Origin of the sequence: Nonomuraea sp. KM90 (assembly GCF_052246675.1) — a bacterium.
Lineage (GTDB): Bacteria > Actinomycetota > Actinomycetes > Streptosporangiales > Streptosporangiaceae > Nonomuraea.
The window spans coordinates 113,675-169,451 of sequence record NZ_JBQQCB010000009.1; the positions used below are offsets into that span (position 1 = coordinate 113,675).

55 protein-coding genes and 2 pseudogenes (2 of these 57 cut by a window edge) are annotated in these 55,777 nt (G+C 70.9%); 28 read left to right on the forward strand and 29 right to left on the reverse strand.

Going from position 1 to position 55,777, the window contains the following annotated elements; all coding sequences use genetic code 11:
- The 6 genes from ACTWPW_RS13150 to ACTWPW_RS13175 form a co-directional block, all read right to left on the reverse strand.
- Positions 1–647 carry the 5' portion of an amino acid ABC transporter permease gene (locus tag ACTWPW_RS13150; protein ID WP_443168869.1) on the reverse strand. Its footprint begins 229 nt before the window's first position, so 647 of the gene's 876 nt are visible here — the first part of the coding sequence; it begins with the start codon at positions 645–647; its stop codon lies off the left edge, out of view.
- Complete coding sequence (locus ACTWPW_RS13155; RefSeq protein WP_364125020.1) at positions 644–1,312, reverse strand: amino acid ABC transporter permease; 669 nt, start codon at positions 1,310–1,312, stop codon at positions 644–646. The genes ACTWPW_RS13150 and ACTWPW_RS13155 overlap by 4 nt, the downstream gene beginning before the upstream one ends.
- Before the next feature lie 5 nt (positions 1,313–1,317).
- A complete protein-coding gene (locus tag ACTWPW_RS13160) occupies positions 1,318–2,148 on the reverse strand; it encodes a glutamate ABC transporter substrate-binding protein (RefSeq protein ID WP_443168870.1) in 831 nt (276 codons plus the stop codon).
- Positions 2,149–2,156: 8 nt separating this feature from the next.
- Complete coding sequence (locus tag ACTWPW_RS13165) at positions 2,157–2,900, reverse strand: amino acid ABC transporter ATP-binding protein (RefSeq protein WP_375108630.1); 744 nt, start codon at positions 2,898–2,900, stop codon at positions 2,157–2,159.
- A gap of 108 nt (positions 2,901–3,008) precedes the next feature.
- Positions 3,009–3,839 (reverse strand): glutamate ABC transporter substrate-binding protein, encoded by an 831-nt coding sequence (locus tag ACTWPW_RS13170; protein ID WP_375108629.1) that lies wholly within the window; start codon positions 3,837–3,839, stop codon positions 3,009–3,011.
- 10 nt (positions 3,840–3,849) lie between these two features.
- Complete coding sequence (locus tag ACTWPW_RS13175) at positions 3,850–4,536, reverse strand: response regulator (protein WP_364125031.1); 687 nt, start codon at positions 4,534–4,536, stop codon at positions 3,850–3,852.
- Between the two features lie 155 nt (positions 4,537–4,691).
- On the opposite strand from ACTWPW_RS13175, the gene ACTWPW_RS13180 reads away from it, so the two are divergent.
- Positions 4,692–7,538 (forward strand): response regulator, encoded by a 2,847-nt coding sequence (locus tag ACTWPW_RS13180; RefSeq protein WP_443168871.1) that lies wholly within the window; start codon positions 4,692–4,694, stop codon positions 7,536–7,538.
- A 12-nt stretch (positions 7,539–7,550) separates the two neighbouring features.
- Here the strand turns inward: ACTWPW_RS13180 and ACTWPW_RS13185 are convergent, their stop codons facing one another.
- The gene (locus ACTWPW_RS13185) at positions 7,551–8,657 is read right to left on the reverse strand and encodes a DUF5685 family protein (RefSeq protein WP_443168872.1); all 1,107 of its coding nucleotides are present in this window, start codon (positions 8,655–8,657) and stop codon (positions 7,551–7,553) included.
- 173 nt (positions 8,658–8,830) lie between these two features.
- On the opposite strand from ACTWPW_RS13185, the gene ACTWPW_RS13190 reads away from it, so the two are divergent.
- The 4 genes from ACTWPW_RS13190 (at position 8,831) to ACTWPW_RS13205 (ending at position 12,381) form a co-directional block, all read left to right on the forward strand.
- On the forward strand, positions 8,831–9,736 hold the full coding sequence (locus ACTWPW_RS13190; RefSeq protein ID WP_375108626.1) for an ATP-binding cassette domain-containing protein: 906 nt from the start codon (positions 8,831–8,833) through the stop codon (positions 9,734–9,736).
- Positions 9,733–10,524, forward strand: coding sequence for an ABC transporter permease (locus ACTWPW_RS13195; protein WP_375108625.1), 792 nt, complete (start codon positions 9,733–9,735; stop codon positions 10,522–10,524). The genes ACTWPW_RS13190 and ACTWPW_RS13195 overlap by 4 nt, the downstream gene beginning before the upstream one ends.
- A 73-nt stretch (positions 10,525–10,597) precedes the next feature.
- Positions 10,598–11,746, forward strand: a complete 1,149-nt coding sequence (locus ACTWPW_RS13200; RefSeq protein ID WP_443168873.1) for a sensor histidine kinase — start codon at positions 10,598–10,600, stop codon at positions 11,744–11,746.
- Positions 11,737–12,381, forward strand: coding sequence for a response regulator (locus ACTWPW_RS13205; protein WP_375108623.1), 645 nt, complete (start codon positions 11,737–11,739; stop codon positions 12,379–12,381). Before ACTWPW_RS13200 ends, ACTWPW_RS13205 begins: the two co-directional genes overlap by 10 nt.
- Before the next feature lie 31 nt (positions 12,382–12,412).
- Here ACTWPW_RS13205 and ACTWPW_RS13210 read toward each other — a convergent pair whose 3' ends face one another.
- Positions 12,413–13,114 (reverse strand): sulfotransferase family protein, encoded by a 702-nt coding sequence (locus ACTWPW_RS13210; RefSeq protein WP_375108622.1) that lies wholly within the window; start codon positions 13,112–13,114, stop codon positions 12,413–12,415.
- A 153-nt stretch (positions 13,115–13,267) separates the two neighbouring features.
- On the opposite strand from ACTWPW_RS13210, the gene ACTWPW_RS13215 reads away from it, so the two are divergent.
- The gene (locus ACTWPW_RS13215; RefSeq protein WP_443168874.1) at positions 13,268–14,089 is read left to right on the forward strand and encodes an aldo/keto reductase; all 822 of its coding nucleotides are present in this window, start codon (positions 13,268–13,270) and stop codon (positions 14,087–14,089) included.
- Between the two features lie 86 nt (positions 14,090–14,175).
- Here ACTWPW_RS13215 and ACTWPW_RS13220 read toward each other — a convergent pair whose 3' ends face one another.
- Positions 14,176–14,943: a maleylpyruvate isomerase family mycothiol-dependent enzyme gene (locus ACTWPW_RS13220; RefSeq protein ID WP_443168875.1), complete on the reverse strand. Its 768-nt coding sequence runs from the start codon at positions 14,941–14,943 to the stop codon at positions 14,176–14,178.
- 93 nt (positions 14,944–15,036) lie between these two features.
- On the opposite strand from ACTWPW_RS13220, the gene ACTWPW_RS13225 reads away from it, so the two are divergent.
- From ACTWPW_RS13225 to ACTWPW_RS13235, 3 genes are all read left to right on the forward strand, one after another.
- Positions 15,037–15,252 carry a hypothetical protein gene (locus tag ACTWPW_RS13225; RefSeq protein ID WP_375108619.1) on the forward strand — a complete coding sequence of 72 codons (216 nt, stop codon included), beginning with the start codon at positions 15,037–15,039 and terminating at the stop codon, positions 15,250–15,252.
- Complete coding sequence (locus ACTWPW_RS13230) at positions 15,249–16,037, forward strand: tRNA(His) guanylyltransferase Thg1 family protein (RefSeq protein WP_375108618.1); 789 nt, start codon at positions 15,249–15,251, stop codon at positions 16,035–16,037. The genes ACTWPW_RS13225 and ACTWPW_RS13230 overlap by 4 nt, the downstream gene beginning before the upstream one ends.
- 379 nt (positions 16,038–16,416) lie before the next feature.
- On the forward strand, positions 16,417–16,638 hold the full coding sequence (locus ACTWPW_RS13235) for a hypothetical protein (protein ID WP_443168876.1): 222 nt from the start codon (positions 16,417–16,419) through the stop codon (positions 16,636–16,638).
- 77 nt (positions 16,639–16,715) lie between these two features.
- On the opposite strand, the pseudogene ACTWPW_RS13240 reads toward ACTWPW_RS13235, so the two are convergent.
- Both ACTWPW_RS13240 and ACTWPW_RS13245 read right to left on the reverse strand, forming a co-directional pair.
- Positions 16,716–16,910, reverse strand: a pseudogene (locus ACTWPW_RS13240) (transposase); the annotation flags it as partial.
- Between the two features lie 74 nt (positions 16,911–16,984).
- The gene (locus ACTWPW_RS13245; RefSeq protein WP_443168877.1) at positions 16,985–22,834 is read right to left on the reverse strand and encodes a VWD domain-containing protein; all 5,850 of its coding nucleotides are present in this window, start codon (positions 22,832–22,834) and stop codon (positions 16,985–16,987) included.
- A gap of 140 nt (positions 22,835–22,974) precedes the next feature.
- On the opposite strand from ACTWPW_RS13245, the gene ACTWPW_RS13250 reads away from it, so the two are divergent.
- Complete coding sequence (locus ACTWPW_RS13250; protein WP_443168878.1) at positions 22,975–23,865, forward strand: hypothetical protein; 891 nt, start codon at positions 22,975–22,977, stop codon at positions 23,863–23,865.
- A gap of 252 nt (positions 23,866–24,117) precedes the next feature.
- Here ACTWPW_RS13250 and ACTWPW_RS13255 read toward each other — a convergent pair whose 3' ends face one another.
- The 4 genes from ACTWPW_RS13255 to ACTWPW_RS13270 all read right to left on the reverse strand — a co-directional run bounded on the left by ACTWPW_RS13255 (position 24,118) and on the right by ACTWPW_RS13270 (position 26,831).
- Positions 24,118–24,450: an integrase core domain-containing protein gene (locus tag ACTWPW_RS13255; RefSeq protein WP_443168939.1), complete on the reverse strand. Its 333-nt coding sequence runs from the start codon at positions 24,448–24,450 to the stop codon at positions 24,118–24,120.
- Between the two features lie 4 nt (positions 24,451–24,454).
- Entirely contained in the window at positions 24,455–24,694 is a 240-nt protein-coding gene (locus ACTWPW_RS13260; RefSeq protein WP_443168879.1) for a hypothetical protein, read from the reverse strand.
- Between the two features lie 297 nt (positions 24,695–24,991).
- Complete coding sequence (locus ACTWPW_RS13265; protein WP_443168880.1) at positions 24,992–25,711, reverse strand: DUF4429 domain-containing protein; 720 nt, start codon at positions 25,709–25,711, stop codon at positions 24,992–24,994.
- A gap of 289 nt (positions 25,712–26,000) precedes the next feature.
- Entirely contained in the window at positions 26,001–26,831 is an 831-nt protein-coding gene (locus ACTWPW_RS13270) for a hypothetical protein (RefSeq protein ID WP_443168881.1), read from the reverse strand.
- Positions 26,832–26,919: 88 nt separating this feature from the next.
- Between ACTWPW_RS13270 and ACTWPW_RS13275 the strand changes: the two genes are divergently transcribed.
- Positions 26,920–27,195, forward strand: a complete 276-nt coding sequence (locus tag ACTWPW_RS13275; protein WP_443168940.1) for an integrase core domain-containing protein — start codon at positions 26,920–26,922, stop codon at positions 27,193–27,195.
- Here ACTWPW_RS13275 and ACTWPW_RS13280 read toward each other — a convergent pair.
- From ACTWPW_RS13280 to ACTWPW_RS13295, 4 genes are all read right to left on the reverse strand, one after another.
- Entirely contained in the window at positions 27,170–28,033 is an 864-nt protein-coding gene (locus ACTWPW_RS13280; protein ID WP_443168882.1) for a hypothetical protein, read from the reverse strand. The genes ACTWPW_RS13275 and ACTWPW_RS13280 overlap by 26 nt on opposite strands.
- A 202-nt stretch (positions 28,034–28,235) precedes the next feature.
- Complete coding sequence (locus tag ACTWPW_RS13285; RefSeq protein WP_443168883.1) at positions 28,236–30,461, reverse strand: transglycosylase domain-containing protein; 2,226 nt, start codon at positions 30,459–30,461, stop codon at positions 28,236–28,238.
- A 197-nt stretch (positions 30,462–30,658) separates the two neighbouring features.
- Entirely contained in the window at positions 30,659–31,141 is a 483-nt protein-coding gene (locus ACTWPW_RS13290; protein WP_443168884.1) for a hypothetical protein, read from the reverse strand.
- Positions 31,113–31,835, reverse strand: coding sequence for a transglycosylase domain-containing protein (locus ACTWPW_RS13295; RefSeq protein WP_443168885.1), 723 nt, complete (start codon positions 31,833–31,835; stop codon positions 31,113–31,115). Before ACTWPW_RS13295 ends, ACTWPW_RS13290 begins: the two co-directional genes overlap by 29 nt.
- 329 nt (positions 31,836–32,164) lie before the next feature.
- Between ACTWPW_RS13295 and ACTWPW_RS13300 the strand changes: the two genes are divergently transcribed.
- The 9 genes from ACTWPW_RS13300 (at position 32,165) to ACTWPW_RS13340 (ending at position 38,895) form a co-directional block, all read left to right on the forward strand.
- Entirely contained in the window at positions 32,165–32,473 is a 309-nt protein-coding gene (locus ACTWPW_RS13300; protein ID WP_375108607.1) for an RNA polymerase sigma factor, read from the forward strand.
- 19 nt (positions 32,474–32,492) lie between these two features.
- The gene (locus tag ACTWPW_RS13305) at positions 32,493–32,648 is read left to right on the forward strand and encodes a sigma factor-like helix-turn-helix DNA-binding protein (protein WP_443168941.1); all 156 of its coding nucleotides are present in this window, start codon (positions 32,493–32,495) and stop codon (positions 32,646–32,648) included.
- 507 nt (positions 32,649–33,155) lie between these two features.
- Complete coding sequence (locus ACTWPW_RS13310) at positions 33,156–33,986, forward strand: maleylpyruvate isomerase family mycothiol-dependent enzyme (RefSeq protein WP_375108605.1); 831 nt, start codon at positions 33,156–33,158, stop codon at positions 33,984–33,986.
- Positions 33,987–34,757: 771 nt separating this feature from the next.
- A complete protein-coding gene (gene bla / locus ACTWPW_RS13315) occupies positions 34,758–35,738 on the forward strand; it encodes a class A beta-lactamase (RefSeq protein WP_443168886.1) in 981 nt (326 codons plus the stop codon).
- Positions 35,739–36,458: 720 nt separating this feature from the next.
- On the forward strand, positions 36,459–37,058 hold the full coding sequence (locus ACTWPW_RS13320; protein WP_443168887.1) for an RNA polymerase sigma factor: 600 nt from the start codon (positions 36,459–36,461) through the stop codon (positions 37,056–37,058).
- Positions 37,055–38,026, forward strand: a complete 972-nt coding sequence (locus tag ACTWPW_RS13325; RefSeq protein ID WP_443168888.1) for a CU044_5270 family protein — start codon at positions 37,055–37,057, stop codon at positions 38,024–38,026. Before ACTWPW_RS13320 ends, ACTWPW_RS13325 begins: the two co-directional genes overlap by 4 nt.
- A gap of 243 nt (positions 38,027–38,269) precedes the next feature.
- The gene (locus ACTWPW_RS13330; protein ID WP_443168889.1) at positions 38,270–38,608 is read left to right on the forward strand and encodes a hypothetical protein; all 339 of its coding nucleotides are present in this window, start codon (positions 38,270–38,272) and stop codon (positions 38,606–38,608) included.
- Between the two features lie 49 nt (positions 38,609–38,657).
- Complete coding sequence (locus ACTWPW_RS13335) at positions 38,658–38,819, forward strand: HU family DNA-binding protein (protein WP_443168890.1); 162 nt, start codon at positions 38,658–38,660, stop codon at positions 38,817–38,819.
- Between the two features lie 22 nt (positions 38,820–38,841).
- Positions 38,842–38,895 carry a hypothetical protein gene (locus tag ACTWPW_RS13340; RefSeq protein ID WP_443168942.1) on the forward strand — a complete coding sequence of 18 codons (54 nt, stop codon included), beginning with the start codon at positions 38,842–38,844 and terminating at the stop codon, positions 38,893–38,895.
- 322 nt (positions 38,896–39,217) lie between these two features.
- Here the strand turns inward: ACTWPW_RS13340 and ACTWPW_RS13345 are convergent, their stop codons facing one another.
- Entirely contained in the window at positions 39,218–40,273 is a 1,056-nt protein-coding gene (locus tag ACTWPW_RS13345) for a LacI family DNA-binding transcriptional regulator (RefSeq protein ID WP_443168891.1), read from the reverse strand.
- A gap of 50 nt (positions 40,274–40,323) precedes the next feature.
- Here ACTWPW_RS13345 and ACTWPW_RS13350 point away from each other — a divergent pair, with 50 nt between their 5' ends.
- Positions 40,324–41,550 carry an MFS transporter gene (locus ACTWPW_RS13350; RefSeq protein WP_375108600.1) on the forward strand — a complete coding sequence of 409 codons (1,227 nt, stop codon included), beginning with the start codon at positions 40,324–40,326 and terminating at the stop codon, positions 41,548–41,550.
- A gap of 119 nt (positions 41,551–41,669) precedes the next feature.
- Here ACTWPW_RS13350 and ACTWPW_RS13355 read toward each other — a convergent pair whose 3' ends face one another.
- The 3 genes from ACTWPW_RS13355 to ACTWPW_RS13365 are packed head-to-tail and all read right to left on the reverse strand — an operon-like array spanning position 41,670 to position 43,189.
- Positions 41,670–41,930, reverse strand: a complete 261-nt coding sequence (locus tag ACTWPW_RS13355; RefSeq protein WP_443168892.1) for a hypothetical protein — start codon at positions 41,928–41,930, stop codon at positions 41,670–41,672.
- The gene (locus ACTWPW_RS13360; RefSeq protein ID WP_375108599.1) at positions 41,882–42,184 is read right to left on the reverse strand and encodes a hypothetical protein; all 303 of its coding nucleotides are present in this window, start codon (positions 42,182–42,184) and stop codon (positions 41,882–41,884) included. Before ACTWPW_RS13360 ends, ACTWPW_RS13355 begins: the two co-directional genes overlap by 49 nt.
- 9 nt (positions 42,185–42,193) lie before the next feature.
- Positions 42,194–43,189: a hypothetical protein gene (locus ACTWPW_RS13365; protein ID WP_443168893.1), complete on the reverse strand. Its 996-nt coding sequence runs from the start codon at positions 43,187–43,189 to the stop codon at positions 42,194–42,196.
- 45 nt (positions 43,190–43,234) lie between these two features.
- Between ACTWPW_RS13365 and ACTWPW_RS13370 the strand changes: the two genes are divergently transcribed.
- Positions 43,235–43,495: a pyridoxamine 5'-phosphate oxidase family protein gene (locus tag ACTWPW_RS13370; RefSeq protein WP_443168894.1), complete on the forward strand. Its 261-nt coding sequence runs from the start codon at positions 43,235–43,237 to the stop codon at positions 43,493–43,495.
- A gap of 265 nt (positions 43,496–43,760) precedes the next feature.
- Here ACTWPW_RS13370 and ACTWPW_RS13375 read toward each other — a convergent pair.
- Positions 43,761–43,859 (reverse strand): annotated as a pseudogene (locus tag ACTWPW_RS13375) (transposase); the annotation flags it as partial.
- Between the two features lie 144 nt (positions 43,860–44,003).
- A complete protein-coding gene (locus tag ACTWPW_RS13380) occupies positions 44,004–44,657 on the reverse strand; it encodes a DUF4352 domain-containing protein (RefSeq protein ID WP_443168895.1) in 654 nt (217 codons plus the stop codon).
- A 218-nt stretch (positions 44,658–44,875) separates the two neighbouring features.
- Here ACTWPW_RS13380 and ACTWPW_RS13385 point away from each other — a divergent pair, with 218 nt between their 5' ends.
- Both ACTWPW_RS13385 and ACTWPW_RS13390 read left to right on the forward strand, forming a co-directional pair.
- Positions 44,876–45,193 carry a hypothetical protein gene (locus tag ACTWPW_RS13385; RefSeq protein WP_443168896.1) on the forward strand — a complete coding sequence of 106 codons (318 nt, stop codon included), beginning with the start codon at positions 44,876–44,878 and terminating at the stop codon, positions 45,191–45,193.
- A 15-nt stretch (positions 45,194–45,208) separates the two neighbouring features.
- A complete protein-coding gene (locus tag ACTWPW_RS13390) occupies positions 45,209–45,739 on the forward strand; it encodes a hypothetical protein (protein WP_443168897.1) in 531 nt (176 codons plus the stop codon).
- Positions 45,740–45,832: 93 nt separating this feature from the next.
- On the opposite strand, the gene ACTWPW_RS13395 is transcribed toward ACTWPW_RS13390, so the two are convergent.
- Complete coding sequence (locus ACTWPW_RS13395) at positions 45,833–47,209, reverse strand: RICIN domain-containing protein (RefSeq protein WP_375108593.1); 1,377 nt, start codon at positions 47,207–47,209, stop codon at positions 45,833–45,835.
- Between the two features lie 1,091 nt (positions 47,210–48,300).
- Here ACTWPW_RS13395 and ACTWPW_RS13400 point away from each other — a divergent pair.
- Positions 48,301–49,218 carry a MerR family transcriptional regulator gene (locus ACTWPW_RS13400; RefSeq protein ID WP_443168898.1) on the forward strand — a complete coding sequence of 306 codons (918 nt, stop codon included), beginning with the start codon at positions 48,301–48,303 and terminating at the stop codon, positions 49,216–49,218.
- Between the two features lie 24 nt (positions 49,219–49,242).
- On the opposite strand, the gene ACTWPW_RS13405 is transcribed toward ACTWPW_RS13400, so the two are convergent.
- Positions 49,243–50,562, reverse strand: a complete 1,320-nt coding sequence (locus ACTWPW_RS13405; protein WP_443168899.1) for an MFS transporter — start codon at positions 50,560–50,562, stop codon at positions 49,243–49,245.
- Positions 50,563–50,628: 66 nt separating this feature from the next.
- Here ACTWPW_RS13405 and ACTWPW_RS13410 point away from each other — a divergent pair, with 66 nt between their 5' ends.
- The 3 genes from ACTWPW_RS13410 (at position 50,629) to ACTWPW_RS13420 (ending at position 53,572) form a co-directional block, all read left to right on the forward strand.
- Positions 50,629–51,618: a LysR substrate-binding domain-containing protein gene (locus ACTWPW_RS13410; protein ID WP_443168943.1), complete on the forward strand. Its 990-nt coding sequence runs from the start codon at positions 50,629–50,631 to the stop codon at positions 51,616–51,618.
- Positions 51,602–51,931 (forward strand): hypothetical protein, encoded by a 330-nt coding sequence (locus ACTWPW_RS13415; RefSeq protein WP_375108589.1) that lies wholly within the window; start codon positions 51,602–51,604, stop codon positions 51,929–51,931. The genes ACTWPW_RS13410 and ACTWPW_RS13415 overlap by 17 nt, the downstream gene beginning before the upstream one ends.
- An 81-nt stretch (positions 51,932–52,012) precedes the next feature.
- Positions 52,013–53,572 (forward strand): benzoate-CoA ligase family protein, encoded by a 1,560-nt coding sequence (locus ACTWPW_RS13420; RefSeq protein WP_443168900.1) that lies wholly within the window; start codon positions 52,013–52,015, stop codon positions 53,570–53,572.
- Here ACTWPW_RS13420 and ACTWPW_RS13425 read toward each other — a convergent pair whose 3' ends face one another.
- The gene (locus ACTWPW_RS13425; RefSeq protein WP_443168901.1) at positions 53,573–54,214 is read right to left on the reverse strand and encodes a class I SAM-dependent methyltransferase; all 642 of its coding nucleotides are present in this window, start codon (positions 54,212–54,214) and stop codon (positions 53,573–53,575) included.
- Positions 54,215–54,322: 108 nt separating this feature from the next.
- Positions 54,323–55,777, reverse strand: partial view of an acyl-CoA synthetase gene (locus ACTWPW_RS13430; protein WP_443168902.1) — the 3' portion only. 66 nt of this gene lie beyond the right edge of the window; the window shows 1,455 of its 1,521 coding nt (coding positions 67–1,521); its start codon lies off the right edge, out of view — the gene reads right to left on this strand; its stop codon occupies positions 54,323–54,325.

Sequence of the window (55,777 nt, forward strand, 5' to 3'; positions counted from 1 at the left end):
ACGATGAGCCCGAGCGCCGAGTCCTTGAGCAGCACCACGAACTGGCTGACCAGCGCGGGCAGCATGGCCTTGAGCGCCTGCGGGAGCAGGACGAGCCGCATCACCTGCCCCTTGCGCAGGCCCATCGCGTACGCCGCCTCCCGCTGCCCCTTGGGCAGGCTCAGCACCCCCGCCCGGACGATCTCCGCGATCACCGAGCCGTTGTAGAGGGTGAGCCCGAACACCACCGCCGCGAAAGCCGAGATGTTCACGCCGACGAGCACGAACGCCCCGAAGAAGGCGAAGAAGATCAGCAGCAGCAGCGGCACGGACCGGAAGAACTCCACCACCACGGCCGCCGGGATCCGGACCCACCGATGCTCCGAGAGCCGGGCGGTGGCGAACACGAGCCCGAACAGCCCGGCCAGCACCACGCCCACGACGGCCGCGGCCAGCGTCCCGGCCAGGCCGGGCAGGATGAACGTGGTCCACACGTCGCCCCTCAGCAGCGGCGTCCACTTCTCCGCCGCCCACTGGTCCTTCTCCTCGAAGCGGACGACGACGAACCACCCCACCGCCAGCAGGCCGAGCGCGACGAAGGCCGTCAGCAGCCGGTTGCGCCGGATCCCGCGCGGCCCGGGGGCCTCGTACAGGTTCGCGTAGCTCATCGGGCCACCGCCAGCCGCTTCGACAGCCAGCCGAACAGCAGCCCCATCGGCAGGCAGAGCAGCACGAACCCGGCGGCGAAGCCGAGGAAGATCTCGATCACCTGGTCCCCGTACGTCTCGATCATCTCGCGCATCCGCACCGACGCCTCGGCCACGCCCACGACCAGCGCGATCGTGGTGTTCTTGGTGAGCGCGATGAGGATGCTGCCCAGCGGCGCCACCACGGCGCGGAACGCCTGCGGCAGCGTGATCAGCCCCAGCGTCTTGACGAAGCCCAGCCCCAGCGAGCGGGCGGCCTCGGCCTGCCCCACGGGCACCGTGTTGAGCCCGGAGCGCAGGGCCTCGCAGACGAACGCCGAGGTGTAGGCGGTCAGCCCGATGACGGCGAGCCAGAAGTTGTTGGTCGCGATGTCGTCGGACAGCTCGAGGCCCAGGTTCGCCCCGATGCCCAGGCCGGTGAACAGCAGCACCAGGGTGAGGGGCGTGTTGCGGGCCACGGTCACGTACACGGTCGCGGTGGCGCGCAGGGAGGCCAGCGGGGCCACCCGCATGGCGGTCAGCAACGTGCCCAGCACCAGGGAGCCGAGCGCGCTGACCGCCGTCAGCCGCACCGTCATCCAGAAGGCGGCCAGGATGGTGCCGCCTTCGGTCAGCAACGCTTCCATCGGCCTCAGTACCGCTCGAGCTGCGGGGCCTGCGGCAGGGTGAAGCCGGAGGCGCCCACGCTGGACTGCAGCGCCTGGGTCCAGCTCCCGTCGGAGAACATCTTCTCCAGGGCGTCGTTGACCGCCTTGCGCCCGGCCGTGTCGTCCTTCTTCAGGCCGATGCCGTACTTCTCGGTGCTGAACGGCTTGCCGACCACCTTGAGCTTGCCGGAGTGCTGCGCGGCGTAGCCGGCCAGGATGACGTTGTCGGTGGTGATGGCGTCGAGCTGGCCGCCGAGCACGCGGTCCACGCACGCCGAGTAGGTCCGCTCCTCCTGGAGCTGCACCTCCTTGGCGTACTCGGTCTTGACCTTCTGCGCCGGGGTCGAGCCGGCGACCGAGCACAGCTTCTTGCCGTTGAGCGTCTCGGGCCCGGTCAGCGCCGCCTCGTCGGCGCGGACCAGCAGGTCCTGCCCGGCCACGAAGTACGGCCCGGCGAAGGACACCTTCTGCTTGCGCGCGTCCGTGATCGAGTACGTGGCCACCACCATGTCCACCTGGCCCTGCTCGATGAACGCCTCCCGGTTGGCCGACACGGTCTCCTTGAACGTGATGCCCGACGGGTCGACGCCGAGCTGCTTGGCCACGTACTTGGCGACCTCGACGTCGAAACCGGTGAAGCTCCCGTCCGGGATGCGCAGCCCGAGGCCGGGCTGGTCGGCCTTCACGCCGATGACCAGCTTCTTGTCGTTCTTGGCCTTGTCCACGATGGAGGCGTAGCTCTCCTCGCCGCCCCCGCACCCGGTGGCGGTAATGGCGAGCACGGCGAAAACGGCGTAAAGGGATTTGCCGAACATGACACTCCTTAATGGGTGAGGATCTTGGCGAGGAAGGACTGGGCGCGGTCACTGCTCGGCGCGCCGAAGAAGGTGCCGGGGGTGTTCTGCTCGACGATCTCGCCGTCGGCCATGAAGACCACCCGGTCGGCCGCCCGCCGGGCGAAGCCCATCTCGTGGGTGACGACGACCATGGTCATGCCCTCGCGGGCCAGCGCCGTCATGACCTCGAGCACCTCGTTGACCATCTCCGGGTCCAGCGCCGAGGTGGGCTCGTCGAACAGGATCGCCTTCGGGTCCATGGCCAGCGCCCGCGCGATGGCCACCCGCTGCTGCTGGCCGCCGGAGAGCTGGGCGGGGAACTTGGCCGCCTGGCCGCCGATGCCGACCCGGTCGAGCAGCTCGCGGGCCTTGCGCACGGCCTCGTCCCTGGACCGCTTCAGCACGTGGACCTGCCCGAGGACGACGTTGTCCAGGACGGTCTTATGGGCGAAGAGGTTGAAGGACTGAAACACCATGCCGACCTCGGCGCGCAGCCGGGCCAGCTCCCGGCCCTCGGCGGGCAGCGGCGTACCGTCGAGGGTGATCGTGCCGGAGTCGATGGTCTCCAGCCGGTTGATCGCCCGGCACAGGGTGGACTTGCCCGCCCCGGACGGGCCGATGATCACGACGACCTCGCCCTGCCGGACCGTCAGGTCCACGTCCCTGAGCACGTGGTGATCGCCGAACCGCTTGTTGACCTGGTCCAGGACGATCAGGTCCGACTGCGTCATGCGTCACGCTCCTTGTCTCGGTCAGCGTTGGCGTAACCGTAGGAGCCGTGTGCGTCGCGGAAAGGCTTGTGATCGTTCTGCTCAGCGATTGGCCGGTCCGCGGAGGGATCAGCGGGTGGCCGGCCTGGAGGACTCCGAGGTCGCTCCGCCCACCCCGATGGTGGCCATGAAGGCGCGGTCCCACTGCCCGTCGCGCAGCCAGCGCGCGATCAGCCCGTTGAGGTAGTCGCGGAAGGCCGCGTCCTGCTTGCGGATGCCGATCCCGTACGGCTCGCGCCCGAACGGCTTGCCGACCAGCCGCAGCGTGTCGGGATGCTGGGCCAGCAGCCCGAGCAGGATGGTGTTGTCGGTGCTGAGCGCGTCCACCCGCCCGGCCACCAGCGCGGGCACGCAGATGCTGTAGGCGTCGACGATCTCCAGCTCGGCGGTGGGGACGGTGGTGCGCAGGCGGTCGACGGAGGTGGAGCCGGTCGCCGTGCAGACGGTCTTGCCGTCCAGGTCGGACACCTGGTTGATGGTGGAGTCGCCGGCCCTGACCAGCATGTCCTGCCCGGCGTAGTAGTACGGGTCGGTGAAGGACACCCGCTCGGCGCGGGCCGGGGTGATCGAGTAGGTGGCGACGACGAGGTCCACCACGCCCTGGGAGATGAAGTTCTCGCGCTCGCGCGAGACGGTCTCGACGAACCGGATGTTGCGCTCGCTGCCGGTGAGGTCCTTGGCCACCAGCCGGGCCATCTCGGCGTCGAAACCGGTGATCCGCCCGCTGGCCGGGTCCTTGTAGCCGAACATCGGCTGGTCGAACTTGATCCCCACGGTGAGGACGCCGCGCTCCCTGATGCGGGCCATCGTGGAGTCCTCGGGGAAGGCGTCGGACTCGCCGCAGCCCGTGGGCAGGAGACAGACCAGCACCACCGCGAGTAACACCCGCAGCCCGCTCACTGAGCCCCCCTCACCGGACGCGATATCGGTTCTGCGGCCGGCCGGTGGGCCCGTATTTCGGGCGCCCCTCGACGAGCCCGCGCTCGGCGAGGTGCTCCAGGTAGCGGCGGGCGGTGGCCCGGCTGACGCCGATCATCGCGGCCAGCTCCTGCGCCGAGGCGTCCTCCTCGACCTCGGCCAGCGCGTCCAGCACGGCCTGCTCGGTCGCCGCCGAGATGCTCTTCGGCCGGGCGGCCTGGTCGAGGTGGAGCGAGCGGAAGAGCCGGTCGATCTCCTGCTGCTCGGCGAAGCGGCCGCCCGACTCGAGCTGCTCGGTGGTGGCCGCGTAGCGGAGCAGCGCCTGTTCCAGGGTGCCCGTCCTGGTCGGTTTGACCAGGTAGTAGAGGGCGCCGCGCTGCATGGCCGCGCGTACCGTGGCCGACTCCTTGCGGCCCGAGATGACGATGACGTCGGCGGGCGGCTGCTCGGGGCGGCGCAGCCGGTGCGCCACCTCCAGGCCGGGCATATCCGGAAGGTGCAGATCCAGCAGGACAAGCCGGGGCGCGAAACGGCCGGCGGCGGCCAGCGCCGCGTGCCCGGTATGCGCGATCCCCACCACCCGGAAGCCGAGCACCCGGTTCACCTGCGCCTGCAGCGCGGCGGTGACGACGGGGTCGTCATCCACGATGAGTACGGTGATGTCCCTGGGCTCAGGCATCGCCACGCTCCTCGTCCATTTGGTCGATCTTTGCAGCTTAGGCGGGTTTTATTACAAAAGATCGACTTTTGCTCGTTCTGCTCACCGGGATCCGGCGCGCGCGCCGGATCCCTCCTACTCTGTACCCGAACGAGTGGGGGGAGGGACGGACGCCCGTGCGATGGTTGCTCGCGGTGACGGCCCTGTGGACGCTGCTCGGCCTGCTGCCCCTCGCGCTGCTCACCTCCTCCAGCATCTCGCTGTCGGAGCAGGCGGTGCAGGACGAGGTCACCGACCGGGTCAGGACCACCGCGTCGGTCGGCCGGGTCGTGGTGGAGCAGCAGATGGCCTCGCTCAAGCAGCTCGTCACCGCGTACGCGCAGCGGCCCCAGGTGCGCGAGGCGGTCGAGGACCCGCCCACCGGCACCCTGCGCGACTGGCTCGACGAGCTGCGCCGCATGCGCGACGGCGTCAGCGGGCTGATGCTGGTCTCCCCGGAGGGCGGCATGATCGGCGCCGAGCCGCCGAGCGTGCTGCCGCAGGACATCTCCAGCACCGACTGGTACCGCGCGGTGCGCGACCAGCGCCAGGCCCATGTCTCCCAGGCGTACACGCCGACGATGCGCGACGTGTCCAGGGCCGTCGCGGTGACCGCGCCGGTCCCGAGCGCCGACGGCACCCGCATGCTCGGCATGCTCACGGTCGTCTACAGCCTCGACGCCATCCAGGTGTTCGCCGAGGAGGCCGCCGACGCGCAGGACATCCGGCTGCTCATCACCGACAAGGCCGGCGTGCTCGTCGCCGACCCCGGCAGGAAGCTGTATGCCCTGACCTCCCTGCGCGAGGACCCCCGGGTGGACGCCGCGCTGGCCGGGCAGGCGTGGAGCGGCACCTACAGCGGCATCGACGGCATGGTGCTGTCGGCCTCGGAGCCCATCCCCAGCATCGGCTGGACGGTCACCGCCGAGGTCTCCGCCAGCGAGGCGCTGGCCTCGGCCGAGCAGCTGCGCACGAACGTGCTCACCGTCGCCGCCCTGCTCGCGCTGCTCATCCTCATCGGCTTGGGCCTGCAGATCCACTCCACCCGCGGCCGCCGCCGGGCGCAGGCCACCCTGGCCAGGTACGCCGCCGAACTGGCCGCCGCCAGGGACGACGCGGTCAGCGCCTCCAGCGCCAAGTCGGAGTTCGTGGCCAAGATCAGCCACGAGATCCGCACCCCGATCAACGGCGTGCTCGGCATGAACTCCCTGCTCATGGGGACCCGCCTGGACGAGGAGCAGCGCTACTACGCCAGCACCGCCCAGGAGTCGGCCCACAACGTGCTGCGCCTGCTCGACGACTTCCTCGACCTGTCCAGGATCGAGGCCGGCCACCTCCAGGTCGAGGCCGTGCCGTTCGACCTGCCCCGCCTGTGCGACGAGGTGGTGGCGCCGTTCGCGCCGCACGCCTACGAGCAGGGGCTCTGGCTCACGCTCCGCCTCGACGAGGGCGTGCCGCGGCAGGTGTGCGGCGACCCGGCCCGGCTGCGCCAGGTGCTGACGAACCTGGTCGGCAACGCGCTGAAGTTCACCGTCCAGGGCGGCGTCGACCTGCACGTCACGCTCGACGAGGGCGAGCCCGGCGAGGACCGGGTGGTGCTCAGGTTCGCCGTGGCCGACACCGGGATCGGGGTCGGCCCCGCCGACCGGGAGCGGGTGTTCGGCGTCTTCCGCCAGGTCGACTCGCCGATCACGCGCAGGACCGGCGGCAGCGGGCTGGGCCTGGCCATCAGCCGGCAGCTCGTCGAGCTCATGGGCGGGCGGATCGGGCTGGACAGCGTGGAGGGCGTGGGCAGCCGGTTCTGGGCGACGCTGCCGGTGGACGTGCTGACCTGGTCCGAGCCGGGGGCCGGGGCGCTGGAGGGGCGGCGGGCGCTCGTCGCCGACCAGCGCCCCGAGGACCGGACGCTGGCCGCGCGGTTCCTGGCGCAGGCCGGGGCCGAGGTGGAGCAGACCAGGGACGACGAGTCCGCCCTGACGCTCCTGCGGACCGCCGCCGTGGACGGGCGGCCGTACGAGCTGGCGGTGGTCGCCCTCGAACTGGGCGCTTCCGGCGGCCCCGGCACACCGGGCTCCCTGGCCGCCGCCATCCTGGCCGACCCGCTGCTCCAGGCCACCAGCGTCATCGTGGTCGTCACCCCGGGCCGCTCGGGGTTCGCCTGGCCGGTCGCGGCGGGGGAGCGGGCCGTGCAGTCGATCACCCGGCCGCTCAGCCGGCGCCGCCTGCTCGCCGCCGTGGAGAACGCCCTGGGCACCGCCGAGTGCCCCGGCGAGCACCTGGCCGTCGCCGGCGGCGGCCCGGACGGGGGCGCCCGGATCCTGGTGGCCGAGGACGACGAGGTCAGCCGCCAGGTGGCGATGCTCGTCCTGGAACAGGCCGGCCACGAGGTCGACGTGGTGGACAACGGCGAGCAGGCCGTGCGGGCGGTGCTGGCCGGCGGGTACGACCTGGTGTTCATGGACTGCCAGCTCCCCGTGCTCGACGGCCTGGCCGCCACCGAGGAGATCAGGAGCCGCGAGGACGTCCACACCCCGATCATCGCGATGACCGCCGCGGCCATGCCGGACGACCGCATCCGGTGCCTGGAGGCGGGCATGGACGACCACCTGGCCAAGCCGGTGGACTGGGCGCGCCTGCTGGCCAGGATCCCGGAGTGGACGGCCTCCGCCGGGCTGCCGCCCGAACTGGCCGGGCTGTCGCCGGAGGCGCTGGCGGACGTGGCCCGGGCCTACCTGGCGACGGCCACGCGGACGTTCGAGGAGCTGAGACAGGCCGTACACGACGGGGACCTACCGACGGCGGCCGCGCTCGCGCACCGGCTCAAGGGGGCCTGCGCGACCGTCGGCGCGGTCCGCGAGGCCGGGCTGTGCGAGCGGATGGAGAGCCTGGCCCGGTCCGGGGAGCCCGTCGGGGAGGAACTGCTGCAGGAGCTGGAGGGACTGCTCAGCGACGTTCCGGAGTGGATGAACGCCTCCTGTTCCTGATGCGAGGCGGCCTCACGCGCCGCACGAGCAGTCGCAGCCGCCGCCGTCACAGCAGTCGCAACGCTTGCAGCAGCGGCAGCAGTCGCAACACTCACCGCAGTTGCCGCAGCCGCAGTCGGAGATCCGGCCCGCGTAGCAGCGGTCGTCCCAGTCGCGGCCCTTCCACTTGCTCCACCGGGGCCGCCACACCCCGCACGTCAGGAACGTCGTCACCCCGGCCGCCGACTTGCGGATCCAGCCCGGGTGGTCGTAGGAGGCGCCGGGCGAGCGGGTGTGCGGGTCGAACGTGCGGGTGACCGCGCGCCGGACCTCCGTGCCGAGCAGCGTGTCGACCAGGTGGCGCTCCTCGAAGTCGACCTCCCGCAGCGCGAGGGCCAGGCCGTGGGCGGCGTCGTCGCACAGGCGGCGGGCCTGCGCGGGCGTGGTCCCCGTGGCCGTCAGCGGGTTGAACGCGCCCCGCGCCGCGTCCTCGGCCCGGTCCTCCGCCGCGTCCAGCAGGTGCGCGATCCGGCCGAAGAACCGGCCCGCCTCGGCCAGCGCGGCGGCGTTGCCCGGCCGCCCGGCCAGCACCGCCGTGTGCGCGAACGCCGCCGCCACCGCGTCCTCGGCGGGCGCCGTCAGCTCGAGCACGGCCGGCCGGTCCGGGGGAAGGCGGCGTTCCAGGGTCAGCTGGCGGTCCACAGCCGAGACCAGGGGTGCCGGGTCGAAGCCGACCCCGGCCGCCAGGCGCGCTCCGCCCGCCGCCCAGCGGGACGCCAGCACCGTCCTCGCCCGGCCGAAGGTGGCCTCGCCGTCCGCCACGTGGTCGCGCAGCCGGCCCGCCGCCAGCAGGAGCGAGACCGCCGCCGCCAGCCGGGCCCCGCTCGCCCGCGCGTCCACCACCTCGGCGGACCGGAAGCCGCGTAACGCGCACGGCCCGGCCAGGCGGCGCGGCGCCGACGACGGGAGCTGGGCCTCCGTGAGGACCGAGACGATCAGCGTGTCGTAGTTGGTGGTCAGCCGCGCCCCGTGCCCCTGCCCGTCCCGCAACGTCAGGCAGAGGCCGCACAGATGCGCCTGCCACGCCGCACGCAGCGACGGGCATCCGTGCTCGACACAGGGGCGAATGATCCCGAACACACGACCTCACAGGCTTCCGGAACGACAGAGCAGAACGACAGAGTGGAACGACCGAGTAGAACGACAGGGCAGATCGTACGGCTCTCCGCCAGGCCCATTACGGACTTCCGCCATCAAGGTCGGCGGCTCGCCCCCATGGTCCCCGCCCCGCACGGCTCCTAGCGTGGGGCGGCGTGATCAGTCTCAAGGGTTTGACCAAACGCTACGGCGACCGGCTCGCCGTCGACGACCTGTCGCTGGAGCTGAAACCGGGCACGGTGACCGGCTTCCTCGGCCCGAACGGGTCGGGCAAGTCGACGACGATGCGCCTGATCCTCGGCCTCGACCGGCCCACCGCCGGCACCGCGCTCGTCGGCGGCGTCCCGTACCAGCGCATCAGGAACCCGCTGCGCACCGTCGGCGCGCTGCTCGACGCGCGGGCCGTGCACCCCGGCCGCAGCGGTCACGCCCACCTGGTGGCGCTGGCCCGCAGCAACGGCATCGCGCGGCGGCGGGTGGGCGAGGTGCTGGAGACGGTGGGCATGGCGGGCGCGGCGCGCAAGCGGGCCGGCACGCTGTCCCTCGGGATGAGCCAGCGGCTCGGGATCGCGGCGGCGCTGCTCGGCGACCCCGAGGTGCTCATGTTCGACGAGCCCGTCAACGGGCTGGACCCGGACGGCGTGCGGTGGGTACGCGGGCTCATGCGATCGCTGGCCGCCGAGGGCCGTACGGTGTTCGTCTCCAGCCACCTGATGAGCGAGATGCAGCTCACCGCCGACCACCTCGTGGTGATCGGCAAGGGGAGGCTCATCATGGACGCGCCGCTCGCGGACGTCCTGGCCGGCAGCTCGCTGACGTCCGTGCTGGTCCGCACCCCGCACGCCGGCGACTTCGCCGCCCGCCTGCGCGCCGACGGGATCAAGGTGGACCGCCTCGGCGAGAACGAGCTCGAGGCCACCGGCGCGGCCATCGAGCGGATCGGCGACCTGGCCCACGAGGCGGGGATCCGGCTGCACGGGCTGCGCACCAGGGAGGCGTCCCTGGAGCAGGCCTATCAGGAGCTGACCTCGGGCAGCGTGGAGTACGGAGCGGGCGTATGAGGACGTTGTGGCAGGCGATCGGGGCCGAGTGGGGGAAGCTGTGGTCGGTCCGGTCCACGTGGTGGTCCCTGGCCTGCGCGTTCGCGCTGACCGTGCCGACCGCGCTCACCCTGGGCGGCGCGACGGCCACCGACGCCGTGCGCGAGGGTTTGGCGGGCGTGCGGATCACGGCCAGCGAGCCCGTGGTCTCGGCCACGTCGTTCGTGCAGTTCGCGCTGGTGGCCCTGGCCATGCTGACGATCACCTCGGAGTACGCCTCCGGGGGCATCCGGATCACGCTGCAGGCCACGCCCGCGCGCGGGGTGATGCTGGCGGCCAAGGCGCTGGTGGTGGCGCCGGTGATGTTCGTGGCGGGCGTGCTGTCGGGGGCGGTGGCCACGGTGGCCGTGTACCTGGTGCTGTCGATCGACGTGTTCGGCGGGCTCGTCGTGCTGCCGGTCGGGGAGGTCGTGCTCGACCTGCTGGGCGTGGGGGTGTTCTTCGCGCTGGTGTCGGTGATGACGATCGGCGTCGGCGCCGCGATGCGCAGCGCGGCGGGCACGCTGACCGTGGTGTTCATGCTGCTGATGGGGTTGCCGCTGATGTTGCTGATGACCGGGAGCCAGGCGGCGGTGGACGCCTCGATGCGCATGCCGATGTTCGCCGGGCTGGCGTTCATGGGCAGCACGGACAACATGACCGGCGGGCCGATCCCGTACTCGGCGGGGGAGGGGCTGGTATGGCTGCTGGCCTGGGCGGCGGTGGCGGTGGCGGCGGGGCACGCCGTCCTGCGCCGCCGCGACGCCTGAGCGTGGGCGGGGTGGAGGCGTGGTGAAGGTGCGGGTGCCCGGCAGGGCGCCGCGACGCCTAGAATTCTCGCCCGTGTCAGGCAGCCGGATCGTTCGCGTGCCGGCCGGAGTCCTCCTGGGGATGGCTCTCGGCCTGGCCGAGCTGGCCTTCCTGTGCGTGGCGGGGCCCGCGTCCCTGGTCCCGGCGCTGCGGCCGGTCGTGGCGCGCGGGCTGGCCGGGCTGACGGCCCTCGAACGGGCCCGCCTGTCCACGTGGCTCGGGCACGACACGACGCGGCGGGACGGCGGGTACGCCTTCCTGGCCGCCCGCGCCGTACTCGGCCTCGTGGGCGGGTACGCCTGCGCGGCGGCCCTGTTCCTCACCGGCCTGCTGCTGTTCGGCGGCACCTGGGACCTCCTGTGGGGCGAGCCGGAGCCGGTCCCCGTGGAACTGCCGGGCGTCAAGATCGTCACCGACAGCGGCGTGCTCGGCCTGACCGGCGGGATCGGCCTGCTGGCCGTGACCGTCTTCATGATCCTGGCGCTCGCCGCCCTCGAACACCGCCTGGCGGAGCACTTCCTCGGCCCCGGCAGCCAGGAGCTCATGCGCCGGCGCATCGCCGAGCTGACCGCGACCCGCTCCGGCATCGTCCGGGCCGTGGACGACGAGCGGCGCAGGATCGAGCGCGACCTGCACGACGGCGTGCAGCAGCGCGGCGTCGCCCTGGCCATGCTGCTCGGCCGCGCCCGGCACAGCCGCGACCACGACCGGACCGCCGAGCTGGTCGCCCAGGCCTACACCGAGTCGCGCCAGCTCCTCGACGAGCTGCGCAGCGTGGCCTGGCGGATCTACCCGACCGCGCTCGACGAGCTGGGGTTGCGCGCCGCGCTCGCGGGCGTGGCCGAGCGGTCCAGCGTGCCGGTCACCGTGCACCACGGGCTGGCCGGCCGGCCAGCCTCCGAGGTCGAGACCGCCCTGTACTTCGTCGCCCGCGAGGCCATCACCAACGCCGTCAAGCACGCCGGCGCGCATGACATCCTGGTGGTCCTGAGCGAGGACGAGCGGACGGTGAGCGTGGCGATCTCGGACGACGGCGTGGGCGGCGCCGACCCCTCGGGCGGCGGCCTGTCCGGGCTGGCCCGGCGCGTCCAGGCGCTCGACGGGACGTTCACCGTCGACAGCGCCCCCGGCGGGCCCACCCGCATCACCGCGACCCTGCCCAAGGCGCCGCCGTGCGGGTGATCCTGGCCGACGACTCCGTGCTGCTGCGCGAGGGTCTGACCCGGTTGCTCGACGACGCCGGGCACGAGGTCGTCGCCGCCGTCGGCGACGCGCCCGCGCTGCTCGACGCCGTCGAGCGCCACCGGCCCGACGTGGCCGTGATCGACGTACGCATGCCGCCCTCGCACAAGGACGACGGCCTGCGCGCCGCGCTGGAGATCCGCGAGCGCCTGCCGGAGGTCGCGGTGCTCGTCCTGTCGCAGTACGTCGAGCCCCACTACGCCGCCAGGCTCCTGGCCGGCTCCACCGAGGGGCTCGGCTACCTGCTGAAGGACCGGGTCTCGGAGGTGGCCGAGTTCCTCGACTCGCTGGAGCGGGTGCGCGCGGGCGGCACGGCGTTCGACCCGGAGGTGGTGCGGCAGCTCCTGGCCCGCACCACCCGCGCCGACCCGCTGAGCAGGCTCAGCCCGCGCGAGGCCGAGGTGCTGCGGCACCTCGCCCAGGGCTTCGTGAACGCCGCCATCGCCGAACGCCTGCACGTCTCGCTCAGCACGGTCGAGAAGCACGTCAACGCCATCATGGACAAGCTCGACCTGCCCCGCGACCCGGTCTACAGCCGCCGCGTGCTGGCGATCCTGCGCTACCTCGAGAGCTGAGCGGCGGCCTGCACCCGCTGAGCGGCGATTCTCACCCGCCGAACGGCGAGACGATGCTGCCCTCCCTGGTCAGCCGCTCCAGGGTCCGCTGCATGGACTTGGCGTCGTTCAGGTGCGGGAACGGCTCCCCCTCGGGGACGTCCACGCCCAGGAACCGGCAGAGCGGCTCCCACCCCTCCCGAACGTCGAACACCAGCAGCCGCTCCTCGGGCAGGCTCTCCTTGACCGTGGCCACGTGCCGCTCGAACGCCGCCACGGCGCTCTCCTCGTCGGGCAGCCCGTCCCGGAACGACCGGCCGGCGCCGAAGACGGAGCCGGTGATGTGGTCGAGCACCGGCTGGAGCCGCATCATGCCCCGGAAGAAGCCCGCCGCCGCCTCCGGGAGGTCGTCGGGCAGCTGCCGCCCGGGGCCGTTGGCGATCAGCATCTGCATGCTCACGTACCAGGCGTGCGGGTCGCGTACGGTGAGCACGACCTTCGCCTCCGGGTACGCCCGCGCCTGCTCCCGCCAGAAGTGGGCGGCCGGCCAGTCCTGCGTGGAGCGGAACCCGTCGAACACGTGCTCCCAGTCCACCTCGGCGCCCTCGGCGAGGGGCAGCCACCGGTCGACGCGATCCTGTTGGGTCATGATGTCGAACATGTGATGGCAGGGCCCGAACCCGAGCCGTTCCAGCGCCGCCTTCATCGAGCTGGTTCCGGTGCGCGGGAACCCCGCGCCTATGACGGTAAGCACATCGCACCTCCATGAGTGATCTACCGCCTACGAGGCGCGCGGGGGCGCGAGTGTGACACTGCGCGGCGGATTGGCCTCGGTAGCGCGCGGGTAAGGAGCACACTTGGCCGCCGCACCCCGGCGCCGGCCGGAAACAGGGGGAAGGACCACGTCATGACCGTCATGCTCGCCGACGGCCGCACGATGCCGCGCCTGGGGCTGGGCACCTGGCCCATGGACGACGAGGAGGCCCGCCAGGCCGTCACCCACGCCGTCTCGCTCGGCTACCGGCTGATCGACACCGCCGCCAGCTACGGCAACGAGCGGGGCGTCGGCGCCGCCGTGGCCGACGCGCCGGTCGCCAGGGAGGAGCTGTTCGTCACCACGAAGCTGCGCGGCTCCCAGCACGGCTACGACGCGGCCCTGCGCGGCTTCGAGGAGAGCCGGGCCCGGCTCGGCCTCGACTACGTCGACCTCTACCTCATCCACTGGCCGCTGCCCGGCCGCGACCTCTACACCGACACCTGGCGAGCCTTCGTGCACCTGCGCGAGCAGGGCCTGGCCCGCTCGATCGGCGTCTCCAACTTCACGCCCGCGCAGATCGAGCGGGTGGCCGACGAGACCGGCGTCTGGCCCGCCGTCAACCAGGTCGAGCTGCACCCCGGCTTCCCCCAGCGCGACGTGCGCGCCTGGCACGCCGAGCACGACATCGTGACCGAGTCGTGGAGCCCGCTCGGCGCCGGCCGCAAGCTGCTGGACGAGCCGGCGGTCCGCGACCTGGCCGCCGCCCACGGTCGCACGCCCGCCCAGGTGGTGCTCCGCTGGCACGCGCAGCTCGGCGCCGTGCCCATCCCCAAGTCGGCCAACCCGGAGCGCATGCGGCAGAACTTCGAGGTGTTCGACTTCAGCCTGTCGCCGGAGGACATGGCCCGCCTCGACACCCTCGACGGCGCCGGCCGCCTCGGCGGCGACCCCGACACGCACGTGGAGCTCTGAAGGGGGCTTTAGGGGGGCTTTAGGGGGCTTTAGGGGGCTTTGAAGGGGAGCCGCCGGAACAGCGCCGGAACACCGCCGGAACAGCGCTAGAACGCCGTGTTGGCCAGCCAGTGATCCAGCAGCGCCCGCTTCCCGCTGACGTCGCCGGGCGGCACGCGCCGCGCGAACACCAGCATGATCTCGGTCATCGAGCCCGACACCACCACGTCGCCGTCGCTGCGCCCGCGCTCCCACCGGATCCCCTCGGGCAGCCTGGTGACCAGCCAGCCGTCCATCCCCTGCGGCCGGACGCCGAGCCGCTCGCCCGCGCCGCGCAACCTGGCCAGCTCCGGGACGAACGTCTCCACCGCCGCCGTCCGCGCCATCATCTCCAGACCCTCGGTCAGCACGTCGGCCGCCAGGTCGTCGGCGATCCCGTACGCGGCCCCCGTCGTGAGCGCCGCGTCGTAGTGGTGGATGGCGGTCTCGCAGAACATCCTGCGCAGCCAGAACGTCGCCGGCGCCGGGCCCACGATCGACCACATCCGAGCCCCGGGATCGGCCTCCCCGACGGCCGCGATCAGCTCCTCGGCGCCGGCGCGCAGCCACCCCTCCCATTCGCCCGGCGGGCCGGGGTCGGCCTCGCGCGGGGAGGGGATCGGCTGGGGCGCCCCCGTCCGTACGATCTCCGCCGCCCACCGGTCGGCCTGCCCGAGGTGCCCCACCAAGGTGGCCAGCCGCCACTCCGGGCAGGTCGGCACCATGGCGTCCGGCTCGCCGCCGGCCGCCGCGCGGGCGAACCCGGCGGTGTGCTCCCGCAGGGCCTCCACGAGCCGCGTGGTGTCGGGCACTGGGTCGGGCACTGGGTCGGGCACTGGGCCGGAAACTGTGTCGGGCCCTGGGTCCACTGTCGCCATGACGGAACTCCTCTCGAACGGGTACGCCAGAACGGTAGGAACTCCAGTCCAGTGGAGATCAAGCCCAAGCTGCTCCACCTCGCCGACGATCGGCAAATTGTGCTCGCCCAGGAGTCCGGCCGGGTCGTGTGCTCCAACGCCAAGTGCGAGGACGAAAACGGCGAGCGGCCTCGCGGACGTATCGGCAAGAATCGCCTGGACGGGCCCGCAAGGTTGACCTGGGCCGACGGGCGCACCGCCTGCTACTACGGCCAGGAGGCATCGTGAGCGACAAGACGCCCCTGGGCGATCGGATGAAGAGCTACGAGGCGGTCACCCGCACGCTTCTGCCGCGCCGTACGTACGCCGTGGTGAGGGTGGACGGCCGGGCCTTCCACCCGTTCCTGCGGCACGCCGACAGGCCCTTCGACGACGACGTGATGGCGTCGATGGACGCCGTGGCGAAGGCGCTGTGCGAGGACATGTCCGGCGCCGTGTTCGCCTTCACCCAGTCCGACGAATGCTCCGTGCTGCTGACGGACTTCGAGGCGCACGGCACGCAACCATGGTTCGGCGGCGTCATCCAGAAGATCGTGTCCATCGCGGCGTCCACGGCGTCGGTGGCGTTCAACCGCCGCTACAGCGCGGGCCACGACGGCGCGCACGCCACGTTCGACGCCCGAGTCTTCACCATCCCGGACGTGGTTGAGGTGGCGAACTACTTCCTGTGGCGGCAGCGGGACTGCGTCCGCAACTCCATCACCATGGCCGCCCAGGCCCGGTTCCCCCACAAGCAGCTCCACGGCGTGAGCACAGGCGACATGCAGGAGATGCTGTGGTCGCAGCACGGCATCAACTGGAACGACTACCCCGACGGTGCCAAGCGCGGCCGCGTGTGCGTCCGCCACACCGAGGAACGGGACGTCACCTGGACGGGGCAGCAGCCCGGCCGGCAGATCACCTCGCCGGCCGTGCGGTCCCACTGGTCGTCCGTGGCCGCGCCACACTTCACCGCGAAACCCGACGGATGGCTGGCGTCCGTCATCCCGCCCATGCCGTCCCTCATGGGCTGACGTGGAGGCATCATGATCCAGCAGAAGGCAACGGAGCCGAACGCTCCGCGGGCACCCACGATCCGGGGTTACCTGTACGCGCGAGCAAGAACGACAACTGCAGCGGCAGGAGGCCGTTCGGCAGTTCGGCAGTTCGAGCTGGCCGTTCGACGTGTAGGCCGGCCCTGATCAAGGCCGACCTGATCGCAGGCACCTTCGACGAAGACGGCTGCATCGAGGAGGCCGACACCACCATGGGCGCCCCGCTTATCGCCGCCGCGCCCAGGACGCTCACCGAGGCCCGCAACAGCGGCAGCCCCGGGCGGGCACGTCACCTTCCATCCCACCATCCGGGAAGCCAGGTGCAGGCCCACGCTGTGAAGAGAAAGCAAAACGCGACATGACCCTTTCCGATTGGCGCCAGATCCTGAGCTTCGCCCACGCCCACTCCCGCAACGTGACAGTGCACCTGACCAGCGGAGCCGCATTCAGCGGCATCGCAACTGGGCTAGGTATGGACCTCGTCGTGATCGAGCAACACGACCCCGAGACCGGCAAGGACCACGAACACCACCTTGCGTTCCACGCCATCGTCGCGATCACGCTCGCGCCGGAGGACTGATGTCCGAGCAACCGCAGTTCGGCAGCGCGCCGTGAGGGCGGATCAGCTCCCGAACTGATTCGAGTTCTTGAGCCCCACAGGCTCACGCCGAGCGCGTACTTCCAGGTCAAATCGGTGGCCACCGCCTCAGCGGCCTGCCGGTCGGTGAGATTTTCCACCCGCTGCAACACCGTGATCAACGCCGGCCGTCCCGGCGACCAGCCCGGCCTGCCCTCTCTCCCGAAGGCGCCCGCGAACGACTCATCAGCGAACACCTCGCCGAGTTCATCGCGTCTCGCTGGAGGGCTACTACCAGAAAGGGCACGGCCGAAGCGGTTCCGGCCGTGCCCCTTCGCGTTTCAGCTCGTCACGGCACCGCCACCTTCGCGGTCAGCGAGCCGACCTTGTCGGCCTGCGGGTTGAAGACGATCGTGTACGTGCCCGTGGCGGGCAGCGTCGTCGCCGCGATGGTGCAGTTGCGGCCGCAGTAGGGCGAGCTGCCCAGCGCCGTGCCGTCCGGCTTCAGCAGGCCGACCCGGACATCGGTGGAGGCGGCGAAGCTGGTGCCGGTGAAGGTGACGGCCACCTGCTGCCCAGCGGTGCCGCTGAAGGTCCAGCTCCCGTTCTGGCCCGGGGTCGTGGTGGTCAGCGTGACCGCCGTGCCGCCGATGGCGACGGCGGCCGGGGCGAGGTCGCGGACCGCATGGACCCTGAGGGTCAGCTTGCCCACCTTCTCGTCCTGCGGGTCGAACTCCACCGTGTAGGTGCCGGTCACGGGCAGTGCCACCGGCTCCAGGAAGCAGTTCTTGCCGCAGTAGGTGGCCGACACCAGCGTGGTGCCGTCCGGCTTCTTCACCGACACCTGGGCGTCCACCGAGCTGGCGAAGCTCGCGTCGGTGAGGTTGAACGACACGAGCTGCCCGGCCGTCCCGGCGAACGACCAGGTGCCGTTCTGGCCCGGAGTGGTGGTGGTCAGCGTGGAGGCGGGGCCGCCGAGCGTGACGTTCGCGCTCAGGTGGGTGACCTCGTGCAGCTGCAGGGTGATCGAGCCCGTCTTGGCGTTCTGCGGCCTGAACTCGACCGTGTAGGTGCCGTCCAGCGGCAGCACGGCCGGGTCCAGCAGGCAGTTCTTCCCGCACGCGGTGTCGTCGATCAGGACGGTGCCGTCCGGCTTGCGTACCGCGACGTAGGCGTCGTAGGTGCTGGTGAGCGTCGAACCGGTGAAGTTGAACGACACCCGCCGGCCCGCCGTCCCCGTGAACGTCCAGACGGCCTTCTGCCCGGCGCCGACGGTGGTCAGCGTGGACGCCGGGCCGCCGACCGAGGTCGTCCCGGTGACGTCGCCCTCGGTGAGCTGCGCGGTCAGCGAGCCGGCGAGGGCCTTGCGCGGGTCGAACAGGATCGTGTACGTGCCGGACGCGGGCAGCGTGATCGGGTCCAGCACGCACAGCTTGCCGCAGGAGGTGTCCTCCCGCAGGACGGTGCCGTCCGGGCCGCGCACCGAGACCGCGGCGTCGGAGGCGCTGGAGAACGTCCCGTTCATGAACGCGAGGTTGACGTAGCGGCCCTCGGTCCCGGTGAAGGTCCAGGTGCCGTTCTGTCCCGGGGTCGTGGTGGTCAGCGTCGAGGTGACGCCGTCCACCGCGATCGTGGCGGTGACGTCGTTCACCAGGTACGCCCGCAGCGTCAGCGCGCCCGTCTTGGCGCCCTTGGGCCGCAGGTCCACCTGGTACGTGCCGGTCGCCGGCAGGGTGAGCGGCTCCAGCAGGCACCCGGTGCCGCAGTTGGTGTCGGCGATCAGGTCGGTGCCGTCCGGCTTCCTGACCTTGACGGTGGCGTCCGAGGCGTAGGTGAACGTCGAGCCGGTGAAGTCGAACGACACCCGCTGCCCCGCCGTCCCGGCGAAGGTCCACAGGCCGCGCTGCCCGGGGATGGTGGTCGTCAGCGTGGACGCCGGCCCGCCCACGGTGATCTGCGCGGTCACGTCCGGCGGTACGAGGTTGAGCTGGGCCGAGATCGAGCCGGTCTGGATGCCGGCCGGGTCGGCCACCACCTGGTAGGTGCCGTCCACCGGCAGCACCGTCGTGTCGAAGTAGCAGGAGCTCGCGCAGAACGTGGACGGCACCAGGACCGAGCCGTCCGGCTTACGCATGGAGGCGTTCGCGCTGGAGAACGTGCCGCCCGAGAAGGTGACCGAGATCCGCTGCCCGGCCGTCCCGGCGTACGTCCAGGTGGGGTTCTGCCCCGGGCCCTTCGTGGTCAGCTCGACCGCCTCGCCGCCCGCCGTGAGCGCCGCCGTGACGTCGCCCACGGTGACCTGCGCGGAGATGGAGCCCACCGCCGTGCCGGAGGGGTCCAGCACCACCGTGTAGGTGCCGTCCGCCGGCAGCGACACCGTGTCGAACGCGCACGACGTCTTGCAGAAGGTGGAGTCGAACAGCTCCGTGCCGTCCGGCTTGCGCACCAGGGCGTAGGCGCTGCCGAACGTGCCGTCCGTCAGCGCGAACGCGACCCGCTGGCCCGCCGTGCCGGCGAAGGACCAGGTGGCGGCCTGTCCCGGGCCGGTCGTGGTCAGCTTGACCGGGCCGCCGCCCGCGGTGAGCGTGCCCGTGACGTCGCCCTCGGTGACCTGCGCGCCGATGGAGCCCACCGCGGTGTTGGACGGGTCCAGGACGAGCGTGTAGGTGCCGTCCGCCGGCAGCGCGATCGTGTCGAACGCGCACGACGTCCTGCACCAGGTGGAGCGGACCAGGTCCGTGCCGTCCGGCTTGCGCAGCGACGCGTACGCGCCGCTGAACGTGCCGTCCGTCAGCGCGAACGCGACCCGCTGGCCCGCCGTGCCGGCGAACGTCCAGTACGCCCGCTGGCCGGGCCCCGTGGTGGTCAGCCGCACCGGCTCGCCGCCGACGGTCAGGGCGCCGACGACGTCACCCTCGATCACGCCGGCCGTGACGGGCCCGGTGTGCACGTCGGTGGGATCGACGAGCAGCGTGTACGTGCCTGTCGCGGGCAGCGTGGTGGTGTCGAAGGCGCAGGCCTTCGGGCAGTGGGTGGAGCCGAACAGCCGGGTCCCGTCCGGCTTGGTGATCGAGGCGCTGGCGGTGCCGGCCAGGCCGCTGACCGCGAACGCGACCCGCTGGCCCGCCGTGCCGGCGAACGACCAGGACGCGTTCTGCCCCGGGACGGTGGTGGTCAGCGTGGACGGCGCGCCGATCGCGACCGTCCCGGTGACCGCCTCGGGCACCCCGTGCAGGCGCAGCGCGATCGAGCCCGTCTTGGCGTCCTTCGGGTCCCACACCATCGAGTACGTGCCGGTGACCGGCAGTGTCTCGGTGTCGACGTAGCAGGCCGCGCCGCAGGACTCCTGCGCCAGCACCTTCCCGTCGGGCCCGCGCAGCTGCAGGGTGGCGTCGCTGAGCGAGGCCAGAGTACCGTCGGCGAGCTCGGCGGAGACCTGCTGGCCAGCGGTGCCCGTGAACGTCCAGGTGCCCCGCTGGCCCGGGTCGGTGATCTGCAGCGGCACCTGCGGCCCGTCGATCGCCGCGGTGGCGGTGACGTCGGCCCCCAGCGTGTTCACGCTGAGCTTGTAGGCGCCGAACACGTCGTTCCACGGCCACACGCGCAGCCGGTAGGCGCCGGCGGGCAGCCCGTCCACGCGCTTGGCGCCGCACAGGTAGGAGGTGGCGACGCTCGCGCCCGCGGCGTCGGCCAGCTCCCACCGGAGCCCGAACCCGGACCCGGGGCACTCCTGCGCGTTGACGAAGACCGAGGCCGGCTGGTCCAGCGTGAACCGGTACTCGTCGACCGCGACCTCGCCCTCCAGGTTGCCCGCGCCCTCGCCGGGCACGCCGTCCGAGGCCGTGAACGGCAGCGACACGGGGAATGTCTGCGGCGGAGTGACCTCCAGGTCGAGCGCCACGTTGTCGAGCCCGTACGCCTGGTTGGACAGGCCCGCCGTGCCGGTGGCCGAGACCTTGACCTCGATCTGGCTGTTCTTGTGCGTGATCGGCATCGTGACGCGGTACTTCGCCCACGGCAGGCCGTTCGCCAGCGTCCCGGACGCGACGGGCGTCAGCTCGCCCGGCGTGATCGTGTGCGGGTCGTCGCGGTCGGTCTCGACCTTGATCGTCTCGTTGTCGGAGTCGGACGTCCAGTCGCCGACGGCCAGCAGGTCGAAGCTCAGCGTGCCGGCCTTGTGCAGCGGCAACGACTGCACGAAGAACCGGTAGGAGTCGCTGCCGCTGAACGGCCCGGCGAACGAGCTCACCGCGGGGTCGGCCGACACCCGCGAGGGCAGCGTGTTCTTGCCCAGCGTGCCCTCGAAGTCGATCGTCAGGTCGCCGTTGGCGTCCACGGCCTGCGCCGCCGGGTCGAGGCTCACCGTCTTCTGCTCGGCGGCGGCCTCGGCGAACGAGGTGTCCGCGGTCAGCGCGATATCCAGGACGCAGTCGTTGAACGGCACGCCCGGCGCGACGCCGCTCTCCTCGCACTGCGCCGTCGCGAGCTGCATCTGCTCGGGCGTCAGGTCGTGGATCGTGACGATGCGGGAGGGGAACTGCAGGTTCGTGAACGTCGCGGTGCTCTCGCCCGGGCCGTAGGTGAACAGCGACTCGGTGTCGTCCAGCCGCCAGGAGTTGGCGTAGTCGGTGTGCAGCTGGGTGGGGGTGGCGTTGGCGGGCAGCTGGGTGCCGTCACGCAGCTTCAGGTCGTTCTTCGGGTCGCCGTCGGCGTTGCCGAGCAGGCCCTCCAGGTCGCTGTCGGCGGACGGCGGCAGGTAGAGGCCGGCGGCGCCCCGCCTCCAGGACAGGACGGGCCCTTCCAGGCCGTCGAACATGACCAGCCACTTGCCGTCCTCGCGCAGGACGAACGCTTCCTTGCCCAGGTAGAGGATCTTGTCGGTGCCGAGCGTGTACTTCTGGCCGTCGATGTAGAGGTCGTCCTCGTGGAACTCGACCTTGTGGTCACCGGCCTCCATCGCGGCGTCGAACATCACCGACACGTCCCGGCCGCCGCTGGCGGGGCTGAGCCGGCCGTGGATCTCCAGGCCGTGCTTGTCGCTGTTGGCGAGGACGAACTCGCCGACGGACTGCAGGTCGTAGCCCAGGCCGTCCAGGGTGGTGAAGTGCGGCTCGCCCTTGACCAGGCCGCCGTGCTCGGAGAAGTACCACAACAGGATGAGGACGACCAGCGCGCCCACGCCGAGCGCCAGCGCCATCTCGACGGTGGCGAAGCCGGCCGCGCGCAGGAAGAGCGCGCCCTGCGGGGTGCGGAGGAACACCATGACGGAGGCGGTCAGCGCGGCCGCGGCCGCCGCGGCGCTGCCGTACTTGGCCACGTCGTTGTTCTGCGAGTCGTTGGAGTCGTTGCTGGGGGTGGTGAGGCGGTCGATGAGCTGACGCAGGCCCTGCGGGATCGGCCAGTCGCGGTCGTCGTCGTTCTCGTCCAGCTCGGGAATGTCGGCGGGCGGGCTGCCCGGCGGGGGCTGCCGCTTGCTCTCCTCGCACTTGCGTTCCTTCTTCACCTCCTCGATGTGCAGCAGGCCGGGAACGGGCGACAGCGCCCGGTACGTGGAGAGCTGGTAGCCGTCCTTGCCGTCCACCTTGCAGGAGGGGTTCTTGCTGTAGACCTGGAACCAGTCGTCGTAGGTGCCCCAGCGGTTGAGCACCGTGCCGGCGGTGACGTTCTTGACACCGTCATTGGTCAGCACGCCGACGTACCGGACGACCTGCCCGCCCCAGCCGGAGTAGTCCGGGTTGCCGTCGACCTTGGCCTCGATCACCTGGCCCCAGTTGTTGCCGGCGCGGTCGTAGTAGACGATGTCGGGCCGGTCGCTGCCGCCGCTGAGGGTCGGCTCCCACTGGATCTCGGGGTTGATGAGCCCGCCGCTTCCGCCGATCTGGTCGCTCAGGTACTTGATGGCCCGGGCCTGCCCGATGGCCTCGATGCCGCCGGACGGGCTGCACTCGTTGGGCTGCTGGTAGATGTGGGTGCCGAGCACCGGACGGTCGCGCAGGCACGCCTCGTTGATGCGGCGGCGCGTGGAGTACATGTGGTTGAAGACGCAGCGTTTCTGGCCGCTGCGGCCGTTGGACCAGTCGCTGCTGTTGGGGGAGCAGGCAGTGGCCGCCTCCGCCCACCTGGCTAACAAGAACTCGGGCACGGGAACGAGGAACCCGGCCACGAGCACGGCCACCATGAACAGACGAAGACGCCGCACGCGTTCACCCCGAATAAAGAGAACATAAGACTGGCAGCGGGACCGTACACCCAAAAGATCGTTTCGCGATAGAGATCACCAGCTCCCCATTCGGGTGATCTTTGACTAGGCTGCGCACCGGATCAGTAACGGGAGGTGTCGTGGTCGTCGACCGGTCATGGGAGATCGCATTCGATGCGCCGGCTGCGCGGCTGGTGCGCGCGGCCCGGATGGTGCTCGCCGCCACCGGGCCAGGCGGGGCCGCCGTGATCGTGCTGGACGCCGACAGCGACACGTTCGCAGCCGTTCCCGGCCTGCCGGCGCACCTCGCGCCGGAGACGGTGTCGCTGTCGTCCGACGGCACCCGGCTGGTGCTCACCGCGCGCCAGGACGACGGCGCCGGCCCGCCGCGCGTCGTGCTGCACACGCTCGCCACCGGGGCCCGCCAGGAGTTCACCTCCGACGACTACCTGCGCGCGGCGCTCTCGCCGGACGGCACCCGCCTGGCCGTCCTGTCCGACCTGTCCGACGGCCCCGGCATCCCCGGCGTCGGCGACGAGCTCGCCGGCATCGAGCTGATCGACACCGGCACCGGGGCCCGGCAGCGGCTCTGGTGGGCCGAGGGCTACTGGGAGGAGGCCTCGATCAGCTGGTCGCCCGACGGGTTGCTGCTCGCCGCGACGTACCTCACGCTGGACGACGTCCTGACGACCGTCGTCCTCGACCGCACCGGCAAGGAGCTCGCCGCCTACGCCGAACGCGTGGCCCTGCCCGGCCCGCACTCCGTCTGGGCCTCCGGCCACGAGCTGGTCGTCTACCCGGAGCCCGACGACGAGAGCCCGCTGATCCTGATCGACATGCGGACGGGCGACGAGCGCCGCTTCACCCGGCGCACCTTCGACGGCTACCTCGCCGTCAGCGCCGGCCGTGTCGTCCGCCCCGGCTCCGCGCCCGGGCGGCTCGTCACCACCGACCTCGACGACGGCGACGAGCGCCCCTTCCTGACCATCAGCCCAGCCGTCTCGATCGACGCCCTCGACATCGTCGCCTGACGGTTCGGCCCCGCAGGCGCCGCTGCCCGGGGACCGCGTAGCCCGCCGACCGGTCGTCGTGCGGCTCCCGCCGCAGCTCGACGGCCCGGTGCAGGTTGTGGGGCTCATAAATTGGGTGCGGTGTCTGACCTGCCGGTTCTCGGGTGTGTCAGCTGGCCATCTGATCAGCTGGCGATGCGGTGCTCGTTGATGCGGTACTCGTTGATGAGGCCGCCGAGGATGGCTCTGCGGTGGACTCGGTGGTCGGCCAGGTCAATGGGGGTTGGTGGGCTTGTTTCGGCTTGCGATGGGGACAACTGCCCCATGCTGCGGTGAGGGTCGGGCCGTGTTGTAGTGCGCCAGGTAGCGGGAGAGAGTTCGGCGCAGATGCTGCTTGGTGAGGATGAGCACTCTGTCCAGGAGTTCGCGGCGTAGGGTGCCGATGATCCTTTCGCGGTGTGCGTTCAATTTCGGGGCCTGCGGTGGGCTCTTGATGACGCGCAGGGCGGCGTCGGCGGAGACCGCGTCGAAGGCATCGGTGAGTTGGCCGCCGCGGCCGCGGATCAGGAACTTCAGCTTTGTCGTGTCGGTGTCGGTGTTCGTCAGGAAGTCACGGGCAGCCTGGGCGGTCCATGGGCCGGTGGGGGTTGGTGGTGACGCCGAGCAGGTGGGCGCGGCGGCTGCCGTGTTCGAGCATGATCAGGGCGCACAGGCGTGTGAGATTGACGGCGTCCACATGCAGGAAGTCGACGGCGATGATGTGCTCGGCGTGGACTGTCAGGAACTGCTTCCACGTCGGCCCGCGGCGGCGCGGAGCGGGGTCGATCCCGGCCGGTTCAGGATGTTCCACACGGTGGAAGCCGAGATCTTGTGGCCGAGGCGGGTGCCGGTGGCCCCAGCGTGTGGGGCTCGACCCAGTTCAGAGCACGAAACCGTGTTTTCGAGCGGGACAGGATCGGCGGCATTCCCACGCGCCTCCACTTCGCCCTGGGCAAACGCCCGAACAACGGCTATCCAGGCGTCAATCGCTACGACCAACATCGAGACCGTGCTGATGGTGCGGTTCTTCCTGGACGGAAGCGCGCCGTCGGGTGCCTTGAGTTCCAAGGCACCCGACGCGCACAAAAGTTACATACGGGACAGCAGCTCAGCCTTCCCCCGCGACCTTTTCGATCATGGGACCTTGTACGGCGGCGAGCACGGCGGCGGCGAAGGGCAGGGAGTGATGCGTGGCTCCCCAGCCAATGCCGAACACCACGGAGGCGGGATCGTTGTTGGGATTGGAGAGGGCCTGGTGCCCACGGATGCGCAGCCGCAACGACCCGCGAGCGTCCTCCAGTGCATGCCAATCGACGCCCTCGATCTCGGTGATCGGGTAACGCTGGTCACCTGCCGCGTACTTGGCCGGGGAAGCTCCGGACGAGAACCAGGTGAAGGTGACTGCCTGCCCGTCGAAGGCGGCCTCACCGTCCCATGCCTTGAAACTACGCGGCACCGAAGGACCGGCGATCAGGAACCGCTCAGCCGGGCCGCGCTCGGTCAAGGCCGCGCGCATCTCGTCGGCATACTGGTCGGCCAGCGTCTTCGTGGCGGCGGGCAGCACCAGCCGGTACGGATCGAGCGACTCCTGGAGCTGCCCCGTTGCCGCGGACATGACCGGGTCGGCTCCCTCCCGGGGAACCACCCGCAACACCACCCTGCCGCGTGCACCAGTCTCCAGCATGACATCGGCCAGCGCGTCGTACGGCACGAACCGCTCACCGAGCTCCATGCTCAGTTTCGACGCCTTACCCGGCTCAGGCGTAATGCGCAGCCCGCCGTCCTCGAACTCCCACGCGCAACCTCGCCCCTTCAGTACGTCACCCATGCAAGCAAGGATAGGTGCCCGAACACTGGCGGCTGCGCAGACGGGCGGCCACCGCGGCGAGCCGGCTGGGCCTGCGCACGTCGCTGGCCGCCGCGTTCGGCGACGGCGACTACGGCGACTTCTGCTGGCGCACTCTGGAGGATCAACGCGGTCGACCTGTCCAGGTCGTGGTGCTTCGAGCAACGGCATTCGCCGGTGACGGTCTCCATGGCGGTCGACCTGACCGCAGCATGGTGGAGCGGCTTGCTGTGAGAGCTCCGAAGTACCGCGTTGTTGCGCAGGTCGTCCATCACCAACCGTCGGCGATGAGGTGCTTGGGCGGGGCCGTGATCTTGACGGGGGTTCCCCATCCTCGATAGATGATGTTCATCGTCATGGTTTCGGCCTCGCCGCCCTCCGGCCAGGTGAATTTCATGATGGCCTGGAAGCGTCTCGGCAGGTTGTCCGGGCCTGCCCAGAGTTTCCAGGTGATCCGCCCGCCATGAGCCCCCTCCTCCTCGGTATCGAAGGAGATGCCGGCCTGTCTCTCACTCAGCTTGGTAACAGTCACGGCGCCGCTGTGGAGGGTCGTCTTCACTCCCTCGAAGGCTCCGCCGTCTGCGCTGGTCGCACCGTAAGAGGCGACCAGCTCGAGAAAGCCCGGGTTGATCCCGTTGACCAGATCCTTGCCCCAGACGACCCCGGCGAAGTTCCGCCCGTAGGCCCATTCCCCCAGCGTCGGCGGCGACTTCCAGGTGTACTTGCCCTTATCGGAACGCACATAGCTCTGTGAGTAGAACTCTCGGCCTATGGTGATCTCTCGGGATCGCCCCGTCGCCGCCTTCTCGTAGGAGATCTCCGTGAGGTCGGCGGCGTACATGCCTGAAGCGTTGAAGCGGTACGCGCCGGAGATCTTGAGGTCCTCCGAGGGTGGGGGGCCGCCGCGTCGCCTGACGGAGAAGCGTACGCTGCTCTTCCTCGCATACTGCTTCTTGATCGCTTCGACGACGGAGTCGAGAGACTCCGATGCGGGAGCCGCGTGCACGGCGCCGCCGGGAATCGTCACGCTCAGCAGGCCGGCCACGACCAGCGCGACGCTCATGCGTCTCATGCGCCGATCGTCGCAGATGATGATCTCCATCTCATTACGGCAAGGTGCTTAACCTTCTCGCCGATCTGAAGGGCCGGGCCGGGATGTTCCGGGCGACAACATTCAGGTACTGAAGGTCCTGCCGCGGGCGCCTCGCGCGAACGCGTTCGCCGAGCGATGGGTTCGCACCGCACGTACGGAATGCACCGACCGGCTGCTGATCTTCGGCGAACGGCACCTCCGCACCGTGCTGGACGAATACGCCGATCATTACAATCGGCACCGGCCGCACCGCTCCCTCGACCTTCGAGCTCCCACCAAGGATGACTCCGACGTGACCCCGCTGCCGCTGGGCCGGATCGAGCGCCGCCACGTTCTCGGCGGGCTGATCAACGAGTACCAGCGAGCCGGCTGACCAACGAGGTGCCGTCACGAACGCGCAAGTCAGCGCCTTGGGTCTGGTTTGGCACCCTTCGGGGCACAGACTCCGGGACTGCTTCGTCGGGTCCTGCGATGGAAGAGGGCAGTACCCTCGTCCTATCCTCATGGCGACGGTCGTGCCTTCGGGCACGGGAGGCGCTGCATCGCGCTACGACGTACATCGTCGCGGACGCCGCCAGGAGACCGGCGAGAGCGGCCAGCAGCGGGTTGACGAACCCGGGCACCGTGTCGGCGCCGCACAAGGTGTCGCTCAACGGCAGCAGGGTCTGCGTGCCACCGGGTTCTGCCTGCTCGCCGGAGGGGATGACGCGGCATACCCCGTCCTTGACGTCCAGCATGTCGTCGTTGAGGTGGGTGAGTCCGTACCCGTAGGTCGCCACGGCGCTCAACAGCCACGTCCACGACATTCGTCCCCACGTCCGTGGCGATGTCGCAGGTCCCGGTGACAGCGCCGACCTGACGGCCGCGACCGCCGCCACGCAGGCGGCAGAGGCGGCCAACGGCCACCCGATCGTCAGGTACAGCACGGCGATGAGCACCAGCAGCAGCGCGAACTTCGGCGTGATCGCGGCCAGGAGGAGCAGCCCGCCGCCCAGGACCGCGGCGGCCCGCCATCCGCTGCGGCGCGGGCCGCCGGGGCGGGCCACCGACAGCAGCGGCAGCACGAACAACGCCACCAGCAGCGCCGGCACCACTACCAGGGAGACGAAGCTGATGGCGTCCCCATCGTAGGCGGCGAACGCCACCACCGTCCCACCGAGCAGGGTGACAGCGATGGCCGCCACGTGTTCCACGAGCCGCGTGGATTTCACGAGCGGCAACCGCGTGGCAAGTGCGGCAGGTGCGGCGCGTTCTCCGGCTGCCGGCCCTCCATCAGCAGCAGTCCGGGGCCGACCATCAAGGGCCGGCAGGCGTGCCGGTGCCCGCCTCCTGGTCCTGGACGATACGGCCGCGCAGCATGACCTCCATGACACTTCTTGCCAGGCTTTCGGCACATCGACTTCGTCGAACTCATCATGGTCTCCGACTGGCCTGAGCAGGAGCTGGTCCTGCGGCGGCCTGAGACCCATCTTCGCCACCGCTCGTACCCTCGTCGGCCGGGAGGCCCGCCTCGTCAGGCCGCGTAATGTCGGGGCCTGTGTCGTCAGGCCTCGTGTCGTCTTGGCAGTCATCGAGCGGATCGCATTCGGCATCGTCGCCGGCGGGGTCGTCCACGGCCGGATCGTCCGTGGACGGCTCGGGGAGCGGCGTGCTCGTCAGAACCGGCGTCGCGGACGGGGCTGGCGTGGCGGACGGGGTGGGTTCGGGGGCCAAGTCTTGCGTATTGCCGATGTCCGCGCGGGGCGGGAACTGCTCCACCGGCTGGTTCTTCGTGGCCTCGGTCATGAAGGTACGCCAGATGGCGGCCGGGTAGGTGGCCCCCTCGAAGGCAGCGCCCAGCGGCACCTCGTAGGGCAATGTGTACGGCTTGTCCGGCGTGTACGCCTTCTCCTTGGTCGGGTCCTTGCCCCGGTACCACGGGCAGTTGTCGTACCGCGGCCGCACCACTTTTCCGCTCTTGGTCCGGCACTCCTGGCGGAACATCCCCACGGCGGTCGACACCTGCGGGGTGAAGCCGACGAACCAGGCTTCCTTGTTCTCGTTGTTGGTTCCGGTCTTGCCGGCCACCGGCCGGCCGGGCAGCGCGGCGTTGCGGCCGGTCCCCTGCGTGACCACGGCTTGTAGCGCGTAGGTAGCGTCGGCGGCCACTTCGGGCGAGATCGCGTGGACGGGTGTGGTCTTCTCCACGTAGCGCTTCTGCCGGTCCTTCGTGGTCACGTCGATGATGACGTGATTGTCGTAGTGCTTGCCCGCGTTGGCGAAGATCGAGTAGCCGCCTGCCTGCTCGACGGCGGTCACCTGACTGCTGCCGATGGTTATCAGGTAGCGGTGGCGGTCCCGGGCGGACTCGAGGTTGCCTCTGTCGAGCCCGGCCCGTGCGGCGATGTCGATGACGTGATCGAGCCCGACCTTCTCCCCCATCTTGGCGAAGGCGGTGTTGACCGAGTGGGCGGTGGCGCTGATGACGTCGACAGATGGGGCCTTCGACGGATGGTCGTTCGCGATGGGTGTGGTGCCCTCGAGCTTCAGCGGGCTGCTCGCGGGCAGGAAGCTCCGCAGGCTGTAGCCCTGGTTCAGCCAGGCGGCCAGCACGTACGGCTTGAACGCGGAGGCCGCCTGCTTCTGCGACATGAAGGCGTCGTTCCACTGGTCCGTGGTGTAGTCGTCGCCTCCGTAGAACGCGCTGACCCGGCCGTTCCGTGGATCGACGGAGGCGAGTGTGGCGGTGATCTCGTCCGGGACCGTCCGGGTGTGCTGATTGACCGCGGCCTTCGCGGCCTCCATCAGCCGCTTGTCGAAGGTGGACCTGATGCGGTAGCCGCCCTTCTCGACGTCATCGAGGTCCAGGCCGGTCTTGGCCTTGAGCTCGTTGAGCACCGCGGTGATCATGTAGCCGTTGATGCCCTTGTGGTAGTCCTTGCTCCACTTCTTGATGCGCTTGGGCGAGGTGGGCGACTTGCTGGGCAGGCTGCCGTACGCGGCCGGGTCCAGCTTGGCCATCTGCCCGATCACGTAGGCGTAGCGCTCTTCCGTGGCGGCCATCCGGCCGGCCGCCTCCGCCTCGTCGAAGGCGCTCGGGTTCTGGATGCGACCCGCCAGGTAGGCGCCCTGCTCGGGGGTCAGCTTCGAGACGTCCCGCACGTTGAAGAAGGCCTCGGCCGCGGCGCCGATGCCGTACGCGCCCCGGCCGAAGTAGATCGTGTTGAGGTACTGCTCGAGGATGATCTCCTTGCTCAGGCTCTTGTTCACCTTGACTGCGACGAAGATCTCCTTCAGCTTGCGCTTGACCGAACGCTCCTGCGACAGGCCGTCGTAGTAGTTACGTGCCATCTGCTGGGTGATGGTGGAGCCGCCCTGCACCTGCTGGCCGGAAAGGGTGCTCCACAACGAGCGGGCCAGGCCGGAGAGGGAGATGCCCGAGTCCTCGCGGAAGGAGCTGTTCTCGGCCGCGATCACCGCGTCCTGCACCGGACGCGGGATCTGCGCGTACGTCACCGGCTTGCGCCTGACGCCCAGGACGGCCAGCGTCTTGCCGTTGGCGTAGGTGATGACGCTGGCCCGGTCGTCAACGCCGTCCTGGCTCTGGGCCTGCGCGGGCAGCGGTGTGACCGCGTACCCGACTATGATCATGCCGAACATGCCCGCCACCAGGACAGTAGCGCCGAGGATCACGATCTTCCAGTTGGGTACGAAGCGGCGCCGGCCGCCTTCGCGGGCGTGAGCGCCTTCACGGGCACGGGCGTGTGAGCGCCGAGGCGGTCGCATAAGTCCTCCGGTTCGGAAGAGGGTTCGGGAAAGAGAAGGGCGCACGCTGCCGGATGCGGCGGCGTGCTGCCCTACTGGCCGGGCAGGTTCTCGTTCAGGCCCTGACCTGCCTCGTCCAGGGCAGGTTGCGTGGTCGCGTCGTCCGGGTTCCGCCGGTCCGGGGCGCAGCCTGTGTCGCAGCCGCCGAACCGGGCGGTGTCCACCGGCGTGAACTGGGTCGGCGCCACGCTCCGCAGTGCGGCCCTCATGGTGTCGTTCCAGATGGGACCGGGTAGTGAAGCGCCCTGAACCGAGCCGTAGTAGTGGCCACCAAGGGTGACGCCGGTGAGCTTGTAGCGCTGCGAGCCGCGCGGGTCGCCGATGCTGACCGTCGCCGCCAGATCGGGGGTGAACCCGGCAATCCAGGCGTTGGTGTACCCATCGGTGGTGCCGGTCTTGCCGACCCCCGAGCTGTCGGCGGTCGCGTCGGGGACCTCCGGGTCCAACTCGCGCTCGCACCGCGGCTTGAAGGTGGTGGCCCTGCCGTCACGGCCGACGACTCTGGTGATGGCCATGGGCGGGCAGTTGGTGCCGCGCGCCGCGATGGCGGCGTAGGCGGTGGCCCTTCATGCCCTGCTTAAGTGCGGTGACCAGGGTGAACGTCTTGAACGTCGAGCCCGTCCGGAAGCCGATCAGCCCGCGGTGCGCCTTGTCGGCCACCGCGTTGTAGGAGATCTCGTCCTTACGGGCGGAGCCGCCGAACGGGCGGCTGGCCGCCATCGCCCTGATCTCTCCCGTGCCGGGCTCCACCAGCGCCTCGGTGGCCAGCGCGCGGTCCGAGGCGAAGACGTGCAGGACCTGCTTGACGTACTGCTGGGTGATGGAGGAGCCGCCCTGGCTGGTGCGGCCCGTGGCCAGGTTCTTGACCAGGGCGCGGGCGGTGCCCTCGATGTCGATCGCCCCGTGCTCGTAGAAGCGGTCGTCCTCGATCGCGACGATGGCCGTCTTCATCACGTCCGCGATGCGCGCCGGCGGCACGACTTTGCGGTCCTGCGCGTAGAACTGGGCGATCTGGTGGCCCTTGGTGTCGTACGCCGTCGCTTTCTCCGGCAGCGGCGGCGGTTCGGTCAGCTCCTCCGGCCGGAGATCGAGCTCATCAATCGCCGCTACGACCCCCGCCCCCGAACCGCCCACGACAGGCAGCGCGAGCGCCGCGGCCAGTACCCCAGCGGCGGTGGTGGCGGCGGCCCGCCGGGCGATGCTGGACACGAGCGTAGAAGGACACGAGCTGGACATGGCTTTCATGGCAGCACAACCATGAACAATATGTCCAAGACTGATATAGGTGTCCCAGCTATCTGAAAAGTGATATCAAGCCAGGTCACCGCTACCAGCGGCGAGACCCTGAGGATACCCGTGTCCGCGGAAACCGATCTCGGGCAGCCGCGGACCCGCGCCGAAACCTTGGCGGAAACGGCCCGGTGGGCGCCTTGAGCAACACCGTGAATCCGGCAGAACCGACGACGCCGAGCTGATCCGGCGCTCGGGAGCACGTTCCGGAGGCCTTCGCCGACCTCCTCGACCGGCACACGCCTGCCATGCGGCGCTACGTCGCCAGGCGGCTTGGCCCGTCCCTGGCCGACGACATCGTCTCGGACACCTTCCTGACCGCTTTCCGGCGGCGCCACCGCTACGACCCGAGCCATCCCGACGCACGGCCCTGGCTGTACGGCATCGCGGCCCGGCTCATCGGCCGGCATCGACGGGTAGCGATCCGGAGCTACCGAGCGCTGGTCGGCAGCGGGGTCGACAAGGTCGCCGAGCCGTACGCCCGAGCGCGTCGACGCCCGGATCGCCGCGCAGCGAATCGGCCTGGCGGCGGCGCTGGCGGAGCTGTCGTCCGGTGACCGGGAGGTGCTGTTACTTGTGCCCTGGGCCGACATGTCGTACGAGGACGTGGCCCGCGCGCCGGGCATCCCGGTCGGCACCGTCAGGTTCCGCCTGCACCGGGCCAGGGCCAAGACACGTCAGGCGCTCGGCGGATCCAATCCGGCGACCCGAGAGGAGTCTTTCGATGGATGACCTGCGATCGCTGCACGCCTGGCGCCGAGGTTCCCGAACCGGGCAAGGAGTTGGATCATCCCGCAGCGCCGGCGACTGCTGACCCGGATCCGGGGACGCGGGTGGGCGCTGGGGCGCCGCGTGCTCGTGGTCGGGGGCGCTGTGGGCCGCGCTGCTCGGCATCCCCGCCCCGGGCGCAGGCCCAGGGCCGGTGCCGGCGGAGACCCTCCGCAAGCACCGGCAACCTCTAAGCACCGAAGCGCCAGGGCGAACCCGCACTGGCGAGAGGCGTCTTGAGCTCGAACCTGGCGTCCGCAGTCATGGAGGGGCACCTGAGTTGCGCGTGTCACTGTCCTGCCGCCATAGGTCCGTGCCGCGAGTTCCTTGAACTCCCTCATGGCAGCCGTGTTCGCACCAATAGCGGACCAAGACCGTCTCGCTCGGTTATGTTCCGCGTGCAGGGCGGCGGGTACCGAACTGCCGCAGCCCGCGCCGATCTGGCGGGGCCTGAGACGATACTGTCGGAATATGACGATCTTCGGCCCGGTCATCGACATCCGTCCCCTGTTCCCGCGCGAGCGGGAAGCCATGCTCGACCTGCTCGGGTCGCTGGGGCCGGCTGACTGGATGAAACCGACGGTCTGCCCCGGCTGGGATGTCCACGACGTCGTCGGCCACGTGCTGAACGATTACATGCGGCGGCTCTCCGGCAGTCGCGACGGGTACGGCGGTGCCGTGTTTGCCGCCGACGAGACGTTGCCCGCCTATCTGGCGCGCGTCAACGACGAGTTCGTCCGAGCGACACGCCAGCTCAGCCCGCAGGTGATGATGGACCTGCTGGACCACCTGGGCCGTCAGCTCGACGCCGTGTGGGTCTCCCACGACCTGGAGGCACCCGCCCTCCTCAACGTGTCCTGGGCCTCGACCGACGTCGACAGCCCGGCGTGGCTGGACATCGCTCGCGAGTACACCGAGTTCTGGGTGCATCAGCAGCAGGTGCGCGACGCCGTCTCCGTCCCCGGAGCCGACGGCCCTGAGCTGATGGGGCCGGTCCTGGACGTCTTCGCCCGGGCGCTGCCGTACGCGCTCAGAGAGCAAGAGCACCCGGAGGGCACGGCGGTCACGCTGGAGGTGATCGGCCCTGCCGGTGCGCGGTGGTCCGCGGTCAGGCGCGCGGGCCGATGGGTGATGTCCCCGGCGGACGAGGACCCCGCCGCGCTGGTCACGATGGACCAGGACACCTTCTGGCGGCTCGCCACCAGGGGCATCACCGTCGTGGAAGCCCGCGAGCGCGCAGACCTGAAGGGAGACCCGGCGCTCGCCGCGGCGGCGACCACGTTGCTGGCGGTCGTCGCGTAGGTTTCGCGGGGGCTGACGCTCGTGACCGATGACGTCCAGGAACTCCTCCACGACCGCCGTCATCCGGCCGAGGACGTCGGCGGTCTCGCGGGGCGGCCCCCGGCGCCCTCGACCCTATGCAGACGAGCCTGCGCGCCCGCACCGAGAAGCCGCCCGGCGGCGGGCCGACGGTGACGCGCCGGCCGAGTGCATGCACCCGTTCCCGCATGCCGGCCAGGCCAGGCCGTGCCGTTCGACGATCTCGCCACATCCCGGACCATCGTCGGTCACCTCACGCGGCCCGCAGCCGACGGTTACCTTGGCCCTCGACGCCCCGGGCGTGCTTGAGCGTGTTGGTCCGCGCCTCCTGGACCATGGGGTAGGCGGCCACTGCCGGCGCGGCCGGGCTCGGCGGACGGGTCGCCGCGCTCGCCGAGGAATTCCTTTACGCGCGCCGCGCGGGCCGTACCCCTCCGTGCTGCCGGCCCGACGGCAGGCACCAGTGCGGGTGTCATCCTCCGCAGGGCCCGCTGGGCCTGGGATCTCGATCGGAGGCTCACCTGCGCGTGGCTTGGTAGCTCAGCCGCTGTTGGCCAAGGCGGCAGTTCGCCCGGCGAGGTCGTGAACGTGGACTCCGATGCAGCGGTGGTGCAGGAACTGAACAGCCTGGCGATTCCACCTGCACTGATATCCGAACTTACATATATTAATGACTGATATCTATATTTGACACTCGAAAGACGACGCTGCTTTGCTCGCCTCTCCGACACCGGTCAAGAGCGAGGATCATTGATGCGTCACCTTTGTCATTCCCGTCCCGGCGCGGCGTTGCGGGTCACCGGGCTGGTCCTGGCCGTCCTGGGGGCCGGCACCGGCACCGGCACCGGCACCGCGTCGGCGTCGGCGTCGGCGTCGGCCGGCGTGGCGGCCAGCGCATCCGTCGCTGGGATGCCGGAGCACTCCCCGACCGCTGCCCAGCGCGAGCTGCGCCGCCTGGAGGCCGGTTACCAGGGCCGGATCGGGGTGTACGCCTACGACACCGGCACCGGCCGGACGTTCGCGTACCGATCGGATGAGCGGTTCCCCCTGCTATCCACGTTCAAGGCCCTGGCCGCCTCAGCGGTGCTGCGCAAGGCTCGCCAGTCCGACCCGAAGCTGCTCAACCGGGTGATCTACTGGAAGGCGAGCGAGGTCGTGGACGGCTCGCCGATCACCGGCAAGCACCTCAAGGACGGCATGACGGTCGCCGAGCTGTGCGACGCGGCGCTCAGGTACAGCGACAACACCGCCGGCAACATGCTGCTCAAGCAGATCGGCGGGCCTGCCGGGGTGACCCGGTTCGCCCGGTCCCTCGGCGACCGCATCACCCGCCTGGACCGCATCGAGACCGACCTCAACTACTGGAACTCCAATGAGAAACGGGACACCACCACCCCCGCCGATGTGGGCCGCGACCTGACCCAGCTGGCCGTCGGCACGGCCCTGCACGCCAAGGACCGGGCCCGGCTCAACGACTGGCTGCGCCGCAACACCACCGGCGACGACCGCATCCGCGCCGGTCTGCCGAAGACCTGGACCGTCGGTGACAGGACCGGCAGCGGCTTCAATTACGGCACGGCCAACGACATCGCGGTCGCCTGGCCGACGCCGCACGCCAAGCCGCTGGTCATCGCCGTCTACACGAACCGCAAGGCGGCCGACGCGACGTACGACAACAAGGTCATCGCGAACGCGGCCACGATCGCCGCCAAGGCCCTGGGCAAGCTGCCCTGACCACCTGAACCGAGCCGGACACGAGGGCAACCAGGCCACGCGGTTCAACGTCCTCGGCCTCACGTGCGCATGGCGGGATGACGGTACCGAGGCGCCCCTCGGCGAGTTCGGCGCGACCGAGGATTGCGTGGAGGCCGCTGCCTGTTGGGGATCGGATCGAGGTATCCGGGGAGGCGTGACGGAGCAACGCCGCGCTCGTCCAGCACGACCGCGATGTGGATGCAGGCGCTAGAGGTGTTGCCCTCCGGGCCAACGAAGAGACGGTCGGCAAAAGCGATCGGCGCGAAGAGGTCGGGCTCGCCACCAAGGGGGCAACATCGCGGGGACCACCGCACGCGGCGCTCCTGCCCTACCCGTCCGGGACGGGTACTCTCCAGCATCCGCGGGCGGCCATCGACGCATCGCTCATTTGCCCGAGTCGGCAGGGGAGTGATCGGCCGCGTCGCCTCCTAGGCCTACCCGCCAGGTCGTTCAGGCCACCGGCCAGCCTGTGAACGGGCAGTAGAGATATCTGGTGATGTCGATGTGGAGTGTCTCGGTCCCGATTCGGTCCAATCGGCCTTTGCCCGAGCCCGGGCAACACGCGCGTTGATTGATGGCGAACCAGGTTCGCAATCCTCGCGGGGTCGGGCGGGAGCGTTAGAAAAAGAGGGAATAGGCGGCGGGCGTCGCGCCAAGTACCAGATGAACCGATGCGGCGCTTCAGAGGAGACAAGCCTGGTGGCGATCACAAGACCTCCGGATGTCGGAGGAAGGACCGACGGCGAGGTGATCGGCGCCTCCCGCGGCGAGCCGGAGAGGTTCGCCGAGATCTTCCAGCGGCACTGGGACGAGATTTACCGCTACATCGCCCAGCGCTTGGGGCCCGAGTCCGCCGAGGACGTCGGCGCGGAGACCTTCGCCGTCGCCTTCCGCGGCCGGCAACGCTACGACCAGACCAGGAACGACGCCCGGCCGTGGCTGTACGGCATCGCGACCAACCTCATCCGGCAGCACTGGCGGGTTGAACGCCGCCACCGCCGGCTTCTCGCGCGGGCGGACGCCCAGGCTGCCGGTGAATCGTTCGACCAGGCCAGCGACGAGCGGCTGACCGCCCAGCGGCTGGCCCCGCGCATCGCTTCGGCGCTTGCGCGGCTGTCGGCCGCCGAACGCGACCTGCTGCTCCTGATCGCCTGGGCTGATCTCACATACGAGGAGGCCGCGCAGGCGCTGGACGTGCCGCCGGGCACGGTCGGATCGCGGCTGTACCGCATCCGCCGGAAGCTGCGCCGAAGCCTCGGCGACACCAACCCCCTGCGACTCCCGGAGGTGGACGCATGAACGAGGAGGACATCGCCCTGATTCGCCGATTCCGGCCCGCGGTGCCGCCGGACGATCCCATGGCCAAGGCACGGGCGCTGGCCCGTCTGCGGCACGAGTTCGACTCCGTCCCGGCGCGGCGCCGCCCGATCGGGCGACGTGCGGCAATCACCGGCCTGGTGGCGGCAGGAGCCGCCGTGATCGTCGTCGCGACCGGGTACGCCGGGCTGCTCGAGGACCCGCCGCGAGACGATCCGCATGCCGCGGCCTCCGGCGGGACGCCGCGATCCACTCCAGACGTGACCCTGGGGACCCTCGAACTGGCGGCCGCCGCTGTCGAGCGGCAGAGCACGCCCCCTCGGCCGGCCCGCGACCAGTGGGTCTACACGCGCCAGCTGACCGACTTCGCCCTCAAGCCCGACGATTCGGGCGGACGGTCGGCGGAGGTGCGAGGGAAGGTCACGGTTGAGGAGTGGTGGAAGTTCGACGGCAAGGAGAAGGCGACGTCCGTCCAGGGCGGCAAGCTTCGAAGAAGCCGCATTCTCGGCCCGGGCGAGCAACCCCGCCACCCTGACCCGCGGTTCAACGGGGGTGCCATCGGTGGCCCGGGCGTCGTGAACCGTACGCCGAACAAGCTCTACGATTACGTGGCCGGCCTGCCCATCGACCCGGACTCCCTGCTCGCGCGGATCAGGAAGGACTACCGCGACAAGGGCCGGGACGTGACCACCTTCGGCGTGATCGCCATGCTCTTCCGGGAGAACCAACTCATCCCGGCCAAGACGAACGCCGCGCTCTACCGGGCACTTGCGAAGATCCCTGGGGTGCGGGTCCAGGACGCCACCGACTACGCCGGGCGGCACGGCATCGGGGTGGTCTTCGGCAACCAACTGATCGTGCTCGACTCGCGAACCTATCGATATTTGGGAGACAAGCGCCAGGCACTCCTCGACTCCGCCGTGGTCGAGGAGCCAGGGCGTCGCCAGTGACGGTGTCCGGGTCCAGCGGGAGAGCGACCGGTCACCGGTGCCATGGCGGCGGCGCCCGCGTCGGTAGCGGCCGGGCCCGCAGGGCCACTGTCGCCGTGCCACCCGACCCGCTCCGATCCCGCGGGCAGCCTCACGTCGGCTGCCGCCTGCAAGGCTCCCGCCCGGATGCGGCCGGATAAGCGGCCGGCCGCTCATCCGGCCGGGCGCCGGCGGTGGACCACGCACCCGCGGCCGGCAGCGGCGGTGACCGTCTTGGTCGCCGCCGTGCTAGCAGCCACCTCCTGGCCAAGCCGGCCGGCCGGCGCGCCCGCCGCGGAGCGGCGGATACCCGCCGCCATCCTCACCGCCACGCCCACCGCGTCGGCCCCGCCACCATCGACCGCACTCCTGCAGGCGGAGCCCGCGGCCATCAAACGCGGCACGCCGGCCAACCGGCACCAGGCCGGACCACCCGCCCGCACCGCCGCGGCGGAATCCGTGCCGCCGGGCCAGGCCAAGAAGATCACCAGTAAGACGGGCAAGGCCAAAGACGGGCACAAGCTTCGCTCGCCGGGCAAGGGCGGCGGTAAAGGGCGTAAGTGATCAGGATGCGGCTGCGGTTCGCGGGAGGTTACGGGGGCCTGAGAACGGCATGGAGATCCTGGCGCCGCCGGCTCTGGCGCTGGTCACGTCGTGTTCCCTCGATACGATCACCCCCGCTCTCAGCCATGGCGACGACGTCGTCCTGATCGGCTTCGGCACCTTCTCGGTCAAGAACCGCGCCGAGCGCACGGCCGCAACCTCAGACCGGTGAGGCGATCAAGATCCTCGCGGCCATGGTGCCCGGCTTCACCGCGGGCAAGAGCCTCAAGGACGCCGTGAGAACGTAGCCCCACCGCCCCGGGGACCGGCCTTCTCCTCACCGAACGTGGCCCCAACCCCAAGGTGGAGTGATCGTCGCAGGTCAGCCCGCGTGACGGCTTCTCCCTGCAGCCGCGCGTTTCGGTCGGGCAGTCGCCGGTTCCCGGCAGCGGGGGAGGATTCACCCGACTCGGCCATGGCCTCCTGCCAGGCCGCCAAGGGGTCGTCTTCCTCGTCCAGGAGCCGCCCCTTCGGGGAGGATCGGACTGGATTTGGCGCTATGCAGCCGCCCGAGGAAGCCGGACCCGGTCAGGCCAGGTCCCCTGCCCGGAGTGCGCGCTTGACCGTGGGTCATCGCCGGGTGGAGTCGCGCAGGACCAGGCGCCACTCGATCGGACCGGTCTCAGCCGCCGCTTCCTCGCCTAGGACCAGCTGCGCGCAGCGGGCTCCCTGGGCGCGCAGGTTCTGCGCGACGGTCGTCAGCCCGGCGGCGGCGGCCGCGTCGGTGTCGTCCCAGCCGGTGACGGCGAGGTCGCCGGGGACGGCGAGACCGGCACGGGCGGCCGCTCGCATCAGGCCCAGGGCGAGTTCGTCGCTCATGGCCATGACAGCGTCCGGCGCGTCCGACCCCTTCAGGAACGCCGTGGCCAGGGAATCGGCCTCGCACGCGCTGTTGCGTGCGCACACCGCGACCCGCACCTGCGGCCATCGGCCGCCGGTCGCCTCCCAGGCGTCACGGACTCCGCGCAGGCGCTCACGGGTCACGCGGAAAGTGGCCTCGGCCGGATCCAGCCCGTTGCGGACCCCCGGCGTCCGGGCGCGATCGAGCGGGAAACTGAGCACCATCGGCCGCCGGGCGCCGGCGAGGGCCTCGGCGGCGACGGCGCGGGCCGCGGCACGGTCGTCGATGGCCACGATCGGCACGTCCCGGTGGTGTGGTCCGCCGTGCACGACGGCGGGGAGACCGGTGGCGGCCACCGCTGGCAGCACGGGGTCGTCGTCGCTGGTCGTCCAGACGACGAAACCGTCCACCGCGGCCTCGGCGACCCGGTCGGTGTCGGAGGGCGCCCCGGTGATGGGCACGATCGTGAGCCCTAGGCCGTGACTGGCGCAGACTTCGGCGACGCCGGCCAGGAACCGGATGGCCTGGGGATCCTCGAAGGCGTAGGTGAGGTGCTCGCCGAGCACCACCCCGAGGCTGCCGGTCCGTCCCCGGCGCAGCGAGCGGGCCCCCGGATGAGGGCCGGGGTATCCCAATCGGGCGGCGGCCTCGCGGACCCTGGCCTGGGTGCGTTCGGAGACGCGATCAGGCTGGGCGTAGGTATAGGAAACGGTCATCACTGAGACCTTCGCCGCGCGGGCCACCTCCGCCATGGTCGGCCGGGGCCGAGAAGGGTCTTTGGCCATGCCTCACCCTATCTTGTGTATCGTTACACCGCATGTGTACCGATACACAAATGGACACCGATCATGGTCACATCCGAGCCTGGGTGGCGTACGCGGGATTCACTGTCTTCGGCGCGTTCTGGGGCGTGTGGGGCGCGTCCGTGCCCGCCATTCGCGACCAGGCCGGGCTGACCGATGGCCAGCTCGGCACGGCGCTGCTGTTCGTCGCCGCCGGCGCCCTGCCCGCAATGCCTCTCGCGGGCAGGGCCGTGGACCGGTGGGGGCATCGCGTCACGGCGATCACGCTCACGTCGCTCGGCATCGCCGGCATCGCCGTGGCCGTCACCGCTCGCGACCTGCCTGCGTTATCCGTGGGACTGGCGGTGCTCGGCGCGTCGTCCGGCGCTGCGGACGTGACGATCAACGCGGCGGCCGGCTCCGTCGAACGGGCCAACGGCCGTCCGGTCATCGCCAGAGGGCACGGCTTCTTCTCCTTGGCCGTGGTCACGGCGAGCCTCGTCACCGGCCTGCTGAACGCCGCCGGCCTGCCCGTGGTCGTGCCGTACTTGCTGGTCATGCTCGCCGCCTGTGCTGTGAGCGTCGCCATCGTCACCGGCGGTCGCACGCAGGCTGATTCCGGCCGTCATGATCACGCCCGCACCTCAACCGCGCACAGCCGGCCGGGTCTGCGCGCTCATCTGCCGCTCCTGCTTGTCGCGGGCGGACTCGGTGCGCTCGGATTCGCAGTGGAGAACGCTCACCAGAGCTGGAGCGCCGTCTACCTCGCCGATACCGTGCACGCCGGACCCGCGCTGGTCGGCGCTGGGCCCGCGGTCTTCGCACTTGCCGCCTCGCTCACCCGCTTCGCGATCAGCGCGGTGAAGACCCGTCGCGCCTGGATCGTCCTCACCACCGGCGCGGTGATCTCCGCGGCGGGGACGTCCCTGCTCGCCCTCACCGCGTCTCTCCCTCTGGCTCTGCTCGGGCTGGCCCTGGCCGCCGTCGGCACCGCCGTGGTCTTCCCCACCGTGCTCGGCCTGGTCACCGCCAACGTCCCCGCTGCTCGCGGTGCCGCCACCTCGGTCGTGTCCACCTTGGCCTATCTCGGCTACCTCGCCGGGCCGGTATATGTGGGGCACTGGGCGCAGGCGACCGGGCTGCCGGGCGCCATGCTGGCCGTGGCGGCACTCGCCGCGGCCTTGGCGCTGCTGGCGTGGCCCGCGCTCAGAGCCGTCGTCCCCTCTCCCGCATGGCGCGGCACCGCCGAAGCAGGAGCGACGGGCAGGCCGCGCGCGTAACGGGACAGCTCGTCGCGGGCGAGGTCGGCCTACCCGGCAAGGGAGACAAGCGGCCACCTACCGCAAGCCGCCCGAGCAGTGAGCACGCCCCGGTGAGTCGCCGGCGTGCGCTCTCGACGTCAGGCGACCCGGCGGGCCAGGACCTGTCCCGTACGGGAAGCGCTCGGGTGGGGGTGGAGCCGTTGCCTTCGGAGAACGCGACCGGCCGGCCCCCGCCGCCTGCCCAGCAGTCGACCCGCAGCAGCTCCACGGCGGGCCTGCCGGGTCTCGTCCGCGGCGTGGGCCAGGAGCGTCGCCCCGATGCCCCGGCCGGCGTAGCGCCGGTCGGAGATCAGCAGCCGGACGTACCGCTCGGGCTCCCCGGCCGGTGCGATGGGCATCTGGGGCCGGGGTCCAGCACCATCGCTCCGACGGGTGCTCCTGCCAGCTCGGCGATGTAGGGGGCGCTGTCGGCCATGAGCCCCTCGATCTTCGCCTTCGCGCCGGGCTTCTGCGAATACGGTGTCGTGCCCCATTGCTCGGTATTGCCTCGGTCGTTCATCCAGACCACCGCAGCGTCGAGCATGTCCAGCATGACCGAGGCGTCGGCCAGGGTGCCCGGTCTGATCCGTATGCCATGTTCGGTGTCGTTCACGGCGGAAGCTTAGACAGTGGCGACGGCAGGATCGATTCCGGCGGCGCGGAGGGCCTTAAGGTTGTCCTGGAAGAGGGCGTCGAAGGCTTCCGTCTCGTCCCCGAAGGCTTCGACGGCGACGTCGAGCGGGGCGTCGCCGAGGACATCGGCGGTGCCGACCTCGGCGCGCAGCATGACGGTGGCGTTGCCCTCGAGGACCGGCTGCCACGCGTCGCCGGTCCGCTGGAGCCAGCTGCGGCAGGGGCCGCCCGGGTTGCGGACCAGCACACGCGTGCCGGGGTCGGCCAGGCCGAGGCGGGAGAGGGTGGCGCGGGAGGCGGAGACGCCGGAGCCGCACGACTCCGTCAGTCCGGCGCCGCGCTCGAAGGTGCGGATGAAGGCCTCGTCCTCGCCGAGCCGCTGGACGAACGAGACGTTGGCGCCGAGGGGGAAGGCGGCGCTGTCACCGGCGACGCGGCTGCCGGTGGTGACCAGCTCGTCCTCGTCGTAGCGGTCCACGAGGGTGATCAGGTGACTGTTCGGCACGGCGAGGGCCGTGACGGTGCGCCGGGAGCTGTAGGCGGGGTTTGCCTGGTCGACGTACGGCCATGCGACGCCCGCCACGATCGGGTCGCGGGGGGTGAAGTCGACGGCGGGCAGCTCGACGGCGACCTGCCGCACGCCCTGGGCGGTGCTCCCGGCGGCGCGGACGGTGAAGGAGTAGGGGCCGGTACGCAGGACCGTCTCGTCGACCTGGTGCCGATCGAGCACGAGGCGGCCGGCGGCGCGCATGCCGTTGCCGCACAGCAGGGCGGGCGAGCCGTCCGGGTTGAAGAACCAGGCGTCCGCGGTGCCGTCGGCGGCGTCCCTGACGAAGTAGACGCCGTCGCTGCCGCCCTTCCACGCGCACAGCCGCCGCACCGCGCGGGGCAGGTCGGCGGCGGTGAAGTGGTCGTCGGGGGCGCCGTCGGCGACCAGGATGACGTTCCTGGAGCCGTGGGTCATAGCGACATTGAGGCGAGGCATTGGCGATCCTTGCTGTGGGCTCACCAGCCAGCTTAGTCCGTGGAGATGCTCGAGCCCGAGGCGCTGCGCCTGCTGGCCAGGGTGCCATTCGGCCGGATCGTCTTCACCCGCCAGGCGCTGCCCGCAGTCCGGCCGGTGAACCATCTCGTCGTGGACGGGCAGATCGTCATCCGCTCCAATCCCGGTACGATCCTCAGCTCCCACGTGACGGTGTCGGAGGCCGTGGTTCCGGTGAACGTGCGTGATGGGCAGGGCTTGGTCCGCCACGCCGTCGAACTGTGCCTCCGGTCCAGCAAGATCGCCTAGGTGCACGACTCCTCATCATGGCCCCCACTCGCCGCCGGGTAGCCACTTCCCCCGCGGAGCCATGATGCAACGACCGAATGGGGCGGCGGCCGTGCTCGGTGCGTGCTAGTCCGCCCCGTCACGCGCCATCAGGCCCCGGCAAGGCCTGACACGCGTAACCTGTTGAGGTGGCACGAACCGTCGCACAAGGGCACGGGGTGGCACTAAAGGATCTTGCTTCTCATCCGATTGTTGGTAAGTGCGAATTTCGCATGGCGCGCTGTGATCTGCGCGGATGCTTCTCCGGACGTCCGCCGGTGCTCGGCCCGGGCAGTAACGGCTCGAGCGGCTCCCACTGCACATCGGTCAGATCCGAGGTGACGATCGGGGGGTATGCGGCCACCCTGACGCCACCGGCATCCAACGTCACGCCGCCACGCCGAACATGGATGATCTTCTCAAACACGCACCAACGTCCACGCCGGCTTCGTCTTCTACCTGCCGACATTCTTGACGCTGTTATCTGCGGTCAGCTGAGCGTCCACTCGCCCTTCTGATCAGCGAACCCGCTGTTCAACCCGAACTGCAGCTTCGCCAGCTTGGCCCCATCCGGCACCTCGAACACGATTACACCCTTGCGTGAGTCGCCCTTGTTGATCGTCGCCGAGCCGCCGAACGACTGCCCCTCCTGTACCGTTTGGAACGACGTCCGATACTGCTGGCCCTCACCGTCGATCAGCATCGCCCCGTTCGTCGGAGAGTCGCTGTACACGGCCTCACCGGCATTCGTCAGCGTCAGCTCGATGGCAACGAGCCGGTTGCCCGTTTGAGGCTTCGAGAACTGCTCGCCCGTGGCCGGGTCTACGACGCGAGTCACTGTCACCTGCATCTTCAGGCCAGGGTCCATGCCCTCCAAGGTGATCGCCCCGCCGACGGTGGCCGTGGACGGCTGTTCCTGCTCGGGCTGTTCCTGCGCGGGCTGCTCTTGGGCCTGCTCCGCCGGCGGTTGGCTGGATGGCATGACCGCGTTCGGAGAGCCGGCCTCCGTCACCACCGCCTCTCTGCTGGTGGGAGCCAGAACCAGCACGACAGCGGCGCATCCACCGAGGAGCAGGAGCGGAACGCCGATCGCCAGGGTGAGGATCAGGCCGAGGTTGCTGCGCTTCGGAGGCGGCGGAGGCATGGGCGGCTGGTACCCATACTGCGGCTGTGGGGGCCCGCTGTGGCCATAGGGCTGGGACGGTGGCTGCTGGCCGTAGGGCCCTTGCGGCTGGGGCGGGTAACCCATAGTGCGACTCCAGAGATGTGAGCGGACGCTGTGGGACGTTCCAAGCATGCGCCTGGTTGGCATGGATCACGTGTCCAGATCCGGACATCTACCAGCGAGGGAGCCCTGTGACGATGACAGCCGACGAGCCGACGCTGGGCGAGGTGGTACGCAGTCTGGCTCGTATCGAACGAGACCTCGGCACACGGTTTGACGGCATCACCGCCCGCCTCGACAGGGTCATCACCGTCGAGCTGTATGAGGCGCATCAGAAGGCCGTCGAGCAGCGGTTCGTCGCCGTGGAAAGCGAGGCCACGGATCTCAAGGAGCAGCGGTTGCGCGACGACGAGAAGCGGACGGCCGACCGCCGCATGGTCGTCGGCGCGCTCATCACCGCGAAGCTCTCGCCCACCATCATCGCCGCGGCGCTGCTCCTGGCGCTGGGACTCTAGACCGTAGGAGGGCTTGTGGGCGTCGACCTCATCGGCCTCATCGACCGTGAGGCCTGGCGGGCCCGAGCGCCGCGCGGCACGTACGATCGGATTTCCCGGACGCGCGTAGCCAAGATCCACTACACGGGACGGCGCGTCGACCCGGCCACCGTGGACGACCACAACCTGTGCATCGCCGCCGTCCGCAGCATCCAGAAGGGTCACCAGGACGGCAGTCACGGCTGGCTCGACATCGGCTGCACCGCGGCGGTGTGCACCCATCGGGTGGTGTTCGCCGGGCGCGGCCCGCACATCCTGCGGGCCGCCAACGGGGCCGGTCCGAACGCCGGCCACTACGCCGTCCTCGGCCTGGTCGGCAACTCCGGCCTGACCGTTCCGCCCTACGGAGTTCCCCTCGGTCTGGCCGACAGCGCCTGCGGCGTCCCGGTGTACTGGGATCGCGACTTCCTGGGCCTCGCCCTCGTGATCGTGTCCCGGCTTCCCGGGCAGGCCGGCTTTGTGGTGCTGCATCCGAGGTGCGAATCTCCTGATCAGCGATCACTTTGATGAGCCGTCGCCTGACCCGGCGACGCTCTCTGCGGGCCTCATCCGCAGAGAGCGCCGTTGCCGCGTGGGCGTCCCGTTCGCACCCGGTGCGGGTCAGTTCACGGTGACGGTGAGCGGGCCCTCCAGGACGGTGTAGCCGTCGTTGTGGCAGTACCAGGCCGCGTAGGTTCCGGGACCGGGCACGGCGGTCGTGGCCAGGGTGATGAGGCCGCTGGCGTCGGGGGCGTATTTCCAGACGATGGCCTCTCCGTCTCCGGGTTTCTTGCTGGCGGGGTAGAGGCCGATCCAGTTCTTGGCGCTGACGGTTTCGGGCACGGTGGAGTACTGCAGGGTGAAGTCTGTCCCGCGGGCGAGGGCGGACGTGGAGCTGGTGAGTGCGTTGGTGGGGACCGCGACCCGCGGGTAGGCATCGTTGATGGCATTCTGATCGTTCAGGGTTTCCCACGCCAAGACCTGAGAGCCGTCGGTACGGTGCAGGACGTAGCGGTCGCCGCGGAACCACACCGCCTGGGCGATGCGTTTGCCGTCGGCGAAGTATTCGCGCTCCACCTTGACCGTGCGGCGGTTTTCCTCCGTGGTCGACCTGGAGACCATGACGCGTAGCTCGTTGCTGATGGTGATGCTCATGGAGGCGGTGAACCCGTCGGCTTCCATGCCGGACTCATGGGTCATCGAGATGGTGGTGGTGTTTTCCACCTCCAAGGCGTTGGTGGTGGTCATGCCGACCGTGACTTCCTCGGACCTTAGCTGGCGCACCCCACCGCCGTGCTCGTAGTAGTAGACCCGCTTGTAAAAGCCGTACCGCTTGAGCAGGTAGTAAGGGCTGGTCTGAGCCTGCCGGGTCTTGTCCAGTGACGGGTCGGAAACCAGCGGGGCGGGCAGGATGGTCTGCCCGATCAGTATCTCGTTGGTGGTGTCTTGGGGAGTGGGCGCGTAGCCGGTGAGCCGGATGATGTCGCTCGGCTGGTTGCCGGTCGCTCCGATTGTGGCGGTGGCAATCTGGGGATAGGTGTCAGCCCGTTCCAGAGCCCATTGTTGCGAATCGGCGTATTGGCCGTCCTCGGGATACCAGGTGTTGATGCGGTCTTGGTCGGTGTTGAAGTTGTTGGGGGTCAGGAGCAGCCCGCCGTTTTTGTTGCTGATGGTGTGGTAGCCGTTGTCCGCAGGGGTGATTCTCCAGATTTGGCTGTTGCGTATCCGCTGGTCCTCGGTGTTCTGCAGAGGAAACAGGTTTACTCGTGCGTTGCTGCTGGAGTAGTCGTTGGGGGTGAGAAGGTTGCCTCCCAGTTTCTGGAAGATCAGATACTCTTGGTTGTCCAGGGCCAAAAGGTGCCAGGTCTGGGAGAGCCGCGCGTTACCCGTGCTCTCGAGCTTCCACTGGGTGGCGAAGCTGTCGGGGGAGAAGTCGCAGCTGGTCAAATACAGGCCGCTGCGCTTGTTCTTGAGCCGGTAGCTATAACCGACCTCCATGATGGCGCCCTCCTCCGCTCGAAACGGAACTTTCTTGTTCCGCCGGCCCCCTTCCGGCCCGATCTGGCCGTGTTATGTCTGGGAGCCTTCTGGATCGTCTGCTTCGGCAACGCGGCCGTCAACGTCCGAATGTGGCCATCCATGAGACCTCGTCCACGAGGAGGAAACTCTTGCCAATTTGCCAAGCACATGCTTGGTTGCAATGGGAAGCGCGGAACTAATCGGGCGAAGGGGCTTGCCTTCGCATTTCACATTTAGATCTTTTGATGAGGATCTCCGAGCGACAAGCATGGAGGCTGAGGGGGACCGCACGGTCAGACGACGTCTGGGGTTGCCTGACTGTGCGGCCTGTGCGGCCTGTGCGGCCCGGGCGATCGGGCGGAGCTTCGTACGGCGCTGGTCCTCCAGCCTCCGGCAAGCTCGGCCGGCTCGGCGCTTGGAGCAGGTCGAGGATCGAGCGCGCCTCCGCAGCGGGCTCGGGGGTGTCGCCGTGCTCGGCGTACGGGTGCCACGCGCCGTCGGCGGTGCGGTGACGGACGATGTCCGCGATGTGGGCCATGACCGGGTGTACGGCTCGAAGATCCCGTCCCGGTCACCCTCGGCGAAGCCGGCGGAGGTCAGCTCGGTCATGGCCACTCCTCCTCGCTGGTCTGCGTTTCGAGGTCAGGTTGAGCCTGACCCTGGATCGGCTGCGAGAGCTCCGCCGGTCCGCGTTCAGGCTGGCCCGGGGGAACGCGCCACGGGGCCGCTCGGCGAGCCGGGCCTCCAGCCACCCGGTCGGGTTCGCGTGGCCGATCGAGAGGGTGAACGCCGAGACACGTACCCGTTCCGCGGGGGAGCGGTCGAGCACCGCCACCAGGGTGGCGCGCCGGCCCTCGGTGATCGCGCTGCCCGGGTGGACGCGGACTCGCACGGTGCACTCCATGATGGGGACTGCGCCCGTCGTGGTTGTCGCGGAAGCCCCCTGTCGAGGGCCGGAGCGTGCGAGCGCCCGGCTCTCGCCGGGAGCGGGCAGCATGTACAGGGAAGGGCCTTTCCGGCCGACCAAGGTATCGGTGTCATGGAGACATCCGGTTCCCGTGGAGGTGGAGGTGCAAGTGCCGTTACGCGACGAGACGCTCGGGATCGGCGACCTGGCCCGGCTGACCGGCGTACCGGTGCGGACCATCCGCTTCTACTGCGACGAGGGCATCATCGCGTCGGTGCGCAGCGTCGGCGGCCACCGCAGGTTCGACCGGGCCGCCGTGGAGCGGCTCGGCCTGGTCAGGCGGCTGCGCGGGCTCGGCCTCGGGCTGGCCACGATAGCGCGCGTGCTCGCCGGCGAGTGCACCGTGGCCGACGCCGTCTCCGCCGAGCGGGCCGCCCTCGACGTCCAGCTCGCGAACCTGGCCTGGCGGCGGGCCTCGCTGCGGGCGATCGAGGAGGCCGGCCCCGCCGAGCGGGCGGCCAGGCTGGAACTGCTGGCCGCCGTGGAGCGCGGCCCGGCCGCCCATGACGTGCTGGTGGAGTTCTGGCGGCGGCAGCTGGTCTCGCCCGTCTCCGGCGAGCTGTTCGCCTCGTTCGTGGCCATGGCCGCGCCCGCGCCGCCCCCGGAGCCGACGCCGACGCAGGTGGTCGCGTACGCCGAGCTGGTCGTCCTGGCCGGCGACCGGGCGCTCACCCGCAGCCTGCTGGACCGGGCGCGCGCCAACATGCGGGTGATCCGCGACGAGGACGAGCTGATGTCCGGCGTCGGCGAGGCGGTCATGCTGGCCGAGCCCCTGGTGATCGCCGGTGCGGCGCCGCGCGAGGGGCCCGAGCTCGACCGGTTCGTGGCCGCCCACGCCACGGTCCGGGGCAGCGGCGACACCCCGGAGTTCCGGCGGGAACTGCTGGCCACCGTGGAGCTGGACCGCGACCCGCGGGTGGTCCGCTACTGGCGGCTCGTCGGCGAGGTCAGCGGCGAGAAGGCGACGATCGGCGCGACGCTCACCTGGCTGACCGACTCCCTGGAGCGCTCCGTCACGTGACCCGCCATGCGGCCGGACGGAACGTCACCCGCCGGCCGTCCTGACCCGCCGGCCCTTCCGGAGGGCGCCTCGCGGTGCCTCGCGGTGCGTCAGGAGGACGGCGAGGGCGGCCAGCAGCAGCCAGGCCGACGTCATGGCCACCAGCCAGGTCCAGCCCGCGTGGCCGTACACCACGGCCCCCGCCGTGCCGCCCGCACCGCTGCCCAGGTAGTAGCAGAGCGTGTAGAGGCCGGCGGCCCGGCCCCGGGCGGGCGGGGGCGCCGCGGCGGTGACCCAGGCGTTCGCGATGGCGTGCGCGGCGAAGAACCCGGCGGTCAGCACGGCGAAGCCGACGGCGATGACCGGCAGCGACGGGTGGGCGGTCAGCACGGAGCCCGACACGGTGACGACCAGCGCCGCGACCAGCGCCGGCGTACGGCCCAGGCGACCGGCCAGCCGACCGGCGGCGGCCGAGGAGGCGGTGCCCATGGCGTAGGACAGGAAGACGAGGGAGGCGGCGGCCGGGGCGAGCGAGAGCGGCGGCGCGGCCAGCCGGAAGCCGGCCGCGTTGTACAGCGCCACGAACGCCCCCATGCCCAGCGCCCCCACCAGAACGGGCACCACCAGCCCCACCGTCACCCGAGCCCCCGCACCTGGCCCCCTGCCGGCACCCCAGCCCGCCGCGCCTGCCGCCGCGCCTGCCGCCGCGCCTGCCGCCGCGCCTGCCGCCGCGCCTGCCTCCGGGCCTTCCTTCGCGCCTGCCCCCGCGTCTGCCGCCGGGCCCGCCTCCGCGCGGGGCAGCGTCGCCACCGCGAACAGCGCGCACAACAACGACACCCCGGCGACCGTCGCCAGCGCCCCGTGCCACCCCAGCGGCTCGGCGGCGAACCCGGCCCCGAGCCGCCCCGACATCCCTCCGACCGAGTTCCCGGCGATCATCGCTCCCACCGCACCGGCCAGCCGAGCCGTGCCCACCTGGTCGGCCAGGTACGCCGCCGCCACCCCCGCGAACCCGGCGATCGCGACCCCCTGCACCCCGCGCATCGCCAGCAGCACCGGAAAGGACGGCGCCAGCGGGAGCAGCAGCCCGAGGACCGCCGCCACCACCACCGACCAGACGATCACCCGCCGCCGCCCCACCCGCCCCGCCACCCACGCCAGCGGCAGCACCGCCACGGCGAGCGAGGCGGTCGCCACCCCGATCGCCAGCGACGCGGTGCCCGGATCCAGCCGGTACGCGGCCGCGAGCTGCGGCAGCACGGGCTGCGGCGCGTACAGCAGGGCGAACGACGACAGCCCGGCCGCCGCGACGGCCGCACTGACCCGCCGCGTGTCGGCGAATGGGGAGGCTTCGAGAACTACCACCCACCAAACGCTAAGCAAGGCTAATAAATACGTCCAATGCGGATATGGGCGATAATTCATACTGTGATGGATGAATCCGACGAGGCGCTGGCCGCCCGCCTGGCCCCGGCCCTCGCGCTGCTGGCCGCCGTCGGGGAGACCGGCCACGTGACGCGCGCCGCCGAGCTCCTCGGCATCCCGCAACCCACCGCCAGCCGCCGCCTGGCCGCCCTCTCGGACCTCGTCGGCGCCCCGCTGGTGCTCCCGTCCGGCCGCGGCATCCGCCTGACCAGGGCGGGCCGCATCCTGGCCGCCGCCTCCACCCGCGCGCTCGCCACCGTGACCGCCGCCGCCCGGGAGGTACGCGAGGAGATCGACCCGGGCAGCGGCCGGATCGTGCTCGGCTTCCTGCACCTGCTCGGCCGCACGCTCGTGCCGTCCCTCATCGGCGGCTTCCGCGAGCGCAACCCGGGGGTCCGCTTCAGCCTGGCGCAGGGCTCGCGCCAGGACATGCTGCGGGCCCTGCGCGAGGGCGAGATCGACCTGGTGTTCGTGGCCCCGCTGCCGCTGGACGACCCCGACCTGGTCAGCCGCCCGCTCGCCGAGCAGGAGCTGGTGCTCTCGGCCCCGCCGTCCCACCGCTTCGCGGCCAGGGCCAGGGTGCGGGCGGCCGACCTGGCGGGGGAGGAGCTGGTGACGCTGGAGCACGGGTACGGGCTGCGGCAGATCACCGACGACCTGTGCGCGGCGGCGGGGTTCGAGCCGCGGATCGCGTTCGATGGGCAGGAGTCGGAGACCGTGCGCGGGCTGGTGGCGGCGGGCCTGGGGGTCGCCGTCCTGCCCCGCTCCGACCAGGCGCCCACCGGTGGCGTGGTGGAGATCCCGCTGTCACCGCCGCTGTTCAGGACGGTGGGCGTGTCCTGGCCGGCCGGCGAGCGCCTGACCCCGGCCGCCCGCTCGTTCCGCGACCACGTCTGCTCGGGCCGCACCGACCTCGGGCCCGCCTTCCGCCGGCCCCGCCCGGCTCCCCCGTCCCATGACCTGCGCGAGACTGGGGATCATGACACACGACGGTGACGCGGGCGTGGCGGGTTCGTTGGCGCGGGTGCTGGGCGAGGTGGCGGCCGAGCGGGCGGCCCAGGACGCGAAGTTCGGCATGCAGGTGCTGCCGGACGGCACCGGAGGCGAGGGCATGGCGGCGGAGTCGGAGCTGGCCCGGCGGCTGACCGACAAGGCGGCCGAGGCCGGGGCGCTGACCTGGCGGCACATCCTGGAGGAGGAGGTGCGGGAGGCGTTCGCCGAGTCGGACCCGGACCGGCTGCGGGCCGAGCTCATCCAGGTGGCGGCGGTGGCCGTCAAGTGGGCGCAGGCGCTCGACCGCCGCCCGTGAAGTTCTACACGTCATTGACGGGCTCCAGATTCCGTGTGGAAGATTCAGCTACCATTGCCCGCCTGCGGATGGGGGACGGTCATGACGTCCGAGTCGTTCAACGCCAGCGTCTTTCTCACCGACCGCCAGGTCCAGGCGGGCCGGGGCGACCACCTCGCGATCACCGGCCCGGCGGGCACCCTCACCTACGCCCAGCTCGCCACGCACGTCGCCGAGCTGGCCACAGGGCTGCGGAAGCTGGGCGTGCGGCCGGAGGAGCGCGTCCTGCTCGTCATGTCGGACCGGCCGGAGACCGCGATCACCATCCTGGCCGTGATGCGGATGGGCGCGGTCGCGGTGCCGGTGTCCACCATGTACAACGGGCCCGAGCTGGGCACCCTCGTCAGGGACTCCCGGGCGCGGGTGGTCGTGGCCACCCCCGAGTTCGAGCCGGTCGTGCGCGCGGCCCTGGACGCCGCCCCCGAGGTGGAGACGCTCGTCCTCGTGGGCGAGGCGGTCGCGCCGGCGCGCTCCTGGGCCGAGGTGCTGGCCGCCGGCCGGCCGGCCGCGCCCCCGTACGAGAGCTGGCGCGACTCGCCCGCCCTGTGGCTCTACACCTCCGGCACCACCGGCGCGCCCAAGGCCGCCATGCACCGCCACGGCGCGATCCGGGACGTCTACGAGACCTACGGCCGCCAGGTGCTCGGCATCCGCCAGGAGGACCGGTGCCTGTCGGTGGCGCGGCTGTTCTTCGCGTACGGCATCGGCAACTCCCTGTTCTTCCCCCTGGCCGCCGGGGCCACCGCGATCCTCGACCCGGCCCGGCCCACCCCCGCGGGCGTGCTCGCCCGGGTGAGGGAGGAGCGCCCCACGCTGTTCTTCGCCGGCCCCACGTTCTTCGCCGCCCTGCTCGCCGCCCATGACTCCGGGGGCGCGCCCGACGACGCGTTCGCGTCCGTACGGCTGGGCGTCTCGGCGGGCGAGGCGCTGCCCGCCGAGATCTACCGGCGCTTCACCGAGCGGTTCGGCGTGGACGTCATCGACGGGCTCGGCTCCACCGAGGCGCTGCACATCTTCATCTCCAACCACCCCGGCCAGGTACGGCCGGGCAGCTCGGGAACGGTCGTCCCCGGCTACGAGGCCCGCCTCCTCGACGACCGCGGCGTCCCCGTCGGGGACGGCGAGCCCGGCCACCTGTACGTCCGCGGCGACTCGATCGCCACCGGCTACTGGTGCCGCACCGCCACCACCCGCCAGGTGTTCCAGGGCGAGTGGCTGCGCACGGGAGACACCTACGTCCGCGAGGCGGACGGCTTCTACCGCTGCCTCGGCCGATCCAACGACATGATCAAGGCGGGCGGGATCTGGGTGTCGCCGATGGAGGTCGAGGCCCGGCTGCTCCAGCACGAGTCGGTGGGGGAGTGCGCGGTCGTGGCCTACCTCGACGGGGAGGGGCTGGAGAAGCCGGTGGCCTGCGTGGTGCCCGCCCCGGGCCGCACGGTGGACGCCGGGGAGCTCATCGGCTTCTGCCGGGACGGGCTGGCCTCGTTCAAGCGCCCGCGCGAGGTGCTGGTCCTCGACGAGCTGCCCAAGACGGCGACCGGCAAGATCCAGCGCGTGGTGGTCCGCCAGATCGCCGCCGACCTGCTGGGCAAGGGCTAGCTAGCCGGGCTTCGTCCCGTAGATCGTGATGGCGAACGGCCGCGGCGGGGTCGTGTAGACCTGCTCGCCCAGCCGGTGCAGCGACCCGTGCGCGTCCAGATAGCCGTGCAGCCGGGTGGCCTCGGGCCAGGGGTGCACCGCCACCAGCACGCCGTCCGGCACGAGCAGGCCGCTGAGCTGCGCCGAGGCCAGGCACAGGCGGTCGTGGCGGCCCAGGTAGTAGAGGGTCTCCGAGCAGAACACCAGGTCGAAGCGGGGCTCGGGCCGGTGGGTGAGGATGTCGGCCTGGACGAAGCGCACCCGGCCGTTCTCCGGCACGCGGGCCCGCGCCCGCTCCAGCGCCCGCGCGGACACGTCCACCCCCGTGATCTCCGCGTCGGGGTAGGCCCGCGCGAGCGCGCCGGTGAAGACGCCCTCGGCGCATCCGACCTCGATGATGCGCCGGTAGGGCCGCGGCGGCAGGTGCTTGAGCGTGGTGTGGTATTTGTGCTGCTCGTAGCTGTCGGTCGCCAGCTTCCAGGGGTCGGGGATCCGGTGCCGCCACTCGAAGTAGCGGCGCAGGATCGTCCCCTGGGCCCTCGGCGACAGCAGGGACAGCGTCCGGAAGAACGTGCGGTGCATGAGCTCGGGCAGGCTTGGCATGCGGCCTCTCTCGGTCGAGACGGAGGAGTTGTCCCGGGGCTTGAGGTGAAGTCGTCGCCGAGAGGGGATGCCCGCTATTGGCGTGGCTGACGCCTGGTCACGACCCGATCATGACAGGGTGTCGCGCAGCTCCCGCTTGAGCACCTTGCCGGAGGCGTTCTTCGGCAGCGCGTCCACGAACACCACCCGCTTGGGCGTCTTGAAAGCCGCCAGCCGCCCCCGCAGGAACCCGACCAGCTCGTCCGCGGTCAGCCCCGCGCCCTCGCGCAGCACCACCGCGGCCGTCACCGCCTCGATCCACTTCTCGTCCGGCACCCCGAACACGGCCGCCTCCGCGACCGCCGGATGCTGGTAGATGGCCTCCTCCACCTCGCGGCCGGCCACGTTCTCGCCGCCCGACTTGATCATGTCCTTCTTCCTGTCCACCACCGACAGGTAGCCGTCGGCGTCCATGACGCCCAGGTCGCCGCTGTGGAACCAGCCGCCGCGGAACGCCTCGGCCGTCTTTTCCGGGTCGTTCCAGTAGCCGAGCATGGCGTGCGGGCTGCGGTGCACGATCTCGCCCACCACGCCGGGCGGCACGGGCTCGTCGCGGTCGTCCACGATGCGGGTCTCGACGTTCAGCGCGGGCCGCCCGGCCGAGCCGAGCCGGGTCAGCTGCTCCTCCGGGCCCAGGATCGTGGCGACGGGGGCCATCTCGGTCTGGCCGTAGAAGTTGAACAGGCGCACCTCGGGCAGGCGGGCGGCGATCTCCTTCAGCACCTCCACGGGCATGATCGAGGCGCCGTAGTAGCCCTTGCGCAGCGACGACAGGTCCCTGCGGTCGAAGTCGGGGTGGCGCAGCAGCGAGATCCAGACCGTGGGCGGGCAGAACAGCTTCGTGGCGCGCTCGCCCTCGATCGTGGCCAGGATCGCCGCCGGGCTGGCGCCGGGCAGGACGATGTTGGTGGCGCCCAGATAGATGCCCGGCGTCAGGAAGCAGTGCAGCTGCGCGCAGTGGTAGAGGGGCAGGGCGTGCACCTCGACGTCGTCGTGGCTCATCTCGCCGTCCACCACGCACGTGACGTACTGGGCGATCAGGCTGCGGCTCGTCAGCGTGGCGCCCTTGGGGCGGGACTCGGTGCCGCTGGTGTACATGAGCTGGATCGGGTCGTCGTCGGCGATCTCCACCCGGGGCTCCGAGGCGTCGTCATGGGCCAACCACGCGGTGAACGGCTCCCAGCCCTCCGGCGCCGCGCCGATCACGCCGCGCACCGTGACCCGCTCGGTGACCGCCGCGGCGGCCACCGGCAGCAGCGCCTCCTCGGCCAGGATCCCGGTGGCGCCGGAATGCTCGAGGACGTACGCCACCTCCCCGGCCCCCAGCATGAAGTTGACCGGCACGGAGATCGCCCCCAGCCGCGCCAAGGCGAAGTACGCCACCACGAACGCGTGGTTGTTGTGGCTGAAGACGGCGAACCGGTCGCCCTTGCCCACGCCCCGGGCGGCCAGCGCGTTGGCCGTCCTGTTCACCGCCAGGTCGAGGTCGGCGTAGCTCTGCCGCAGGTCGCCGTACACGATGGC

Bases quoted from the DNA above. Each gene is read 5' to 3' on its own strand.
- ACTWPW_RS13155 (WP_364125020.1), bottom strand. From the start codon at position 1,312: ATGGAAGCGTTGCTGACCGAAGGCGGCACCATCCTGGCCGCCTTCTGG.
- ACTWPW_RS13160 (WP_443168870.1), bottom strand. From the start codon at position 2,148: ATGTTCGGCAAATCCCTTTACGCCGTTTTCGCCGTGCTCGCCATTACC.
- ACTWPW_RS13165 (WP_375108630.1), bottom strand. From the start codon at position 2,900: ATGACGCAGTCGGACCTGATCGTCCTGGACCAGGTCAACAAGCGGTTC.
- ACTWPW_RS13175 (WP_364125031.1), bottom strand. From the start codon at position 4,536: ATGCCTGAGCCCAGGGACATCACCGTACTCATCGTGGATGACGACCCC.
- ACTWPW_RS13195 (WP_375108625.1), top strand. From the start codon at position 9,733: ATGAGGACGTTGTGGCAGGCGATCGGGGCCGAGTGGGGGAAGCTGTGG.
- ACTWPW_RS13215 (WP_443168874.1), top strand. From the start codon at position 13,268: ATGACCGTCATGCTCGCCGACGGCCGCACGATGCCGCGCCTGGGGCTG.
- ACTWPW_RS13235 (WP_443168876.1), top strand. From the start codon at position 16,417: ATGACCCTTTCCGATTGGCGCCAGATCCTGAGCTTCGCCCACGCCCAC.
- ACTWPW_RS13265 (WP_443168880.1), bottom strand. From the start codon at position 25,711: ATGGGTGACGTACTGAAGGGGCGAGGTTGCGCGTGGGAGTTCGAGGAC.
- ACTWPW_RS13270 (WP_443168881.1), bottom strand. From the start codon at position 26,831: ATGGAGATCATCATCTGCGACGATCGGCGCATGAGACGCATGAGCGTC.
- ACTWPW_RS13285 (WP_443168883.1), bottom strand. From the start codon at position 30,461: ATGTTCGGCATGATCATAGTCGGGTACGCGGTCACACCGCTGCCCGCG.
- ACTWPW_RS13290 (WP_443168884.1), bottom strand. From the start codon at position 31,141: ATGGCCATCACCAGAGTCGTCGGCCGTGACGGCAGGGCCACCACCTTC.
- ACTWPW_RS13300 (WP_375108607.1), top strand. From the start codon at position 32,165: ATGCGGCGCTACGTCGCCAGGCGGCTTGGCCCGTCCCTGGCCGACGAC.
- ACTWPW_RS13310 (WP_375108605.1), top strand. From the start codon at position 33,156: ATGACGATCTTCGGCCCGGTCATCGACATCCGTCCCCTGTTCCCGCGC.
- bla (WP_443168886.1), top strand. From the start codon at position 34,758: ATGCGTCACCTTTGTCATTCCCGTCCCGGCGCGGCGTTGCGGGTCACC.
- ACTWPW_RS13325 (WP_443168888.1), top strand. From the start codon at position 37,055: ATGAACGAGGAGGACATCGCCCTGATTCGCCGATTCCGGCCCGCGGTG.
- ACTWPW_RS13335 (WP_443168890.1), top strand. From the start codon at position 38,658: ATGGAGATCCTGGCGCCGCCGGCTCTGGCGCTGGTCACGTCGTGTTCC.
- ACTWPW_RS13345 (WP_443168891.1), bottom strand. From the start codon at position 40,273: ATGGCCAAAGACCCTTCTCGGCCCCGGCCGACCATGGCGGAGGTGGCC.
- ACTWPW_RS13350 (WP_375108600.1), top strand. From the start codon at position 40,324: ATGGACACCGATCATGGTCACATCCGAGCCTGGGTGGCGTACGCGGGA.
- ACTWPW_RS13355 (WP_443168892.1), bottom strand. From the start codon at position 41,930: ATGCCCATCGCACCGGCCGGGGAGCCCGAGCGGTACGTCCGGCTGCTG.
- ACTWPW_RS13365 (WP_443168893.1), bottom strand. From the start codon at position 43,189: ATGCCTCGCCTCAATGTCGCTATGACCCACGGCTCCAGGAACGTCATC.
- ACTWPW_RS13370 (WP_443168894.1), top strand. From the start codon at position 43,235: ATGCTCGAGCCCGAGGCGCTGCGCCTGCTGGCCAGGGTGCCATTCGGC.
- ACTWPW_RS13380 (WP_443168895.1), bottom strand. From the start codon at position 44,657: ATGCCTCCGCCGCCTCCGAAGCGCAGCAACCTCGGCCTGATCCTCACC.
- ACTWPW_RS13385 (WP_443168896.1), top strand. From the start codon at position 44,876: ATGACAGCCGACGAGCCGACGCTGGGCGAGGTGGTACGCAGTCTGGCT.
- ACTWPW_RS13395 (WP_375108593.1), bottom strand. From the start codon at position 47,209: ATGGAGGTCGGTTATAGCTACCGGCTCAAGAACAAGCGCAGCGGCCTG.
- ACTWPW_RS13410 (WP_443168943.1), top strand. From the start codon at position 50,629: ATGGATGAATCCGACGAGGCGCTGGCCGCCCGCCTGGCCCCGGCCCTC.
- ACTWPW_RS13415 (WP_375108589.1), top strand. From the start codon at position 51,602: ATGACACACGACGGTGACGCGGGCGTGGCGGGTTCGTTGGCGCGGGTG.
- ACTWPW_RS13420 (WP_443168900.1), top strand. From the start codon at position 52,013: ATGACGTCCGAGTCGTTCAACGCCAGCGTCTTTCTCACCGACCGCCAG.
- ACTWPW_RS13425 (WP_443168901.1), bottom strand. From the start codon at position 54,214: ATGCCAAGCCTGCCCGAGCTCATGCACCGCACGTTCTTCCGGACGCTG.